Source organism: Bradyrhizobium jicamae (assembly GCF_018130215.1).
Lineage (GTDB): Bacteria > Pseudomonadota > Alphaproteobacteria > Rhizobiales > Xanthobacteraceae > Bradyrhizobium > Bradyrhizobium jicamae_A.
Genome location: NZ_JAFCKQ010000002.1, coordinates 1 through 56,208 on the forward strand (window position 1 = coordinate 1; position 56,208 = coordinate 56,208).

At 65.4% G+C, this 56,208-nt stretch carries 54 protein-coding genes and 1 riboswitch (1 of these 55 only partly in view); of the genes, 34 read left to right on the top strand and 20 right to left on the bottom strand.

What is annotated here, in order from left to right; genetic code table 11:
* Positions 1-175: 175 nt before the first annotated feature.
* The 4 genes from JQ586_RS03055 to JQ586_RS03070 all read right to left on the bottom strand — a co-directional run bounded on the left by JQ586_RS03055 (position 176) and on the right by JQ586_RS03070 (position 5,219).
* Complete coding sequence (locus JQ586_RS03055) at positions 176-1,780, bottom strand: hypothetical protein (RefSeq protein WP_212393023.1); 1,605 nt, start codon at positions 1,778-1,780, stop codon at positions 176-178.
* A 182-nt stretch (positions 1,781-1,962) separates the two neighbouring features.
* On the bottom strand, positions 1,963-3,378 hold the full coding sequence (locus JQ586_RS03060) for an MFS transporter (protein ID WP_212393024.1): 1,416 nt from the start codon (positions 3,376-3,378) through the stop codon (positions 1,963-1,965).
* Positions 3,379-3,418: 40 nt separating this feature from the next.
* Positions 3,419-4,462, bottom strand: coding sequence for an L-idonate 5-dehydrogenase (locus tag JQ586_RS03065; RefSeq protein ID WP_212393559.1), 1,044 nt, complete (start codon positions 4,460-4,462; stop codon positions 3,419-3,421).
* A 55-nt stretch (positions 4,463-4,517) separates the two neighbouring features.
* On the bottom strand, positions 4,518-5,219 hold the full coding sequence (locus JQ586_RS03070) for a GntR family transcriptional regulator (RefSeq protein ID WP_212393560.1): 702 nt from the start codon (positions 5,217-5,219) through the stop codon (positions 4,518-4,520).
* A 186-nt stretch (positions 5,220-5,405) separates the two neighbouring features.
* On the opposite strand from JQ586_RS03070, the gene uxuA reads away from it, so the two are divergent.
* Both uxuA and JQ586_RS03080 read left to right on the top strand, forming a co-directional pair.
* Positions 5,406-6,623, top strand: a complete 1,218-nt coding sequence (gene uxuA / locus JQ586_RS03075; RefSeq protein ID WP_212393025.1) for a mannonate dehydratase — start codon at positions 5,406-5,408, stop codon at positions 6,621-6,623.
* Positions 6,620-8,101, top strand: a complete 1,482-nt coding sequence (locus tag JQ586_RS03080; protein WP_212393026.1) for a mannitol dehydrogenase family protein — start codon at positions 6,620-6,622, stop codon at positions 8,099-8,101. The genes uxuA and JQ586_RS03080 overlap by 4 nt, the downstream gene beginning before the upstream one ends.
* Here the strand turns inward: JQ586_RS03080 and JQ586_RS03085 are convergent.
* The 3 genes from JQ586_RS03085 to JQ586_RS03095 are packed head-to-tail and all read right to left on the bottom strand — an operon-like array spanning position 8,098 to position 10,856.
* Positions 8,098-8,763, bottom strand: a complete 666-nt coding sequence (locus JQ586_RS03085; RefSeq protein WP_212393027.1) for a class II aldolase/adducin family protein — start codon at positions 8,761-8,763, stop codon at positions 8,098-8,100. The genes JQ586_RS03080 and JQ586_RS03085 overlap by 4 nt on opposite strands.
* Before the next feature lie 32 nt (positions 8,764-8,795).
* Complete coding sequence (locus JQ586_RS03090; RefSeq protein ID WP_212393028.1) at positions 8,796-9,521, bottom strand: SDR family oxidoreductase; 726 nt, start codon at positions 9,519-9,521, stop codon at positions 8,796-8,798.
* A gap of 15 nt (positions 9,522-9,536) precedes the next feature.
* Complete coding sequence (locus tag JQ586_RS03095) at positions 9,537-10,856, bottom strand: iron-containing alcohol dehydrogenase (RefSeq protein WP_249147248.1); 1,320 nt, start codon at positions 10,854-10,856, stop codon at positions 9,537-9,539.
* Between the two features lie 138 nt (positions 10,857-10,994).
* On the opposite strand from JQ586_RS03095, the gene JQ586_RS03100 reads away from it, so the two are divergent.
* The 8 genes from JQ586_RS03100 (at position 10,995) to JQ586_RS03135 (ending at position 20,756) form a co-directional block, all read left to right on the top strand.
* Positions 10,995-12,032 (top strand): sugar-binding transcriptional regulator, encoded by a 1,038-nt coding sequence (locus tag JQ586_RS03100; protein WP_212393030.1) that lies wholly within the window; start codon positions 10,995-10,997, stop codon positions 12,030-12,032.
* Between the two features lie 68 nt (positions 12,033-12,100).
* Positions 12,101-13,042, top strand: coding sequence for a carbohydrate ABC transporter permease (locus tag JQ586_RS03105; protein WP_212393031.1), 942 nt, complete (start codon positions 12,101-12,103; stop codon positions 13,040-13,042).
* Positions 13,042-13,932 carry a carbohydrate ABC transporter permease gene (locus JQ586_RS03110; protein ID WP_212393032.1) on the top strand — a complete coding sequence of 297 codons (891 nt, stop codon included), beginning with the start codon at positions 13,042-13,044 and terminating at the stop codon, positions 13,930-13,932. Before JQ586_RS03105 ends, JQ586_RS03110 begins: the two co-directional genes overlap by 1 nt.
* Positions 13,933-13,980: 48 nt before the next feature.
* Complete coding sequence (locus tag JQ586_RS03115; protein WP_212393033.1) at positions 13,981-15,507, top strand: ABC transporter substrate-binding protein; 1,527 nt, start codon at positions 13,981-13,983, stop codon at positions 15,505-15,507.
* A gap of 68 nt (positions 15,508-15,575) precedes the next feature.
* A complete protein-coding gene (locus JQ586_RS03120; protein ID WP_212393034.1) occupies positions 15,576-17,105 on the top strand; it encodes an FGGY-family carbohydrate kinase in 1,530 nt (509 codons plus the stop codon).
* A complete protein-coding gene (locus JQ586_RS03125; RefSeq protein WP_212393035.1) occupies positions 17,102-17,905 on the top strand; it encodes an HAD-IIB family hydrolase in 804 nt (267 codons plus the stop codon). The genes JQ586_RS03120 and JQ586_RS03125 overlap by 4 nt, the downstream gene beginning before the upstream one ends.
* A 16-nt stretch (positions 17,906-17,921) precedes the next feature.
* Positions 17,922-19,034, top strand: a complete 1,113-nt coding sequence (locus JQ586_RS03130) for an ABC transporter ATP-binding protein (protein WP_212393036.1) — start codon at positions 17,922-17,924, stop codon at positions 19,032-19,034.
* Positions 19,035-19,106: 72 nt separating this feature from the next.
* A complete protein-coding gene (locus tag JQ586_RS03135; protein ID WP_212393037.1) occupies positions 19,107-20,756 on the top strand; it encodes a choline dehydrogenase in 1,650 nt (549 codons plus the stop codon).
* On the opposite strand, the gene bluB is transcribed toward JQ586_RS03135, so the two are convergent.
* Positions 20,743-21,375 (bottom strand): 5,6-dimethylbenzimidazole synthase, encoded by a 633-nt coding sequence (gene bluB, locus JQ586_RS03140; RefSeq protein WP_212393038.1) that lies wholly within the window; start codon positions 21,373-21,375, stop codon positions 20,743-20,745. The genes JQ586_RS03135 and bluB overlap by 14 nt on opposite strands.
* 17 nt (positions 21,376-21,392) lie before the next feature.
* Positions 21,393-21,896 carry a bifunctional adenosylcobinamide kinase/adenosylcobinamide-phosphate guanylyltransferase gene (gene cobU, locus JQ586_RS03145; protein WP_212393039.1) on the bottom strand — a complete coding sequence of 168 codons (504 nt, stop codon included), beginning with the start codon at positions 21,894-21,896 and terminating at the stop codon, positions 21,393-21,395.
* A gap of 246 nt (positions 21,897-22,142) precedes the next feature.
* On the opposite strand from cobU, the gene cbiB reads away from it, so the two are divergent.
* Positions 22,143-23,066, top strand: coding sequence for an adenosylcobinamide-phosphate synthase CbiB (gene cbiB, locus JQ586_RS03150; RefSeq protein WP_212393561.1), 924 nt, complete (start codon positions 22,143-22,145; stop codon positions 23,064-23,066).
* 11 nt (positions 23,067-23,077) lie between these two features.
* Complete coding sequence (cobD, locus tag JQ586_RS03155) at positions 23,078-24,043, top strand: threonine-phosphate decarboxylase CobD (RefSeq protein WP_212393040.1); 966 nt, start codon at positions 23,078-23,080, stop codon at positions 24,041-24,043.
* An 8-nt stretch (positions 24,044-24,051) separates the two neighbouring features.
* Here the strand turns inward: cobD and JQ586_RS03160 are convergent, their stop codons facing one another.
* Positions 24,052-25,500: a cobyric acid synthase gene (locus JQ586_RS03160; protein WP_212393041.1), complete on the bottom strand. Its 1,449-nt coding sequence runs from the start codon at positions 25,498-25,500 to the stop codon at positions 24,052-24,054.
* Between the two features lie 15 nt (positions 25,501-25,515).
* The gene (gene cobO, locus JQ586_RS03165; RefSeq protein ID WP_212393042.1) at positions 25,516-26,172 is read right to left on the bottom strand and encodes a cob(I)yrinic acid a,c-diamide adenosyltransferase; all 657 of its coding nucleotides are present in this window, start codon (positions 26,170-26,172) and stop codon (positions 25,516-25,518) included.
* A 39-nt stretch (positions 26,173-26,211) separates the two neighbouring features.
* Positions 26,212-26,430: riboswitch (cobalamin riboswitch) on the top strand.
* 90 nt (positions 26,431-26,520) lie between these two features.
* On the opposite strand from cobO, the gene JQ586_RS03170 reads away from it, so the two are divergent.
* Genes JQ586_RS03170 through cobJ form a run of 7 tightly spaced genes read left to right on the top strand, consistent with a single transcriptional unit; the run spans position 26,521 to position 34,421 of the window.
* Positions 26,521-26,895, top strand: a complete 375-nt coding sequence (locus JQ586_RS03170) for a DUF1636 domain-containing protein (RefSeq protein WP_212393043.1) — start codon at positions 26,521-26,523, stop codon at positions 26,893-26,895.
* Positions 26,892-27,926, top strand: coding sequence for a cobalamin biosynthesis protein CobW (gene cobW / locus JQ586_RS03175; RefSeq protein ID WP_212393044.1), 1,035 nt, complete (start codon positions 26,892-26,894; stop codon positions 27,924-27,926). The genes JQ586_RS03170 and cobW overlap by 4 nt, the downstream gene beginning before the upstream one ends.
* Complete coding sequence (gene cobN, locus JQ586_RS03180) at positions 27,926-31,174, top strand: cobaltochelatase subunit CobN (RefSeq protein WP_212393045.1); 3,249 nt, start codon at positions 27,926-27,928, stop codon at positions 31,172-31,174. Before cobW ends, cobN begins: the two co-directional genes overlap by 1 nt.
* Positions 31,171-32,328: a precorrin-3B synthase gene (gene cobG, locus JQ586_RS03185; RefSeq protein WP_212393046.1), complete on the top strand. Its 1,158-nt coding sequence runs from the start codon at positions 31,171-31,173 to the stop codon at positions 32,326-32,328. Before cobN ends, cobG begins: the two co-directional genes overlap by 4 nt.
* Positions 32,328-32,957, top strand: a complete 630-nt coding sequence (locus tag JQ586_RS03190; RefSeq protein ID WP_212393047.1) for a precorrin-8X methylmutase — start codon at positions 32,328-32,330, stop codon at positions 32,955-32,957. The genes cobG and JQ586_RS03190 overlap by 1 nt, the downstream gene beginning before the upstream one ends.
* 1 nt (position 32,958) lies before the next feature.
* Complete coding sequence (locus tag JQ586_RS03195) at positions 32,959-33,690, top strand: precorrin-2 C(20)-methyltransferase (RefSeq protein ID WP_212393048.1); 732 nt, start codon at positions 32,959-32,961, stop codon at positions 33,688-33,690.
* Positions 33,687-34,421 (top strand): precorrin-3B C(17)-methyltransferase, encoded by a 735-nt coding sequence (gene cobJ, locus JQ586_RS03200; RefSeq protein ID WP_212393049.1) that lies wholly within the window; start codon positions 33,687-33,689, stop codon positions 34,419-34,421. The genes JQ586_RS03195 and cobJ overlap by 4 nt, the downstream gene beginning before the upstream one ends.
* On the opposite strand, the gene JQ586_RS03205 is transcribed toward cobJ, so the two are convergent.
* Entirely contained in the window at positions 34,397-35,143 is a 747-nt protein-coding gene (locus JQ586_RS03205; RefSeq protein WP_212393050.1) for a cobalt-precorrin-6A reductase, read from the bottom strand. The two genes, cobJ and JQ586_RS03205, sit on opposite strands and share 25 nt — an antisense overlap.
* Between JQ586_RS03205 and cbiT the strand changes: the two genes are divergently transcribed.
* The 7 genes from cbiT to JQ586_RS03240 all read left to right on the top strand — a co-directional run bounded on the left by cbiT (position 35,142) and on the right by JQ586_RS03240 (position 41,683).
* A complete protein-coding gene (cbiT, locus tag JQ586_RS03210) occupies positions 35,142-36,323 on the top strand; it encodes a precorrin-6Y C5,15-methyltransferase (decarboxylating) subunit CbiT (RefSeq protein ID WP_212393051.1) in 1,182 nt (393 codons plus the stop codon). The two genes, JQ586_RS03205 and cbiT, sit on opposite strands and share 2 nt — an antisense overlap.
* Positions 36,320-36,688, top strand: a complete 369-nt coding sequence (locus JQ586_RS03215) for a cobalamin biosynthesis protein (protein WP_212393052.1) — start codon at positions 36,320-36,322, stop codon at positions 36,686-36,688. Before cbiT ends, JQ586_RS03215 begins: the two co-directional genes overlap by 4 nt.
* Positions 36,685-37,467, top strand: coding sequence for a precorrin-4 C(11)-methyltransferase (gene cobM / locus JQ586_RS03220; RefSeq protein WP_212393053.1), 783 nt, complete (start codon positions 36,685-36,687; stop codon positions 37,465-37,467). Before JQ586_RS03215 ends, cobM begins: the two co-directional genes overlap by 4 nt.
* Positions 37,467-38,777 (top strand): cobyrinate a,c-diamide synthase, encoded by a 1,311-nt coding sequence (locus JQ586_RS03225; protein WP_212393054.1) that lies wholly within the window; start codon positions 37,467-37,469, stop codon positions 38,775-38,777. The genes cobM and JQ586_RS03225 overlap by 1 nt, the downstream gene beginning before the upstream one ends.
* Entirely contained in the window at positions 38,774-39,502 is a 729-nt protein-coding gene (gene cobA, locus JQ586_RS03230; protein ID WP_212393055.1) for a uroporphyrinogen-III C-methyltransferase, read from the top strand. The genes JQ586_RS03225 and cobA overlap by 4 nt, the downstream gene beginning before the upstream one ends.
* Positions 39,503-39,518: 16 nt before the next feature.
* Positions 39,519-40,268 carry a precorrin-6A synthase (deacetylating) gene (cobF, locus tag JQ586_RS03235; protein WP_212393562.1) on the top strand — a complete coding sequence of 250 codons (750 nt, stop codon included), beginning with the start codon at positions 39,519-39,521 and terminating at the stop codon, positions 40,266-40,268.
* Between the two features lie 122 nt (positions 40,269-40,390).
* Entirely contained in the window at positions 40,391-41,683 is a 1,293-nt protein-coding gene (locus JQ586_RS03240) for an MFS transporter (RefSeq protein ID WP_283815411.1), read from the top strand.
* Positions 41,684-41,698: 15 nt separating this feature from the next.
* On the opposite strand, the gene JQ586_RS03245 is transcribed toward JQ586_RS03240, so the two are convergent.
* The 5 genes from JQ586_RS03245 to clpB form a co-directional block, all read right to left on the bottom strand.
* Complete coding sequence (locus JQ586_RS03245) at positions 41,699-41,893, bottom strand: hypothetical protein (protein WP_212393056.1); 195 nt, start codon at positions 41,891-41,893, stop codon at positions 41,699-41,701.
* Between the two features lie 72 nt (positions 41,894-41,965).
* Positions 41,966-42,781, bottom strand: coding sequence for a family 1 encapsulin nanocompartment shell protein (locus JQ586_RS03250; protein WP_212393057.1), 816 nt, complete (start codon positions 42,779-42,781; stop codon positions 41,966-41,968).
* The gene (locus JQ586_RS03255; RefSeq protein ID WP_212393058.1) at positions 42,774-43,835 is read right to left on the bottom strand and encodes a Dyp-type peroxidase; all 1,062 of its coding nucleotides are present in this window, start codon (positions 43,833-43,835) and stop codon (positions 42,774-42,776) included. Before JQ586_RS03255 ends, JQ586_RS03250 begins: the two co-directional genes overlap by 8 nt.
* Positions 43,836-43,944: 109 nt before the next feature.
* Positions 43,945-44,217: a DUF2171 domain-containing protein gene (locus JQ586_RS03260; protein WP_212393059.1), complete on the bottom strand. Its 273-nt coding sequence runs from the start codon at positions 44,215-44,217 to the stop codon at positions 43,945-43,947.
* 84 nt (positions 44,218-44,301) lie between these two features.
* Positions 44,302-46,914, bottom strand: a complete 2,613-nt coding sequence (gene clpB, locus JQ586_RS03265) for an ATP-dependent chaperone ClpB (RefSeq protein ID WP_212393060.1) — start codon at positions 46,912-46,914, stop codon at positions 44,302-44,304.
* Between the two features lie 364 nt (positions 46,915-47,278).
* Here clpB and JQ586_RS03270 point away from each other — a divergent pair, with 364 nt between their 5' ends.
* The 6 genes from JQ586_RS03270 (at position 47,279) to JQ586_RS03295 (ending at position 51,177) form a co-directional block, all read left to right on the top strand.
* Complete coding sequence (locus JQ586_RS03270) at positions 47,279-47,950, top strand: CDGSH iron-sulfur domain-containing protein (protein WP_212393061.1); 672 nt, start codon at positions 47,279-47,281, stop codon at positions 47,948-47,950.
* Between the two features lie 145 nt (positions 47,951-48,095).
* Complete coding sequence (locus JQ586_RS03275; protein ID WP_212393062.1) at positions 48,096-49,331, top strand: YXWGXW repeat-containing protein; 1,236 nt, start codon at positions 48,096-48,098, stop codon at positions 49,329-49,331.
* A 91-nt stretch (positions 49,332-49,422) separates the two neighbouring features.
* Positions 49,423-49,605 carry a hypothetical protein gene (locus JQ586_RS03280; RefSeq protein WP_212393063.1) on the top strand — a complete coding sequence of 61 codons (183 nt, stop codon included), beginning with the start codon at positions 49,423-49,425 and terminating at the stop codon, positions 49,603-49,605.
* A 134-nt stretch (positions 49,606-49,739) separates the two neighbouring features.
* Positions 49,740-50,642, top strand: a complete 903-nt coding sequence (locus tag JQ586_RS03285; RefSeq protein ID WP_212393064.1) for a DnaJ C-terminal domain-containing protein — start codon at positions 49,740-49,742, stop codon at positions 50,640-50,642.
* Positions 50,643-50,644: 2 nt separating this feature from the next.
* Positions 50,645-50,920, top strand: coding sequence for a chaperone modulator CbpM (locus JQ586_RS03290; protein WP_212393564.1), 276 nt, complete (start codon positions 50,645-50,647; stop codon positions 50,918-50,920).
* 32 nt (positions 50,921-50,952) lie between these two features.
* Positions 50,953-51,177: a hypothetical protein gene (locus JQ586_RS03295; protein WP_212393065.1), complete on the top strand. Its 225-nt coding sequence runs from the start codon at positions 50,953-50,955 to the stop codon at positions 51,175-51,177.
* A 5-nt stretch (positions 51,178-51,182) separates the two neighbouring features.
* Here the strand turns inward: JQ586_RS03295 and JQ586_RS03300 are convergent, their stop codons facing one another.
* The 3 genes from JQ586_RS03300 to JQ586_RS03310 are packed head-to-tail and all read right to left on the bottom strand — an operon-like array spanning position 51,183 to position 54,365.
* Positions 51,183-52,211 (bottom strand): class II aldolase/adducin family protein, encoded by a 1,029-nt coding sequence (locus JQ586_RS03300; RefSeq protein WP_212393066.1) that lies wholly within the window; start codon positions 52,209-52,211, stop codon positions 51,183-51,185.
* 10 nt (positions 52,212-52,221) lie between these two features.
* The gene (locus tag JQ586_RS03305; protein WP_212393067.1) at positions 52,222-53,088 is read right to left on the bottom strand and encodes a TIGR01459 family HAD-type hydrolase; all 867 of its coding nucleotides are present in this window, start codon (positions 53,086-53,088) and stop codon (positions 52,222-52,224) included.
* Positions 53,085-54,365: an FGGY-family carbohydrate kinase gene (locus tag JQ586_RS03310; protein WP_212393068.1), complete on the bottom strand. Its 1,281-nt coding sequence runs from the start codon at positions 54,363-54,365 to the stop codon at positions 53,085-53,087. Before JQ586_RS03310 ends, JQ586_RS03305 begins: the two co-directional genes overlap by 4 nt.
* A 145-nt stretch (positions 54,366-54,510) precedes the next feature.
* Between JQ586_RS03310 and JQ586_RS03315 the strand changes: the two genes are divergently transcribed.
* Complete coding sequence (locus tag JQ586_RS03315; RefSeq protein ID WP_212393069.1) at positions 54,511-55,527, top strand: sugar-binding transcriptional regulator; 1,017 nt, start codon at positions 54,511-54,513, stop codon at positions 55,525-55,527.
* 26 nt (positions 55,528-55,553) lie between these two features.
* Positions 55,554-56,208, top strand: partial view of an extracellular solute-binding protein gene (locus JQ586_RS03320; protein WP_212393070.1) — the 5' end (the start) only. The gene runs 785 nt beyond the window's last position; only the first 655 of its 1,440 coding nucleotides appear in the window; it begins with the start codon at positions 55,554-55,556; the stop codon falls past the right edge of the window.

Here is a 56,208-nt window from a genome sequence, read left to right on the forward strand (position 1 = left end):
CACCTCCCGCAGAACAAAAGCGGAAAGTGTAACCCATGTGTCCGGTACGAAATGTCACCTATGTATCGGGCCGCTCACCCCCGACGTACTCGGAAATAGCCCCGATTGCCGGACGATGCGCTCGACCTCGCCGCTTATGGTCGGCGTCGCAGGCACTGGCGCGAGCGCCAGCGGATCATTGATGTGGCCTGGTCAGAATTAAGTCGTGTGCCCAGGCGGCGCGGTTGAACTCGCCTGCCCCGATGTGACCGCAATCGCCTCCACCGGTGACGCCGGCCAGATGCTGGTTCAGGAGCGCAAACCCATGGCTCGCCAGAATCGCTGCGGTCGAGCCGTCTGCAAATGAAGTATCCGCCGCGGTGATCGGTGCTGATGGAGCGATCAGACCGCCCCCGTCGGCGACCTGGCCCCCGATCTGACTCAACAGAGCAGAGCTCTGGTCTGCCGGCCCCACGTTTGTGTGAATCGCAGTCGTCGTCGTCCCGCCGGTCGAATGATCGGTCACACTCGTCTGCGGCGGCGTTTGAGTCGGCGCGGCCGCAGGCTGCGCTACGGAAACGACCGGCGTGTTCGATGAATCAGCAGTCACCGGTGCTGATATGGACGTGGACGGGGACGGGGATGCAGACGACGGGGATGCAGACGCAGACACGGATGTGGATATGGGCGGGTCGCCGAAATACTTCGCCCACGCGGCGGCCTCCAGCGGCTTGGGGCTGGGAGAGCCAGTGAAACGGTACAGTCCGTTGGAATTCGAATCCCAGATGTTCACGAAGCTGACGTGGACCCCCGATTGATGCAGCGTGCTCGCCAGCCACTTCACGAATGTCGGATTGTCGGTGAGATGCGCGCCATCATGCGTATTGCCCGCACCGGTTTCGGCAATTGCGAACGGCTTGCCGGCCGATTTGGCGAGATTGATCAGCTCCTGAAGCGTGGTCGCATGGCCCACGCTGCCATCGAGCGACCATTGGTTGGAGGCCGGGTAGGTGTAGTAGTGCTGCAGGTTGACCGGATCCGCCGCCCATTGCTGGATGCTCGAATCGTAGACCGGATGAGACGAGTTGAGGACTTGCCCGCTCTTGTCCCAGTCGTAGAGGTGTGTCGGCGAGCCGTAGGGAAAGACATCGCCGTAGATATCGGCGGCGATGATATCGACATACTGGTTCCCGGGGTAAGCAGTCTGGATGACGTTGCCAGTGTGGCTGTAGTTCATCACGCTCGGATTCCACGCCACTTGGACGTTCACGCCATCGGCCTTGCCCGCAGCGTGCAAGACCGTGGAGATGTGCTGGAAGGCCTTGACCCAATCCGCGCGTGTTGCGGCGTCGTTGCCGGCATAGGACGGCATGGTGCTGATATTCATCTCCCAGCCCGGCCGCCAGATCTGGGTCTTGAAGCCATTGTCAGCCCAGGCTTTGACCATGCCTTTCAGAACGGAGTCGTATTTTCCGGCCGCGAAATCCTTGTAAAACTGATCGGGAGTTCCCGAGCCCGCCGCCGTCGAAGTCATCGGCAACCCGATCACCGGCGTAACGCCTTTGAGCACAGGCGACCGCGCCATCGACGCCGCATTCCAGCTCGCCTGACCGACCCAACCCGAGATGGGCAGGTGCTGATTGCCATATTGGTCGAGGAATTGCGGCTTCGATTTCATCAGGCTCGAGAAGGCGTTGAAGCTTGCTTCGAAACTCGCCTCCTCACTGGCCACGTAGTAGTTCGGGTTCCCGACAAAGACGCCGAGAGGAAACGGCGTTGCACCGCTTGCGTTCAGAACCATGCCTTGTGTGCTCCCCCTGCTCGAGAATCGAGTTTAAGCAGCAAATGCGGAATTCTGATGTCGCCACTCGACACGTGGGCGCCGCGAATCTGCCACGCCTCCGGCAACGATGGTCCTGCGATGATTCAACGCGGTCGACGCCCGCAGCCGAAACAATCTGGTGCGATTGCTTCGGCCCGGCCTCAGATCGCGTCGGCCCCTTTCTCGGCTTCCACATAGCCATAGACTTCCGGCAGGATGAATTTCGCGGCCAGGAAGCCGATCAGGGACAGGATCGACACCGCAAAGGTAGCGCCGGCCTTGCCGAGCGCGTCATTGAGCAGCGGGAAGACGAAGGCGCCGAAGAACGCCGCCGCCTTGACGAAGACGTAGCCGAATCCGGCAGCCGTCGCCCTGAAGCGTGTCGGAGCCACCATCGAGGCGATCGTCATGCCGTTGGACGCATCCCAATAGTGACCCCACATCAGGATGCAGGCGCCGACCACGATGAGGATCTTCCAGTCGTTCTGGATCGCGAACCCGCCGAGGATGAGGCCGGCGAAAGCAAGACCGAAACCCCACATCGCAACGCCGCGATGACCGATCTTAGGCAGCATCAGGGGCGCGACATAGCCTGACACCGTAGCAAGGCAGAAGATGCCGGCGGTGACGAGGTTGGTGCCGGTGATGTCGCCGCTGCCGGAGACGCCGACGCCGCTGAGGACGAGGATGACGGGAAGATAGAAGCCCCAGGCGGTGAACTCGGCGCCCTGGCACGCGTTGGAGATCCACGCAAAGATCGTGGCACGCCGCTTGATCGGATCGGCCCAGATCACCTGCAGGAAATCGCCGAGCTTCGGCTTCGGCAGCTTCTGGTCCTGGTTGGGCAGCATGTCGAGCGGATCGTCGAACAGCCGCTTCGACACTTCCTTTGCCTTCACGAACTGGCCGCGCTGCAGCAGCGACAGCGGTGTTTCCGGCAGGTCGAGCCGCCCGACCAGCAGGATCGCCGCCGGCACGGCGCCGAGTGCCAGCGCGACCCGCCACAGCAGCGAATGGTCCATGCCTGTCACGTACATCACCGTGATCACGAGGATCGAGAACACCTCGCCCAGACCGAACATGAACTGCCAGCGGCTGCCCATCTCCTCGCGCTTGCCCTTGGACATCGATTCCATGATGTACGCGTAGCCGTTGGAAATATCGCTGCCGAGCGGAATGCCGATCAGCAGACGCAGCAGGATCAGCTCCCAGACGTCGCGCACAAAGGCCTGAGCGATTGCCAGGATGATGAACAGCACCATCGTGCCGATGAACACCTTCTTGCGGCCGAAACGGTCCGCGAAGATGCCGCCGAGCAGGGCGCCGATCAGCGCGCCGCCCTGGACGGCGGCGGTCAGCAGGCCGACCTGCGCCGGCGTCGGATTGAAATCAGTCTTGATGAAGATCAGCACAAAGGCGATCGCGTAGAGATCCCAGGCCTCGATCAGGATCGTGGCGATCATCATCCAGCCGCCCTGCGTGCTCGAGACGGTACCGGGCTTGTTGAGCAGGCGCTGCGTCGCCTCGTCGGACAGGCGTCTGACGTATTCGCTGTCCATCGCTGTTGTCGTATCCATTGTTCCTCCCGTTTTATTCATTGGCTGCGGCGTTGCCGCTCTACGTCGCGAAACTGAGCTGCACCTTCATCTGCGATGAGCGGTCGCGGACGACGTCGAAGGCGTCGCGAATCCGCTCCATCGGCAGCGTCGCGGTGATGATCGGGCGAACGTCGATGCGACGCGCCGCGATCATCCGGGCCGCGACCGGATATTCGGCATGGAAACGATGGGTGCCGGCGAGGCGGATCTCCTTGCCGACCAGCGCATTGAACGGAATGTGTGCGCCGCTGCTGACGCCCACCGCAACGATCGTCCCGCGTGGCTTGATCACAGGGAACATGTTACCGAGCGCCGCACCGACGCCGGTGCATTCGAAGCCCGCGTCAAAATAGCCCTTGTCGGAGGAATAGAGCCGGGCCAGCCGGTCCGGCTCGGCGTGGACGTTGACTGTCGACGTTGCCCCCATCCTGACGGCGGCCGCGAGCGGCGCTTCGGCGAGATCGACGGCGACGATCTCCTGGGCGCCCGCGAGCCTCGCGGCACCCACCAGCAGCGCGCCGATCGGTCCTGCACCCATGACCAGGACACGCTTGCCGAAGATGCTGCCCGCGTTGTCGATGGCATGCAGGCCGACCGAGAGCGGCTCGGCACAGGCGGCTTCATCGAGCCCGACGTCGCCGACCGGTTCGCACTGGAAATCCTCGACGATGATTTCGTCGCGGAAGCCGCCATTGCAATGCGGCTTGCGCATCGCGCTGCCGAAGAACTGCATCTGCATGCAATGCTGCTGCTGGCCGATCTGGCAGAAGCGGCAATCGCCGCAGGGCAGGCTTGGACAAAGCGCAACCCGATCGCCCGGCTTGACACGGATAACCTCGCCGCCGACCGCTTCGACGGTGCCCGCGACCTCGTGGCCCAGGATGATGGGTTCGCTGACCTGGATCGTGCCGATGCCGCCGTCCCAGAAATAATGGATATCCGAGCCGCAGAGTCCGCCGGCGCCGACGCGCACGCGGACCTGTCTCGGGCCGACATCGCCGATCTCGCGCGTTTCGATGCGGACATCGCCCTTCCCGTGGAGCACGCAGGCCCGGGTCTTCATGGTCATTCCTCGCCTGGTTGTTGTTTGGCCGGCGTCGTCATCCGGCGCGCCGGCCCTAGGCCGGGGTGAAAAAGTCGGGCTGCTGGGCTTCGATCGATGGCAGGTCGTCCATGATCAGCCGCAAATGGTCGCGCATCTTCTGTTCGGCTTCGTCGGGCGACGCCTTCTCGATCGCATCGACGATGACGGTGTGCTGGCGCACGAGCTTGGCTTGCGGAAAGCTGCGCAGTGAGAGGTAGCGCACGCGGTCCATCTGAAGCTTGACGTCTTCGATGACTTTCCAGCCATAGAGCCGGCCGGCCGCGTCCGCGAGGGTCCAGTGGAATTCTTCGTCCAGCCGCATGAAGTCGTAGAGATCGCCCGCCGGCACCGCCTGCTGGGCGATGAGTTGCTTGCGCAGCCTGGCAACCAGGGCGGCATCGGCCCTGGTTGCGACCTCACGGACGATATTGGCCTCGATTGCCTCGCGCACGAAGCGGGCGTCCATGACTGCGGTCTTGCTGATCTTGCGGACGAAGGTGCCGCGCTGCGGCCTGATCTCGAGCAGGCCTTCCTCGGCCAGCTTGATGAACGCCTCGCGCACCGGCTGGCGGCTGATCGCGAAACGCCTTGCGATCTCGGCTTCCGAAAGGGCGGTCCCGGGGGCGATCTCACTGCGGATGATGCGCTGGCGGAGCCCGGCATGGATTTGCGGCCGGACCGGACTGGTCAGGTCCAGCGACCAAGCGGCATCGCCGGGGTCCGCCCCGCCTTCCATTGGAATCTTCTCAATGTCAAACGCCAATGCCATGACCTCCTGATAATGTCGACTACCATACTAGTCAACCAAAATCTAATGTGTTAGGTGGTCGAGATCGTCAGGCGACCGCGCCTGCGCCCGATTTGGAAGAAAATCCCCATCATGGGGCAGACATCGCGAGGCAGACATTATGAGGCAGGCACAATGAGACAGACTTGGCGATGGTTCGGGCCGCCCGACCATGTGTCGATCGACGACATGATGCAGGCCGGGGTCGAAGGTGTGGTGAGCGCCCTGCACCACGTTCCGACCGGCGACGTCTGGTCTTCAGGCGAGATCGCACAACGCCAGCAGATGATTGGTCGCATGAAGGACGGCCAACCTTCCGGCCTTCGCTGGGAGGTGGTGGAAAGCCTGCCGGTGTCGGAAGACATCAAGAAGCAGAAGGGCGACTGGCGCGCGCACGTCGAGAACTACAAGGTCAGCCTCGAAAATCTCGCCGCCGCGGGCATCGAGGTCATCTGCTACAACTTCATGCCGGTGCTCGACTGGACCCGGACCCACTTGCATTGGCGCTTGCCCAACGGCGCGACCTGCATGCGCTACGACTTCGTCGACTTCGCAGCCTTCGACTTGCTGATCCTTCGACGGCCGGGCGCGGAGTCCGATTTTCCCGATCGGGTGATCGAGCAGGCCCGCCAGCGTCACGCCGCGATGACCGAGGCGGACAGGGCGGTGCTGGCACGCAATGTCGTTTTCGGCCTGCCTGGCGCCGCCGACAATTTCACTCTTGCCGACGTGCAGGCGCATCTTGAAGACTATCGTGACGTGTCCGCCGAGAGGCTGCGCGCGCATCTGGTCGACTTCCTCAGCGAGGTCGCGCCCGTCGCCGAACGGCTGGGCCTGCGCCTGTGCTGCCATCCCGACGATCCGCCGTTCGGCCTGCTCGGCCTGCCGCGGATCATGTCGACGGAGGCCGACTATGCGGCGGTGATGGACGCGGTGGATTCGCCCGCGAGCGGCATCACGCTGTGCACGGGCTCGCTGGGAGCACGGCCGGACAACGACCTGCCGGGCATGATGCAGCGCCTGGGTACGCGCGTGCACTTCCTTCACTTGCGCAATGTCAGGCGCGAGTCGAGCGACATCCGCGGCTCGTTCTTTGAGGCCGATCACCTCGGCGGCGACACCGATATGGTCGCCGTCATCGCAGCTGCGCTGCACGAGGAGCGGCGGCGCAAGGCGCAAGGACGCGCCGACTGGTCGATCCCGTTCCGCCCGGATCATGGTCATGACATTCTCGACGACCTCAACCGCAGCGGACAGCCCGGCTATCCGGCGATCGGTCGCCTGAAGGGACTTGCGGAGCTGCGCGGCGTTTTCACCGCGCTGTCGCATCCGGCGACGGGACTGCCGGCATGAACACGCCGAGACGCCTGACGTCGCTGGCCGACGTCGCGGGCGCGGCGCTGCGACCGGCCTATGACCCGGCCGGACACGGCCACGGCATCGTCCATCTCGGGATCGGTGCGTTCCACCGCGCCCACCAGGCCGACTATACCGAAGCCGCGCTCGCGGCCGCCGGCGGCGACTGGCGCATCATCGGCGCAAGCCTGCGCAGCGTCGAGCCTGCCGACGCGCTCAATCCGCAGAACGGTCTCTACACCCTGATCGAGCGCGACGCCTCGGGCATGCGCGCGAGGGTGATCGGCAGCATCGCGCGCGTCATTGCGGCGAGCCGCGCGCCCGCCGATCTGATGGCAAGCCTCATCGATCCCCGTACGCGCATCGTGACGATGACGGTGACGGAAAAGGCTTATGGCGTCGACCGTGCAGCCATGACCGTCGATGTCAACCATCCGGCCGTTGCCGCCGACCTCCGAAACCCGACCCGTCCGACCGGCGTGCTGGGCCTGCTGACGGAGGCGCTGCGGCGTCGACGCCTGGACCGGGCCGAGCCATTCACGGTGCTCTGCTGCGACAACCTCCCCGACAATGGCTCCTTGGTGCGCCACGGAGTCCTCGACTTCGCCCGCCAGGTCGATCCGGCATTGCGCGACTGGATCGCCGAAACGGTCTCCTTTCCGTCCAGCATGGTCGATCGCATCACGCCGGCCTCGACCGAGACAACGCGCGACGATGCACTGCGGCTGACGAACTGCATCGACCACGCACCCGTCGAAACCGAGCCGTTCACGCAATGGGTGATTGACGATCGCTTCCCCGGCGGCCGACCCGCCTGGGAAGCGGGCGGCGCGCTGTTCGTCGATGACGTGCGGCCTTATGAGGCCATGAAGCTGCGCATGCTCAATGGCGCGCACTCGATGCTCGCCTATGCGGGCTTCCTCAGTGGCCGGCGCTACGTGCGCGACACCGTTGGATCCGCAGGTTTTCGTCCCCTGATCGAGCGTCACATCGACGCGGCGGCATCGACGTTGCCGCGACTGCCGGGGATCGACCTTTCGGCCTACGTGCAGCAACTGCTGGCGCGCTTCGCCAATCCCGCGATTGCGCACGAGACCTATCAGATTGCGATGGACGGCACAGAGAAACTGCCGCAGCGAATCCTTGCGCCGGCGCTCGAAGCGAGTGAGCGGGGCCTTGATACCCGGCCGTTTGCCTTCGCGGTTGCGGCGTGGATGCGTTACTGCCTCGGCCGGCTCGACGACGGCACAGGCTTCGCTCTGCGCGATCCGCGTCAGGAGGAGATCGGCCGCGTGCTGTCGGGCGCGGTGACGCCATCTGACGTCGCCGACGCGCTGCATGCGCTTCCGAATCTTGTTCCGGAGCGGCTGCGGGCAGATGCGAACTGGCGCCGGACAGTCATCGCCTGTCTCGGCACGATGATGACCGACGGGATGCACGCCGCGCTTGCGGCCGAGATGCGGGCCGGCGCCTAACGGGATGGCGGATCCTGCACGCCGTAGCTGCCGAACGCGGCGGTGGTTTCGGCGATCTGGCCTTCGTTGAGCAGCACCGGTCCGCCGATCGCGAGCGAAAGATAATACTGCCGGGCGATGGTCTCGAGCTCGACAGCGAGCCACATCGCCTTGTCCAGCGATGCGCCGGTGGCGATCATGCCGTGATTGGCAAGCAGGCAGGCGGTACGGCCCTCGAGCGCCTTCAGCGCATGCTCGGACAGCTCCTTGGTCCCGAACCTCGCGTAGTCTGCGACCCGCACATTCATGCCGCCGAACGCCGCCATCATGTAGTGGCAGGCCGGAATCTCCTTTCGGGCGATCGCCAGCACAGTCGAGTATGTCGAATGGGTATGCACGATGCCGCCGACATCGGGCCGCGCCCTCATGATGTCGAGATGGAAGCGCCATTCGGTCGAGGGCTTGAGCGGTCCGGTCCAGGAGCCGTAATCGCCTTCGATCGGCATCGCGGCGATCATGTCCGGCGTGAGCGAGTCGTACGGCGTTGCCGATGGCGAGATCAGCATGGTGTTGCCGTGACGGGCGGAGATGTTGCCTGATGTTCCCTGGTTCAGTCCCGTTGCATTCATCCAGCGGCATTTGGCAATGATCGCTTCGCGCAGCTGAAGCTCGGTATCGGTCATGATCGGTTCCTGATGGTTGGCCCGGCCGGTGTTCAGAATTTTTGCCGGGTCGGCGTGATGCAGATTTCCTGCACCAATGCTTTCTGGGGAAGGTTGTAGGCGTCGAGAATCAGGTCGGCGACGTGCTCGGCGCCGATGCCGCCGCCGATCGCGGCCTTGTTCGCCTTGTAGTTCGCGAGCGTCACCGGATCCTTCACGCCGTCAAGCACCTCGGTCTCGATGATGCCCGGCGAAATGACGATGACGCGGACGTCGTATGCGGACAGATATTCGCGAAGACTCTCGGACACGCCGTGGACGAAGAATTTGGTGCCGCAATAGACCGTGTGATCGGGATAGACCTTGCGCCCGGCGATCGAGCTCATCATCACCAGCGTGCCGCGACGACGCGCCATCATCCCGGACATGACGGCGTGGACGCTGTTCATGACGCCGTTGACGTTGATGGCGATCATCTCGTCCCAGTCGGCCGGGTCCTGCTTGCCGATGTCGCCGAGCCTGGCGACGCCGGCGTTGGCGAACATCATGTCGACCGGACCGAACCTTGCTTCGGCTTCGCGGACTGCTGCGGCCAGCGTTGCGCGGTCGCGCACGTCCACCTGGCGGCTGATCGAGCTGGGCAGACGCATCGCCTCCAGCCGGTCGATCCGGCGCGCCATCATCAGCACGGGGTGGCCGGCGGCAGAGAAGGCGCGGGCGGTTGCCTCGCCAATGCCCGAACTCGCACCGGTCACGGCGACAAGCGGCTTTGCGGTCATGTCACAATCCTCCGGTTACAGCTCACCTTGCGCAAACGTCGCCAGCGTGCCGGCGTCCGCCGCGATGTCGAGGAACGAAAAGCGGTTGCGCATCTCGCGGCAATGGACGATGGCCTCGTGGTACAGGTCGGTCGGCACGCCGAGCTCGGCGGCGGTGGTGGCACCGCCCGCTGCCGACAGCAGCCGCTTCATGTCGTCGACCGGAATCGTAAAGCCGGCCAACTCCCGCCGCAGCTCGGGCCACGTCTGTTCGAGCTTGCGATTGAACGCAGTGGCGCCGTCACTGTCGAAGGCTTTTTGCATCAGCTCCGCAAGGCACTGCGATGCGACCTCGTCGCCGAAGCGGCGGGCCATGTCGGCTGGATCGATGTGCGTGGCACGGACGGCGGGCGGCCGGTCGCTGGACAGCACCTGCTGCTGCAGCCGCGCCATGCTCAGCGACGCGATGCCCACCTGCTGACCATGCAGGCTGCCGGGATGTCGCGCGCCGGCGAAACAATCGATGTAGTGCGAGATCTGGTGCTCGCCCATCGAGCCGTGGTGCGAAACGCCCGTGAAGGATATGCCGAGCCCGCACAGTGTCAGCACGCGATAGAGATATCCCATCGCCTCGATGTCGCCCTCGGGCAGATTGCCGGCGCGCTTGTTGAGTTCGATCTCGTCGGCAGCCTGGATCGTGTAGGGCTCCTGGAAATAGGCCGTCCCGAGCAGCCGGTGTGACATCCACCAGTCGTTCTGTGCAACCGAGCGCGCAAGACAATCGGCGAAACCGGAAGCGGCGAGATAGGGGGGCGCTGCCGCTGACACCGCGAGGTCGACGAAAAATCCGGCAGGCGTGTGCGAGGGCAGTGACACTTTCAGGCCGCTGTCGAGCGTGAGCGACGCCGTCGACGAGGTATACCCGTTCATCGAGGCGGCTGTCGCGAACACGCAATAGCGCCGTCCATCCAGACCCGTCACGTATTTGCAGAGGTCGTTGACCGTGCCGGAGCCGACGGCGACGACGGCATCGAAGCCGCGCAGCTTCTCGCTCAGGCTGCGAACCTCGGCCATGTCTGCATGGGGGCGATCGAGAACGATGGTCTCGATCGGGCCGAGTGTGCGCAAGGCCTTCGCGACGCGCTCTCCCATCGCCGCGTAGGTCGCCTGATCCGCGACGAGCGCAAGACGGTGTCCGAGCTCCAAGGCTGCAACAAGCTCGGCCTCGCGGCCGTCGAGGCTGTCTTCGATCACGATGGAATCGTAGGGGACCTTGATCCGCGCGCCGCTTACCGGATTGATCCAGCGGCCGGCCACCAGATCGTCGATCAGTGCGGTCCAGTTCTGCTTCGACATTGACAACATCCCGCGCCGCGTCGTCCGCGTTGTGGTCCGATCGTGACATTTGACAAAAGCGATTGGCAATTAAGCGAGACAATTGACAATTGTCAACTCAGTGTGCATTTTGTGACGAAGGCCCAAACTGGATCGCCGATGACCCGGACGATGCAACGCCAAGTGACGCCGCCGCGGATCAAGCGCAGGGCGCTGTCGATTCCCGCCGAGTTCGACAGCGATCCTGTCGTATGGGCGGCGTGGCTCTATTACGAAGAGGGCATGACGCAGGAGGAGGTGGCCGATCAACTCGGCGTCTCGCGTGCATCGGTGGTGAACTTCCTGCAGGAAGCGCGCGACCGCAACATCGTCACCATCGCGGTATCGTCGCGGCATCTGCAGACCATCGGCCTCGCGCGCGAGGTCGCCGATGCTTACGGACTCACCAACTGCCTCGTCGTGCCCGATGACGGCGGCCGGCTGCCGGTGCATGAGCGGATCGGCATGGCCGGCGCGCGGCTCTTGATCGAGCGGCTGCAGCCGGACGACGTGCTCGGCGTGTCGTGGGGCCGCACCGTGCAGGCGCTCTCGACGGCGCTGCCTGAAATGAAGCTTCCGGGCGTGACTGTCGCCCAGATCTGCGGATGCTCGATCGGGACGACGGAGTTCTCGCCGGAGCTGTGCACCTCCAACATCGCAAACAGGCTCGGCGCGCGCTGCGTCAACCTGCATGCGCCGGGCATCGTCTCGACCGCCCAGATCAAGCGCCTGTTCGTGCAGGAGCCGGCGCTGGTCGAGACCTTCAAGATCATCCACAAGAGCAACAAGGTGCTGTTCGGCGTCGGCAGCGTCGATGATGCGGGCACCGCGATGCGCAGCGGCTACATGACGCCCGAAAAGATCGCACCCTATCTCGCTCGCGGCGCGGTCGGCGTGGTCAGCGGGCGCTTCATCGACCGCGACGGCAAGCCGCTTTTGGGCGCACTCGACAATCAGATGATCGGCCTGACGCTCGACGAGATCGCCAAGGTGCCGGAACGGATCTGCATTGCCGGCGGCAGCGACAAGGTCGACGCGGTCTATGCGGCGCTCAACAACAATTACGCAACGATACTGGTGACGGATGTGGCGACGGCGAGATCGCTGGTGCCGCGTGCGTCACGATCTTCCCGAACCGGAGCAGCCCGCCGGCCCTGACAGCGAAGAAAGCGAACCGGGCCGCAGAGCCCGGCGCCGAGAGAAAAGCGATGCGCGAGGAAACGTCTATGGTTTCGCACCAGGTACCAAGTCTGGCGGTCGACGTGCCGGTATCGGACACGACGCGCCGCCGTGTCTGGCCGCGATTTCTGACCTCGGAGCACCCGTTCCCGTGGCTGGCGCCGATTACCGCGCTGATCCTGGCGTTCGGCGTCTATCCCCTGCTGTATGCCCTCTGGCTGTCGTTCTTCAAGCGCAATCCGATTACGCGGATGAACGTCTTCAATCCGACCTGGAATTGGGGAAAGCTGATCGCCGATGAGCGGGTGTGGGGCGCGATCGGTCACACCTATCTCTACACCATCACCGCGCTCCTGATCGAACTCTGCCTCGGGCTTGCCATCGCGCTGCTGCTCGACAGCGATCGCAAGGGCTACGGGCTGCTGCGCGCGTTGATGACGCTGCCGCTCGTGGTGCCGCCCGCGGTCACGGGCATGATGTTCCTCCTGATGCTGGATGGATCGTTCGGCGTGATCAGTACGGGTCTGGTATCGCTCGGCCTGTGGCCCCCGCAGCATCCGATCCTCGCCTCCGGAAGCACGGCGCTGGCGGGCGTCCTGTTGGCCGACATCTGGCAGTGGACGCCGTTCATGGTGCTGATCATGCTGGCCGGGCTTCGCGCCTTGCCGAAGGAGCCGTTCGAGGCTGCCGCGATCGATGGCGCGACCACGAGCCAGGCCTTCTTCCGCCTGACCCTGCCGATGCTCTCGAAGATCATCGCGCTCGCGGTGCTTATCCGCGGCGTCGATCTGTTCCGGATCTACGACTACGTCAAGGTGATGACGGATAGCGGGCCCGGCACCGCGACCGAGACGCTGACCTCCTATGCCGGCACCATCTACTTCAAGAATGCCGACTTCCCCTATGCCTCGACGATCTCGCTGTTCACGCTGCTCCTGGTGATCGTGACCTCGAGCATCTTCATCAAGCTGTTCAAGGTGCGGTTCTGATGCAGGAAACGTTTTGGCAGAAGCGTTTGCGTGACGTCGCCGCGGTGCTCGTGGTCGGTGTCTTCATGTTCCCGCTGTTCTGGTGGGCACTGACATCGTTCAAGCCGACGTCGGCGATCTTCGACAAGGACGAGATCATCTGGTTCAATTTCAAGCCGACGCTGGTGAACTATGCCGTCACGATGCTTGGCAAGTCGCGCGCGGAGCTTGCGATCGAGTCCGGCAACACGTTCGGGATCGGCGGCGCGAGTTCCTATGACAGCCGCCAGACCATCATCGATTCGCTGATCATCGCGATCGGCGCTACCGCGTTGACGGTCCTGCTGGCGGTGATCGCCTCCTACGCGCTGTCGCGGATGCGCTTCCGCGGGCGACAGGCCTATCTGAACTGGATCCTGTCGCAACGCTTCATGCCGCCGATCGCGATCATCGTGCCCGTCGTCTTCATGTTCCACTACATGTCGCTGCTCGACACGCGGCTCGGCCTGATCATCGTCGACACGCTGATCAACCTGCCGATCGCCGTGCTGCTGATGAAATCCTTCTATGACGACGTTCCCGTCGACGTCGACGAGGCCGCCATGATCGACGGTGCCTCGCGGCTTCAGATCTTCTGGCGCGTCGTGCTGCCGATGGTGAAGGGCGGCGTGGCAGCCACCGCCGTGCTCTGCTTCATCTTCTCGTGGACGGAATTCCTGCTGTCGCTGTTCCTGACCAACTCGATACGAACGCTGCCGGTCAAGATCACGACCTTCGTCACTTCGACCGGATCGGAATGGGGATTCATCGCGGCTCTCGGCACCACGGCCGTGATCCCGAGCTTCATCTTCATCCTGCTGGTCCAGAAGCAACTTGTCCGCGGCCTAACCCTCGGATCCCTCAAGGAGTAGGCGCGCGGACCGGGACTACAAAGTCAACAAACGTTGGGAGGAGTATCAATGAGCTTCAAGAAGTTTGACCAGCAGACATTCATCATCGATACCGCGAACGCCTATACCAACAGGCAGATCTCCAAGCGCGAATTCCTGCGCAGGATGGGCATGGCGGGGGTCGGCTTCTCGGCCTTCGGCCTCGGCATGCTCGGCAATCCGCGCGGCCTTCGCAATGGCAACATGCTCGGCACCGCGGCCTATGCCGACGGCCTGCCGGACAACCAGGCCAAATGGCTGAAGGATGTCGGCAGCAAGTTCAAGGGTGCCAAGATCCGTTATTCGACCGAATCGACGCCGCCGTCGGTGGTGCTCAACCAGATCAAGAAGGAGTTCACCGATCCGACCGGCATCGAGGTCGAGGTCGAGATCGTGCCGCTCGAGCAGGTGCTTGCGAAAGCGACGCAGGACGTGCAGGGCCAGCTCGGCTCCTACGACCTCTATTATCTCGATCAATCCTGGATCTCGATGTTCCAGCCCGACTGCATCGACCCGGTCGCCTACTACAAGGACAAGCCGGAACTCGCGATGCCCGATTTCGACTGGGACGATTTCTCCAAGCCGCTGGTCAAGAATATCGCCCAGGTCGAGGGGCAATGGATGGGCATTCCCTTCGACATCCCGATCTTCACGCTGATGTACCGCAAGGACATCCTGGAGAAGCACAAGATCGCGGTACCGACCACCTACGAAGACTTCCTCGCCGCTGCCAGGCAGATCACCGAGGCCGAGAAGGGCAACGGCATCTTCGGAACCGGCCTGCAGGCGAAGTCCGGACACTACTCCCTGGAATGCGACTGGAGCCAGGCGGTGTGGGGCCATGGCGGCTCGATCTTCGACAAGAACAAGCGATTCTCGGGCAATGACGAGCAGGGCATCGCCGGTCTGAAATGGTACCAGGACCTGTTGAAGGTCTCGCCGCCGAATTCGACGGCATCGACCTGGGACGGCCAGTTCGAGATGATGCATTCGGGCCAGGTGGCGCTGGTGCAGAGCTGGGACGAATTCTTCCCCGGACTCGATGCCGACGACTCGAAGGTCAAGGGCCTGTGGGAGCCGGCCAAGCCGCTGACCGCAAAGAAGCTGCGTTCGCCTTCGGATGCGGGCTTCAACGAGCAACCCAATCTCGGTCACCAGGGCGGCTCGTGCATCTCGCTGTCGAAATATTCCAAGAACAAGGAAGCGGCGTGGATCTTCATGCAGTGGGGCTGCTGCAAGGAGATCATGACACGCTGCACGCTGCTCGGCGGCTTCGCACCGATGCGCAATTCCTCGTTCGCCGATCCGCGCGTCAAGGCCAAGGCAAAGGTCGGCCCCGGCACCACGCGGCATCTCGAAACGGTGAAGTGGGTGATCGACAACGCGATGGCCACCGAACCGCACATGGCGCTGTGGGCGGGCCTGTCGACCAACGAGATCCCGACCGAGCTCGGCAAGCTGCTCACCGGCCAGGAATATGGCGGCGACCCGAAGAAGTGCATGGACGCCTTGGCAAAGGATATCGACGCCAAGGTGAAGGACGCCGGCCTGCTGTAAGGGCCTGCACGGCAAGAACTTGTCGAAGGCGGCCTCGGTCGCCTTCGCTTCTTGTGGAATGAGACGTCATGATCAAGGATCTGGTGATCGGCATCGACAGCTCGACCTCGGCGACCAAGGCGATCGCCTGGGACCGCAGCGGTCACGCGGTTGCCGAGGGACGCAAGGCAATCGGCCTTGCCAATCCGCAGCCAGGATATTTCGAGCAGAACCCGGACGAATGGTGGGATTCGACGGCGGCCGCCCTGCGCAGCATCACCGACCAGGTCGGTGCCGCGCGTATCGCGGCCGTGGCAATCTCGAATCAGCGCGAAACGTTCAGCGCGTTCACGGAAGACGGGACTGCGATCAGGCCGGGCATGACCTGGCTCGACGAGCGGGCGCGGCCACAGGTCGTGCGCTTCGGCAAATCATTCGGGGCCGAGCGCGTTCATGCGATTTCCGGCAAGCCGCTTGATGTGCTGCCGTGCCTTTACCGCATCATCTGGATGGCGGAGCAGGAGCCGGAGATCTTTGCGCGTACAGCGCGGTTCGCAGAGGTTCACGGCTATCTGACGCATCGCCTGACCGGTCAATGGCGGACGTCGACGGCGTCGGCGGATCCGACCGGGCTGCTCGACATGGCGCGCAACGTCTGGTCAGCCGAGATCCTCGATGCCGCAGGGATTGCTGCCGAAAAGCTGCCGTCGCTCGTGCGGCCGGGCGTGCAGATGGGCGAAGTCACCTCGAAGGCGGCGGCGTTCACCGGTCTTTCCGCCGGCACGCCAGTCATCGCCGGCGGCGGCGACGGACAATGCGCCAGCACCGGCGCCGGCGTGACATCTCCGGGCAGCGCCTACATCAATCTGGGCACGGCGGTCGTCTCCGGAAGCTATGGCCTCAGCTACGCCTACGACCGCGCCTTCCGCACCGAGAAGGCGGTGTGCGACGACGGCTACATCTACGAGCAGTGCGTCCGCACCGGAACCTTCCTGGTCGACTGGATGGCGCGCGAGATGTTCGGGATCGACGCGGCGGCACAACGGAACGTGTTCAAGGCGCTCGAAGCGGAAGCCGCGAACTGCCCCATCGGGGCGGGTGGCGTCGTGGTGCTGCCTTACTGGCTCGGCTGCATGACACCCTATTGGGATCCCTATGCGCGCGGCGTCATCGCCGGATTGTCGGGCTCGACCCGGCGCGGCGCGATCTATCGCGCCTTGCTGGAGGGGATAGCGCTCGAGGTTGCAGCGCAGGCCGAGAAGATCGCGGCGGCGACCGGTGGCGATATCGGACAGTTTTCGGCGATCGGAGGTGGTTCGGACAGCGATCTCTGGCTGCAGATCCTGGCCGACACGTCGGGCCGCCCGGTGGCGCGTTCGACGGCGAGGGAAGCCTCATCACTCGGCGCCGCGATCGCTGCGGCCAAAGGTGCCGGCTGGTACGGCACCATCGCCGAGGCAACCGCGGCGATGACGAAACCACCGGCCCGGACATTCCAGCCTGCATCCGCCAATGTCGCGCGCTACGCCGAACTGCGCGCCATCCATGCCGATCTCTGGCCCAGGCTGTTCGACTGGAATGCGCGCCTCGCGGCGTTTGCCGAGAGCGCTTCGTCATGAAGCCGATTGCAAGCTTTCCAGCGGAGACCGCACGCCGCATCGTCTGCGTACTGACCGACATCGACGACACGCTGACCACGGACGGTCAACTTCCCGCAGCATCCTATGCCGCGCTGGAGAAGCTTCGCGGTGCCGGTCTCGCGGTCGTTCCGGTCACCGGCCGCCCGGCCGGGTGGTGCGACATGATCGCCCGGTTCTGGCCGGTGGACGGCGTGATCGGCGAGAACGGCGCGTTCTACTTCCGGCATGATCCCGTCGCCCGCAAGATGGTGCGCAGGTTCATCGCCACCGACGCCGAACGCGCCGCCAACCGCCGCAAGCTCGACGCGCTCGGCGAGCGCATTTTGTCCGAGGTGCCGGGGGCCGCGATCTCCGCCGATCAGCTCTACCGCGAGGCGGACCTCGCGATCGACTTCTGCGAGGACGTGCCGCCGCTATCGCGCGCAGCCATCGACAAGATCGTCTGGCTGTTCGAAAGCGCAGGCGGCATCGCCAAGGTCTCCTCGATCCATGTCAACGGATGGTTCGGCCGCTACGACAAGCTGGCGATGACCCGGATCTTCCTGCGCGACAGGCTGGGCCTCGATCTCGATGCCGCAAGAGACCGCATCGTGTTCTGCGGCGACAGTCCGAACGACGCGCCGATGTTCGGATTTTTCCCCTATGCCTGCGGCGTCGCCAACGTTCGGGATTTCGAGGGCGCGATGGCCGCAACGCCGGCCTTCATTGCCAGCAAGCGCGGCGGCGAAGGCTTCGTCGAGATTGCGGAACACATTCTGTCGGCGCGAGAGGCCGCGTAGCGAGAAGGTTCAAGTCATGGCATCGGTCACCATCAACCATGTGCGCAAGTCCTACGGCGGGTTCGAGGTGCTGCACGGCATCGACCTCTCCATCGCCAATGGCGAATTCGTCGTGCTGCTGGGGCCGTCGGGCTGCGGAAAGTCGACGCTGCTGCGGATGGTCGCCGGCCTCGAGCCGATCACCTCGGGCCAGATCAGCATCGGCAATGTCGTGGTCAACAATTTGCATCCAAAAGACCGCAACATCGCGATGGTGTTCCAGAACTATGCGCTCTACGCGCATCTGAGCGTGTTCGACAACATGGCGTTCTCGATGCAGCTCAAGAAGCTTCCGAAGGAGGAGATCAGGCGCAAGGTGGAGTGGGCCGCGTCGATCCTCAACCTGACGCCCTATCTCGATCGCCAGCCGCGGCAATTGTCCGGCGGCCAGCGTCAGCGGGTGGCGATGGGCCGCGCCATCGTGCGCGATCCGTCCGTGTTCCTGTTCGACGAGCCGTTGTCGAACCTCGATGCGAAGCTGCGCGTGCAGATGCGGACCGAGATCAAGGAGCTGCATCACAAGCTTTCGACGACGACGATCTATGTCACCCACGACCAGATCGAGGCCATGACGATGGCCGACACGATCGTGGTGCTGCGCGACGGCAATATCGAGCAGATCGGCAAGCCCCTCGACATCTACGATCGTCCTGCAAACCTGTTCGTCGCCGAGTTCATCGGCTCGCCATCGATGAACTTCCTGTCCGGCGAGGTGGCCAGTGAGGCCGGACGTCCGGTGGTGCGCGCCAATGGCGTCGCGCTGCCATTGCCTCCCGATGCCAACGTCACCGCAGGGCAGGTCGTGAAGTACGGCATCCGGCCCGAGCATCTGCGGCCGGGCACCGGCACCGCGGGCATCCCCGCCAAGGTGTCCGTCGTCGAGCCGACCGGTCCCGAAATTCACATCTACACCGATGTCGGAGGACAGGAGGTCTGCGCCATCACGCAGGAGCGCCTCGAACTGTCGCCCGACGATGCGATCATGCTTGTCCCCGCCCTCGACAGGATCCGCCTGTTCGACCCGGCGACGGGCAGGGTCATCAGCAACGGCCCCGACGAGGCGCGGTCACGCACCCTGATGCGGGCCTAGTTCGTCGATCGGGCCTTGTTTTCGCGGGCGCACGCAACGCCGCCGCCACGCATAAGAAGCCGGAGGAACAACATGGTGGACTACGTCATCGTCGGCGCTGGCTCGGCCGGGTGCGTGCTGGCGAACCGTCTGTCGGCATCTCCGCAGAACCAGGTTGTGCTGCTCGAGGCAGGTGGCAGGGACACGAATCCGTTCATCCAGATGCCGGCAGGCTACCTTGCACTGATGAAGTCCGGCAGCGTCGATTGGCACTACCACACCGAGCCGCAGCCTCATCTGAACAATCGCGTGCTGTTCTGGCCGCGCGGAAAAGTGCTGGGCGGATCGAGCGCCATCAACGGTATGGTCTATATCCGCGGCCACGCATCCGACTATGACATGTGGGCGCAACTCGGCAATCGCGGCTGGTCATTCGCCGACTGCCTGCCCTATTTCATCCGCTCCGAAGGACGCGAAGCGGGCGCCGGCGCCTATCACGGCGGCGATGGTCCGTTGCTGACGAGCCGGCTCAAGGAGATCACCCATCCGCTGACCAAGGCCTGGTTTGAAGCCGGCAGGCAGGCGAAATTTCCAGCAACGGATGATTTCAACGGCCCCGAGCAGGAGGGCTTCGGCCCGGTCGACAGCACGATCGGAGACAACAGGCGCGCCAGCACGGCCCGTTGCTTCCTGCATCCGGTGATGCACCGCCCGAACCTCAAGGTGATCACCAAGGCGCTGGCGTCCCGCGTCCTGGTCGAGCGCGGACGCGCCGTCGGCGTCGAGTATGTCCGCAATGGCCAGGTCCACACGCTGAGGGCCGAGCGCGAGGTGATCCTGTCGGGCGGCGCGATCAACTCGCCGCAATTGCTTCAATTGTCGGGCATCGGTGATGGCGACCACCTGCGACCGCTCGGAATCAAGGTCGTTCACGACCTGAAGGGGGTCGGCCAGAATTTGCAGGATCATCTCGCCTGCGGCGTCAAGCAGCGCTGCACCCAGCCGATCTCGTTCCTGAAGCACACCAAACCATTGGGGGCCACCAAGGCCTTCATCCAGTATGTGCTGACCAGGACGGGCCCCGCCACATCGCACGGCCTGGAGGCGATGGCGTTCCTGAAATCGCAACCCGATCTCGTCGCGCCGGACCTGCAATATTTCTTCGTTCTCCTGATGTACAGCGATCATGGCCGCCAGATCACGAACGAGCACGGCTTCATGGCCTATTTCAATATCGCGCGGCCTGAAAGCCGCGGCACCATCATGATCAGATCGGGGGATCCGCAGCAACATCCCGCGATCCGGCCGAACTACCTGGAGGCGCCGGAGGACGTGCGCAACATGCGGGACGGCATCAAGATCGGCCGGGAGATCGTCGCCCAGAAGGCGTTCGATCCCTATCGCGGGGACGAGTATGCACCGGGATCTCGTGCGAGGTCGGACGCGGAGATCGACGGCTATGTTCGGCAGACCGCCGAGACAATTTATCACCCCGTCGGCACCTGCAAGATGGGATCGGACCCGCTCGCGGTCGTCGATGACCGTCTTCGCGTGCACGGCATCGAAGGGTTGCGGGTCATCGACGCGTCGATCATGCCGCGATTGGTCTCCGGCAACACCAATGCGCCGACGATCATGATTGCGGAGAAGGGCGCGGACCTCATTCTCGGCCGCCAGCCGCTCGCGGCGATGGTGAAGCCTGCGGAAGCCGGCAACCGTCAGGCGAGCCCTAGCGTCGCGTGATGAAATCCGCCGTTGCCCTTCGGCATTCCCAGCCGGCCCGCTCGAGTTCGGGGCTGTCGAATTCCGCCATCGGATAGCCGAGGCAGAGATAGCCCATGAACTTCCACGTCTCCGGCACGCTCAGGATATCGTGCATGCGGGCCGGGTTCAGGATCGAGACCCAGCCGAGCCCTATTCCCTCGGCGCGCGCGGCAAGCCACATCGAGCAGATGGCTGCGACCACAGAGTATTCCGTCGTCTCCGGGATCGTTGCACGCCCGAGGCCGTGACCGATATCCGTCGCCTTCTCCGCGAACACGGCCAGATGTCCCGGCGCCTCTTCGAGGCCGGCAAGCTTGAGGCTGGCGTAGCGCGCGGCGCGCTCGCCCGAGTAGGACCGCAGCGCATCGGCATTGCACGCCTTGAAGTCCTCGATCACGGCCTGACGCCTCGCTTTGTCGTCGACGATGACGAAACGCCATGGCTGGCTCAAGCCGACCGATGGAGAGAGGCACGCGATCTCGATCAGCCCTTCCAGCGTGCCGGCAGGCAGCGGGTCAGGACGAAAACGTCGCACGTCGCGGCGCCACACGAACAGGTCGTGCAGTTGCCGGCGAAACGTGTCGTCGAACGTGATCATATGTGCAGCCGATCGTCCTATTTGAGCTTCATCGGCAGACCCGATACAATGAACTCCACCTCGTCCGCAACGCCGGCGATCTGCTGGTTGATCAGGCCGGCTGCGTCGCGGAAGATTCGCGCCAATGCGTTATCGGGCACGATGCCGAGCCCGACCTCGTTGGTCACGAGGATGACGGGGCTGCGCTGGCGCGCAAGCGTCTCGACCAGCCCATCCGTCTGTTTCGACCAGTCGAGCCCCGCGTGCAGCAAATTGGATAGCCACAAGGTGAGGCAGTCGACGAGCCTGGCGCCGCCACCATCGGTGTCGATCAGGGCCTGCGCGAGGTCGAGCGGCGTCTCGCGCTCGATCCAGTCATTACCGCGGCGCGCACGGTGCCGCGCGATCCTTTCAGCCATTTCGGTATCGAGCGCTTCCGCTGTGGCGACGTAGACAGGCCGGCCTGGAAAGCTGCGCGCACGGTTCTCCGCACGCAAGCTCTTGCCGGATCGGGCTCCCCCCGTGATCAATATGATGGCCATGGTGTCTCCGCCTGCGCCAGCACTAGAGCTATTTCCGTTCCGATGGAATCGGATCGGAGCTCTAGACTCTTGTTTTGACGTATTTTCTTCACGCGAACCGGTACCCACTTCGCTCGAAAACGCTCTAACCACCAATCGCGGGCAAAACAAAGCCGAAATCGATGGAAATGGGGCTTGCCTTCGGCGCTCATTCTTGCGCAACAGGGCAAAGCCGGCGGGAGACTGCGCGTGGGATTTGCGGGAGCGATGGTGGTGGCGATGCTGGTGGACGCCCTGTTGGGGTGGCCCGCGCGCCTGTTCGCGCTTTTCGGTCACCCCGTGACCTGGCTCGGCCGGTTGATCAAGGGGCTGGACTCCAGCTGGAACCGGTCTTCAGATGCGTCGGCATTGCGGCGTGCCGCCGGTGCCGCTGCTGCGCTGTTGATGATCGCGCTGGCCGCGTCCATCGCTTGGGCGCTTCAGGCGCTGCTTGCTCCTGGATGGACGCGTATCGTCGTGGTCGGGCTGCTCGCCTGGCCGCTGGTGGCGTTGCGTTCGCTGTACGACCACGTGGCCGCGGTCGCGAATCCACTGCAAGCAGGGGATGTCGCGGGCGCGCGTTTGGCCGTCGCGCAGATCGTCGGCCGCGATCCCGCAACCCTCGACGAGGCCGGTATCGCGCGTGCGGCGATCGAGAGCCTCGCCGAGAATGCCTCAGATGGCATCGTGGCGCCGGTGTTTTGGGGGGCTGTGTTCGGTCTGCCCGGAATTGCAGCCTACAAGGCCATCAACACGCTCGATTCCATGATAGGTCACCGCACCGAACGGCACGAAGCCTTCGGCTGGGCGGCCGCGCGCGTCGATGACGTCGCGAATTTCATACCCGCGCGCTTCACCGGGATTCTTTTCGCGCTGCTGGGAGCGCGACCGTCGGACGCGGTCGCGTGCATGGCGCGCGATGCGGGCCGTCATCGCTCGATCAATGCCGGCTGGCCGGAAGCGGCCATGGCCGGCGCGCTCGGTGTACGGCTCAGCGGACCGCGCACCTACCATGGCAGCGTCTCGAACGAGCCCTGGCTGAATGAGGGCGCACGCGATCCGCGGGCCGCGGACATTCAGCAAGGACTGAAACTCTATCGCCGCGCCATGCTGCTGCTGGCCGGCGTGCTTGCTATGCTGGCTTTCGCATGAAGGAGAATGGCATGCGCGAGCATGGCGGGAACATCGATCTGGCCGTGCAGCATTTCGGCGGTCGCGCCGAGGACTGGATCGACCTGTCGACCGGAATCAACCGACAGCCTTATCCTATGGGTGAGGTGGCGCTCGGGCATTGGGCCAATCTGCCGTCGCGATCCGGGATCGATTCGCTTCACCGGGCCGCGCAGCAGGCCTACGCCACCCGCGCGCCGATCCTGGCGATAGGGGGCGCGCAGGCGGCGATTCAGCTGCTGCCGCAGCTTGCGGCGCGCGGCCGGGCCCGGATCCTTGCGCCGACCTATAACGAGTATGGGGCGGCTCTCGAGGCTGCGGGCTGGGAGGTGGCCGAGGTCTCCGATCTCGAAGAACTCGCCGGAGCCGATCTCGCCGTGGTCTGCAATCCCAACAATCCCGACGGAAGACGCCAGAGTGCAAGCGGGTTGCTCGCGCTCCTGCCGCGCGTCGGCCGGCTCGTGGTCGACGAAAGCTTTGCCGACGCCGTTGCCGGTCTGTCGGTCACGCCCGAGGCCGGTCGGCCGGGTCTCCTGGTCCTGCGATCGTTCGGAAAATTCTATGGTCTGGCCGGGTTGCGGCTCGGCTTTGTGCTCGGCCACGAGGCGGATATCGCAAGGCTGGCCGCAATGGCGGGTCCTTGGCCGATCTCGGGGCCTGCAATCGCGGTCGGACGGCGTGCATTGCTCGACCGCGATTGGGCCGATGCGACAATGCGGCGCCTCGACCGTGATAGCCTGCGCATGGATGCCGAGGTGCAATGGCAAGGCTGGCAACTCGTCGGAGGTACGCCGCTCTTCCGCCTCTATGACACCAGCGACGCATCGGCCGCTCAGGAAAAGCTCGGGCATCGTCAAATATGGTCGCGTGTCTTTGCACGAAACCGAGGGTGGCTGCGGCTCGGCCTTCCCGGCGACGAGACAGAGTGGTCGCGCCTTGCCGCAGCGCTCGGGCGTTGAACCTCTCCTCAGCGCGCCATCGCCAGCAAGCCTTCGACGTCGAGATGCGCGTCGATATGGTCTGCAAGCGCATCGAGCGCACCCTCGACCCTCGGGCGATAGCCCTGGTCTGTTGCCGGAATGTGCATCTGCGCAAGGAACGCCTTGCGAAAATTGTCCGACGTGAACAGGCCGTGCAGATAGCTGCCGTGCACCCGGCCGTCAGCGGAAATCGCTCCCTCCGGCGCACCGTCTATGCTGGCGAACGGCCGCGCGCGGTCCGGTCCGTCGGTATGGCCAATGTGAATCTCATACGCGTCGATCGGCTGGTCGGTGCGGGCGTGAACGGCCTTGGCGCGCGTCAGCGTCTTCTGGGCGCTCATGACCGTCTTGACGTCGAGAAGTCCGAGACCCGGCGTTTCTCCTGCCGGTCCCTCGATGCCGTCGGGATCCGCCACGCTGCTCCCAAGCATCTGGTATCCACCGCAGACACCGAGCACATGACCGCCGCGGCGGTGATGCGCGAGGAGGTCGATGTCCCAGCCCTGTGCGCGAAGGAACGCCAGATCGCCGCGGGTCGACTTCGAACCGGGAATGACGACGAGTCTGACGTCACCCGGAATCGCTTCCCCGGGGCGGACCATCACGAGATCAACCCCGGGCTCGAGCTTGAGCGGATCAAGATCATCGAAATTGGCAATCCGCGACAGCGCTAGGAACGCGATCCGGCATTGGCCCGGTTTGCGCGCATCGCCAAGTCCGAGCGCGTCCTCGGCAGGAAGCTCGTTCGCGCGGGAGAAATAGGGCAGCACGCCAAAGCCGCGCCACGAGGTCCTGGTCTCGATCAAGCGATAGCCGTCGTCGAACAGCGTCGGATCGCCACGGAACTTGTTGATGATGAAGCCGCGGATCATCGCGGCATCCTCCGGATCGATCACCGTCTTGATGCCGACGAGCTGCGCGATGACGCCGCCTCGGTCGATGTCGCCGACCACCACGACCGGTACGTCGGCCTTGCGGGCAAAGCCCATATTGGCGATGTCGGACTTGCGTAGATTGACTTCCGCAGGGCTGCCGGCGCCCTCGACGAGAACGAGATCGGCGCGCGTCTTCAGGCGACCGAAACTCTCGAGCACCGCCCCCATCAGCGACGGCTTCATCGCGGCATAGTCACGCGCCCGCGCGGTCGCTATCCTGCGTCCCTGCACGATGACCTGCGCGCCGATGTCGGTCTCCGGCTTCAGCAACACGGGATTCATGTCGGTGTGCGGTTCGACGCCGGCGGCGAGCGCCTGCAATGCCTGGGCGCGGCCGATCTCGCCACCATCGACGGTCACGGCCGCGTTGTTCGACATGTTCTGCGGCTTGAACGGAAGCACCCGTAAGCCGCGACGCGTGGCGGCGCGCGCCAGGCCCGCGACAATGAGCGATTTGCCCACGTCCGAGCCCGCTCCCTGGATCATCAACGCGCTTGCCATCGTATCGTCGCCGGATCAGAACTCGACGCCAGGCTGCGCCTTGATACCGGAGCGGAACGGATGCTTCACCAGCGTCATCTCGGTGACGAGATCGGCGATCTCGATCAACTCCTCCTTGGCGTTGCGCCCGGTCAGGACGACATGCGTCATCGGAGGCTTCGCTGATGTCAGGAAGTCGACCACTTCGGTGATGTCGAGATAGTCGTAGCGAAGGGCGATGTTGATCTCGTCGAGCACCACCATGCGCAAGGCGGGATCGGCGATCAGCTCCTTGGCCTTTTCCCAGCCGGCGCGGGCGGCGGCCACGTCGCGGGCGCGGTCCTGGGTTTCCCAGGTGAAGCCTTCGCCCATCGCGTGGAACTGGCAGAGGTCGCCGAAATGCGCGGTGAGCAGGCGCCGCTCGCCGGTATCCCATGCGCCCTTGATGAACTGTACCACCGCGCAGGGAAAGCCGTGCGCGACACAGCGGACGATCATGCCGAAGGCGGAGGATGATTTTCCCTTGCCGGCGCCGGTGTGGACGATGATGAGCCCCTTCTCGCCGCTCTTGGTCGCCATGATCCGATCGCGCGCGGCTTTCTTTTTTGCCATTTTCTCGGCGTGGCGCGCATCGGACGAAAGCTCGGAAATGACGACGTTCTCGCTGTCTGCGGCATCCCGTTCGGCGGTCATCTGGCGCGTCCTTTGGCTTGACAAGTTGCAGGCCAGAGCAAATGGTGGCCCGGCGTTGGTTCCTGTCCTACGACAGGCGAAGAGGGAATGCGATAGGGCACAAATCGCGAGATTTGGGCCCGAAAAGCAGCCGCCCCCGCGACCGTGACCGGAGAGATGCCCGAAGCCACTGGTCCCGAAAGGGATCGGGAAGGCGGGGATCGAAGGGAAAACCCTGCTCCGCAAGCCGGGAGACCTGCCAGCGCGATGTCAAGACCGGCGGACGGGGTGTTCCGCGACGGGGAAACGGGCTCGCTTCTCACGGGTTCGTGCGCCTCATCGCCTCCCGCTGTCTATCCTGGAAGGGCGATGACCGTCACACTTCACGTCTGTATTACCTGCCGTGCGGGCCAAACGCTGGAAGAGGGCGAGACCACGCCCGGTGCGCGGTTGCACGCCGCCATCCGCGACGCCGGCGTGCCCGATAGCGTCAACCTGGTTCCGGTCGAATGCCTGTCGGCCTGCAATCAAGGCTGCTCGGTCGCGCTCAGCGCGGCGGGCCGGTGGTCCTACGTCTATGGCCGCCTGTCGGAAGCCAACGCGCGCGACGTGATTGCCGGTGCGACAGCCTACGCGGCGGCACCTGACGGCATCGTGCCCTGGCGCAGCCGGCCCGAGATCTTCCGCAAGCAATCGCTTGCCCGCATTCCCCCTATTCCTGTCGTGCCGGAGGCCGCTGAATGAATACGCTCGCAAAAGTCCCGGTCACGGTCGTCACGGGGTTTCTCGGATCGGGCAAGACGACGCTGATCCGGCATTTGATCTCCAACGCCAACGGCAAGAAGCTCGCGGTGCTCGTCAATGAGTTCGGCAGCGAAGGTGTCGATGGCGAGATCCTGAAGTCCTGCGCCGATGCCAATTGTCCGGAGGAGAACATCGTCGAGCTCGCCAATGGCTGCATCTGCTGCACGGTGGCCGACGATTTCATTCCGGCGATGGAGCAGTTGCTCGCGCGTCGCGTGAGGCCCGACCATATCCTGATCGAGACGTCGGGGCTGGCACTGCCGAAGCCGCTGCTCAAGGCCTTTGACTGGCCCGAGATCCGTTCACGGATCACGGTCGATGGCGTGATCGCGCTGGCCGATGCGGAAGCTGTCGCGGCCGGGCGCTTCGCGCCCGATCCGGTTGCTGTCGATGCGCAGCGGGCGGCGGACGACAGTCTCGATCACGAGACGCCGCTGTCGGAGGTGTTCGAGGACCAGATCGCCTGCGCCGACATCGTGCTGCTCACCAAGGCGGACCTTGCCGGCTCGGCAGGGCTCGAGGCCGCCAAGGTCGCGATCGCGGCCGAGATGCCGCGCCGGGTACCGATGCTTCCCGTCACCGACGGTGCGGTGGACGCGCGCGTGATCCTCGGTCTCGAGGCGGCCGCGGAGGATGATCTCGCCGCGCGGCCGTCGCATCATGACGGCGAGGACGAGCATGAACACAATGATTTCGCCTCCGTGGTGATCGACCTGCCGGAGGTCGCGGATGTCGACGCACTGGTTGCGTCGGTGCAGCGGCTGGCGCGCGAGCAGAAGGTGCTGCGCGCCAAGGGCTACATCGCCGTCAATGGCAAGCCGATGCGGCTGCTCTTGCAATCGGTCGGTGAACGGGTGCGGCATCAGTTCGATCAGCCCTGGGGTGCGCGGACACGGCAATCGAAGCTGGTCGTGATCGGCGAGCATGGCGATATCGATGAGGCCGCGATCAGGGCAGGACTCGGTGTCTGATGCACGTTGTCTTTCGCGAGAGCCGCGGTCTTGAAGAGACTGCGACACCAAGGGACATCGGCCAGGACCCGGCCGATCTCGTGGTGCTCTCGTTCTCGGACAGCGATCTCGCCGCGTTCGCCTCCGGCTGGAGGCGCGGGCGCGCGGCCCTGCCGTCGCTGCGGCTCGCCAATCTCGCCGAGCTGCGCCATCCCCTGTCGGTCGACACCTATGTCGAGCGCACCCTGTCGCAGGCGCGCGGCATTCTGGTTCGCCTGATCGGCGGCGAGTCCTACTGGGCTTACGGATTGTCGGCGCTGCATCGGCTGGCGAAGGATCGCGCCATCGCGCTGGCGGTGCTGCCGGCGGACGGCCGTGACGACGAGCGACTGGATGCGTTCTCGACTTTGCCTGTCTCGACGCTCAGGCGTCTGAAGGTGCTCTGCGACAAGGGCGGCCCGATTGCGGCACAGGCTGCGATTGCCCAGCTGGCGCTGGCGTCGGGCCTTTATGCGGGGCCGGTCGTTGGCGAGACGGACATTCCCGAATTCGGGTTCTACGATCCCGATCGCGGAGTTGTCACGGCACCGCCCACCCCGGGCGACCGGCCGCACGCGCTGGTCACCTTTTACCGATCCTACCTCGCTGCTGCAGACACTGGCCCGGTCGATGCCCTGATCAGGGCGCTGCGGCTCAAGGGATTTGACGCGCATGGCATGTTCGTCACCTCGCTGAAGGCAGCAGGTGCAGCGGAATGGTTGAGGGCGCGTTTTGCGGAGTGCGCTCCGGCCGTCATCGTCAATGCGACGGCATTCTCCGCAGTCGGCGACGACGGAGTGACGCCGCTCGATGCCGCGTCCTGTCCGGTATTCCAGGTCGCGCTGTCGACGGCGCGGCGCGACGATTGGGCGGTGTCGATGCGCGGCCTGTCGCCGGGTGATCTCGCGATGCACGTGGTGCTGCCCGAGGTCGACGGTCGCCTGTTTGCCGGCGTGGTCAGCTTCAAGTCGGCGGCCGAGCGCGATGCTGATCTGCAATTCGCGCATCTTGCGCACAGAGCTGACGAGGAGCGCGTGAACGCAGTCGTCAGTCGCGTCGCGTCCTGGCACAGGCTTGCGATCACGCCCGCAGATCAGAAGCAGCTGGCGATCGTGCTCTCGAACTATCCTGGCCGCCCGCACCAGATCGCGCATGCCGTCGGTCTCGACGCACTCGCGTCGGTCGAAGCGCTGCTATCCGATCTCGACGCCGCGGGCTTCGATGTCGAGGCGAGTGGCGGTCTCGGCGACTTGCTGCTGTCCCAGCGACTGACCTGGAGCGTCGCCGATTATCGTGAAGCGCTGGCGACGCTTCCCGTGGAACTGCAGGACGACCTTGCGCTTGCCTGGGGTGCGCCGGAGGATGATCCGAGCTGCCGCGACGGCGCGTTTTGCTTTGCAGCGATCCGGAGCGGCAAATCCATCGTCGCCGTCCAGCCCGAACGCGGCGATGTCGGCATTCGGGACGCCGAATATCACGATCTCTCGCGCACGCCCCGCCACGCCTATGTCGCGTTCCATCTCTGGCTGAGGCGCCAGGGCATGGATGCCGTCGTCCACATGGGCGCGCATGGGACGCTGGAATGGCTCCCGGGCAAGTCCGTGGCGCTGTCATCCGCCTGCTGGCCGGAGGCGCTGATCGGGGATTTGCCGGTGATCTATCCGTTCATCGTCAACGATCCGGGCGAGGCCGCGCAGGCCAAGCGGCGCATCGGCGCGGTGACGCTGGGCCACCTGCCGCCGCCGCTGGCCAAGGTCGCATTGCCCGAGACGCTGCACCGGCTCGAACGCCTGCTCGACGAATATTCAACGGCCGATGGGCTTGATCCCGCGCGGCGGCAGCGGCTGATCGGCGCGATCCGCGACGAAGCACGCAGCGCGGGCCTCGAGGATGATCTCGGTCTTGCCGCCTCCGCCGCGCCGGGCGAAGCCATCACGCGCATCGATCGCTTCGTCTGCGATCTCAAGGAAAGCCAGTTCGGCGACGGCCTGCATGTATTCGGCCGCGGCGCGTGCGGCGAGGCGGAGACGGGCGCGCTTCTCGATGCGCTCGCCGGCAGGCGCGTTGCGCCTGGTCCTGCGGGCTCGCCCTATCGCGGACGCCGCGACGTGCTGCCGACCGGACGCAATCTGTTCGCGGTCGATCCGCGCGCGGTGCCCACGCCGTCGGCGCATGCCCAGGGCGTCAGGCTCGCGGAGGAATTGCTGCGTCGTCATCTCCAGGAGCATGGCGACTGGCCGAAGGGGCTCGTGGTCGATCTATGGGGCTCCGCGACCATGCGCACGGCCGGCGAGGAGTTTGCGATGGCCCTGCATCTTGCGGGGCTGGCGCCGCGCTGGGATCACGGATCCGGTCGTGTCGTGGGTTACGACATCGTAGCAACAGCGGAGCTCGGCCGTCCCCGCATCGACGTCACGCTTCGCGTGTCGGGCCTGTTCCGCGACGTCTTCGCAGGGCTGGCGCAATTGTTCGAAGCGGCGAGCGAGGCGCTGTCGGAGCGCGACGGTGAGGGCGAAGACAACCCCTACCGCCTTCGCGCAGCACGCGTGTTCGGTCCGCGCCCGGGGCAATATGGCGTCGGCATCGCATCGGCCCCGGACGTGTTCACACCGGAGTCACGCGAAGCGGCCGGCGAGGCCTGGCTGTCCGCATCGTCCTGGGCGTTCGCATCGGATGGCGAAATTCGATCCGACCGCGCGGGCATCGAGGCGCGGCTCGCCGCAGCTGATGCCTTCGTGCATGTCCAGGATATTCCCGAAACGGACCTGTTGCTCGCCGCAGACTATGCCGCGCACGAGGCGGGTGTGGCAGCGGCCGCGGCAGGGCTGGGCGCGCCGGCTCCGTCGCTCTACCATCTCGACGCCACGCGGCCCGACCAGCCACGCGCGCGCTCCCTGACCGAGGAGATCTCGCGCGTCGTGCATGCGCGAGCCGCCAATCCGGCCTGGATCGCCGGCATGATGCGCCACGGCTTTCGTGGCGCGGCGGAGATCACCGCGACGCTCGAGCATATGGCGGCCTTCGCGCACCTCGCCGACGCAGTACCGTCGCATCTGTTCGATCGCTATTTTGACGCGACTCTCGGCAGCGATGATGTTCGGACGTTCATGGCGCGAGAGAACCCGGCGGCGCTTGCGGCGATGGAGACCTGCTTCAACCGCCTGCATGAGGCCTCGCTCTGGAAAACCCGTCGCAATTCGATCGCGGCCGCCCTCCGGGAGGCGTCATGATGGCGGTCGCGATCAAGGGCTGGTGCCCAGGCGCCTTCCGACCGATGCAGTCGGGCGACGGGCTGGTGGTCCGCGTCCGCCCCTTTGGCGGACGGCTCGATGCGGAGCAGGCGGCGGGGCTTGCGGAATTGGCCGGGCGCTACGGCAACGGCCTGATCGATCTGACCAGCCGGGCCAATCTCCAGGTCAGGGGCGTCACGGACGAGAGATATCAGCCCCTGCTCGACGGGCTGGCGCAACTCGGATTGCTCGACCAGGATTCGGCAACCGAATCGCGGCGCAACATTCTGGTGACCCCGTTTTGGGAGCCTGACGACGAGACCCGTTCGCTAGCCGCCGAGCTCGAGCGCGCGCTCGCCGCCGTTGATCTCGATCTTCCGACCAAGTTCGGCTTTGCCGTCGATGACGGCAAAAAGCGCGTACTGGCCGATGCATCGGCCGACATCCGCATCGAGCGCGATGTCGCGGATGAACTGATCGTGCGCGCGGATAGGGCGGAGTTCGGCCGCCGGGTCGCGCGAACCGAGACCGTCGGCATCGCGCTCGCACTGGCCCAATGGTTCGTTGCCTCCGGAGGTGCCGGGCGAGGGCGCATGGCAGCTCATATCGGGGCCGGCGCAGGATTACCCCGGACACTGCGCGGCGATGCCGAGCCGGCGCCGATGGCGCGGGCAGCGCGTCCCGGCCTTTCTCCTCACGGTGCGATGGTCGGCGTTGCATTCGGACAGCTGCCCTATTCCGCGCTCAGCCGTCTCGCCGCGCACGCGCCGGCGCTGCGCATGACACCCTGGCGGATGATGCTGGTCGAGGATCAGCGCGAGATGCCGCGCGAGGCGGACCTCATCACCGACGCCGATGACCCGGCGCTTCGCGTGATCGCCTGCAGCGGTGCTCCGCGGTGCCGCGAGGCACTCGCCGACACGCGTAAGCTGGCGGCCACGCTCGCTCCGCACATTGACACCGATATGCGCCTCCACATCTCCGGCTGTGCCAAGGGCTGCGCCCATTCCGGTGCGGCGCCGGTCACGCTCGTTGCGACCCGTGATGGATTTGACCTGATCCGGAACGGCTCGACGCGGGACGTACCTGTCCGGCGCGGATTGAGTGGCGCCGACCTCGTCGCAATGCCTTCCCTTCTGCCGGGAGGGCGCTGATGCCCTACAGCTATGAGACCGACGGCGCGGCGATCTATCGTCAATCCTTTGCCACCATTCGTGACGAAGCAGATCTCGCGCGCTTCTCGCCAGAGGAGGAGCCGGTGGTCGTGCGCATGATCCACGCGGCGGGCATGGTGGGGCTCGAAGCGCATGTCCGCTTCACGCGGGGCATGGCGCGTGCGGCACGGGCCGCGCTGCGGGACGGTGCACCGATCCTGTGCGATGCACGCATGGTGTCGGAGGGAATAACGCGCAACCGGCTTCCTGCCGGCAATGCCGTCATCTGCACGCTCGGCGATCCCTCCGTGCCCGGGCTTGCACAATCGATGGCCAACACCCGCTCCGCCGCGGCGCTCGAGCTCTGGCGTCCGCACCTCAAGGGCGCCGTTGTCGCCATCGGCAATGCGCCGACGGCACTGTTTCATCTTCTCAACATGCTGGAGGACAACGATTGTCCGAAGCCGGCGGCGATCATCGGCTGCCCGGTCGGCTTTGTCGGCGCGGCTGAATCCAAGGCCGCGTTGATGGCCGATCCGCCGGCGCCGGCGCTGACGGTCGAGGGACGCCTCGGCGGCTCGGCGATAACAGTGGCCGCCGTCAACGCGCTGGCCAGCCGGAGCGAGTGAGATGGGGCGCATCATCTGCTGCGGCCTCGGGCCAGGCGATCCGGATCTGATGAGTGTGCGCGCCGATCGCGAGGTGCGCGCGGCGAGGCATGTGGCCTATTTCCGCAAGAAGGGCCGGCCGGGCCAGGCGCGGCGCATCGTCGACGGCATGCTCGCGGCCGACGTCAGCGAATATCCGATGGAATATCCCGTGACCACGGAGATCGCCTTCGACGATCCCAAATATGTCCGCCTGCTTTCCGGATTCTATGATGAGTGGGCGGAGCGGCTGGCGCGGCTCTCGCGCGCCGTCGACGTCGTCGTACTCTGCGAGGGCGATCCCTACTTCTATGGATCGTTCATGCATCTGTATGCCCGCCTGCAGGGGCGGGTCGAGATCGACGTGATCGCCGGCATTCCCGGCATGGTGGGCTGCTGGAATTCGGTCGGCCAGCCGATCGCGCTCGGCGACGACGTCACGACGGTGCTGATGGGCACGCTCGCGGAAGACGAACTGGAGCGGCGCATGCGCAATTCCGATGCGCTGGTCGTCATGAAGACGGGGCGAAATCTGGCGAAGGTCCGTCGCGCGCTTGCGTCCGCCGGCCGGCTCGCCGATGCGTGGCTGGTCGAGCGCGGCACCATGCCGGGTGAACGCGTCACCCGGCTGATCGACGTCGACAAATCCGACTATCCCTACTTTGCGATCGTGCTGGTGCACGGTCGGGGACGGCGCCTGGAGTCGGCCGAATGACGGGCTCGCTGACCGTCGCGGGACTTGGGCCGGGGGACGGCGCGCTGGTGACGCCCGAGGTGTCCGCCGCGCTCGCCGCCGCGACCGATATCGTAGGCTACGCACCTTATGTCACCCGCGTGCAGCCGCGCGACGGGCTCACGCTGCACCCGTCGGACAATCGCGTGGAGCTGCAGCGAGCAGGCGACGCGCTGCGGCTCGCCGCGGAAGGACGTCACGTCGTCGTGGTGTCCTCCGGCGATCCCGGCGTGTTCGCGATGGCCTCGGCGGTGTTCGAGGCGCTTGAAGCGGCTCCGCAATGGCAGGATCTTTCGATCCGGGTGCTGCCCGGAGTAACGGCGATGCTGGCTGCGGCGGCCCGAGCCGGAGCACCGCTCGGCCACGATTTTTGCGCGATCAATCTCTCCGACAATCTCAAGCCGTGGCCGATGATCGAGAAGCGTTTGCGGCTTGCCGCCGAAGCCGACTTCGCGATCGCGATGTACAATCCGCGCTCGGCCAGCCGGCCGGAGGGTTTCGAGCGCACGCTTGCGGTGTTGAGGGAGGCCGGCTGTGGCGAGCGCCTCGTGGTATTCGCGCGGGCGGTCAGTGCGCCCGACGAACGGATCGAGACGGTGCGGCTGAACGATGCGACACCTGAAATGGCCGACATGCGGACCCTGGTGATCGTCGGCAATTCGGCGACGCGCCGCGTTGGACGTTGGGTCTATGCCCCGAGGCACGCGCGATGACCGAGCCATCGCATGACATCAGCCACCCTTTCAACCCGCGGCCGATCCGGCAGCGCGGGCCGCGTGAGCATGATCACGGGAATACCGAGTTCCCGCGCCGCGTCAATCTTGGCGCGCGCGCCGCTGCCGCCGGAATTGCGGGCGACGATCCATTCGATGCCGCGCGACCGCATCATCTCCAACTCGCCGTCGAGCGTGAACGGGCCGCGCGAGACGAGAACGTCTGCGGCGAAGGGCAGCGCACCGTCGGGCGGATCGACAAACCTCAACGTATAGGCATGCTGCGGTCTGGTGCCGAATGGAGCGATATGCTGGCGCCCGATCGCAAGAAACACGCGGGCAGGGGTCTCGGGCAATGCGGCGACCGCCGAGGCGATATCCGCGACCTCGGTCCAGTGATCACCCTCAGTCCCATCCCACGGCGCTCGCTCGAGCGCGATCAGCGGCGTTCCCGTGACGGCACAGGCCGTCACCGCATTGCGGCTCATCTCGGCTGCAAAGGGATGGGTCGCGTCGACCACATGGGTGATTCGCTCGGAGCGGATGAAGTCGGCGAGGCCAACAGGTCCACCGAAGCCGCCGATGCGCGTCGGCAGCGGTTGGTCCGCAGGGATGCGGGTGCGGCCTCCGTAGGAATAGACCGCATCTATTCCCGCGCGCGCGATCGCGCCGGCGAGCAAATTGGCGTCCGCCGTTCCGCCCAGAATGAGGGCGCGCGTCATGGCTGATCCCTGGCTGACGATCATCGGTATCGGCGAAGATGGCCTTGCCGGCCTCTCCGAGGCAAGCCGAAAGGCACTTGCCGAGGCCGAAACCGTGTTCGGCGGCGAGCGGCATCTCGCGCTTGCAGGCGTGACCGGTCGCGGCCGTCCGTGGCCCGTGCCATTCGACGCGCAGAGCGTGCTGACCTGCCGCGGCCGGCCCACTGCGGTGCTGGCCTCGGGCGATCCGTTCTGGCACGGCGTCGGCGGAAGCCTTGCCGAGCAACTGCAGGCCGACGAGTGGGTCGCGCATTCCGCACCATCGACATTTTCATTCGTCGCAGCACGATTGGGCTGGCGCCTCGAAAACGTCATTTGTCTCGGACTTCATGCCGCGCCTTTCGAGCGCCTTGTGCCGCACCTCGCGCGAGGTGCGCAAGTCATCTGCCTGGTCCGCGACGGCAACGCGGCCGGCGACCTTGCGAAATGGCTGACTGACCGCGGCTGGGGTGCCTCGCCACTATGGGCCCTCGCGGCACTCGGCGGCCCGCACGAAATCGTCAGGCAACATCGCGCGGACAGCTTCGTTGCTCTGCCGAACGAGCGCCTGATCGCCGTGGCTTTCGAGGCGAGGGGATCGCAAGGTATCGCACGCAGCTCAGGCCTTGCCGACGATCTCTTCGCGCATGACGGCCAGATCACCAAGCGGCCGATGCGCGCGCTCGCGCTCTCGGCCCTCGCGCCGCGACCGGGCGAGCGATTGTGGGACATCGGTGCGGGCTCCGGCTCGATCTCCATCGAATGGGCCTTGTGCGGAGGGACGGCAATCGCCATTGAGGCGAGCGAGGATCGCGTTGCGAATATCCGCAGCAACATCGCAGCGTTCGGGATGTCGCATTGCATCACCGTCGTCGCGGGGGGCGCGCCGGATGCCCTCGCAGGTCTGGAGACACCGGATGCCGTGTTCATCGGCGGCGGCATGGACGCTGCGCTGTTCGATGCGGTCTGGTCGCGGAGCGCGCAAGGCGTGCGGCTGGTTGCGCATGCCGTAACGCTGGAGACCGAAGCGCTGCTCGCAGGGTTGCAGCAGCGTCATGGCGGAGACCTGATGCGGGTCGAGATCGCGCATTCGGGCGCGCTGGGCCGCTACCGATCCTGGGAGGCGGCACGGCCGGTCGTGCAATGGAGCGTGAGCAAATGAGGGTCGCCGGCCTCGGATTCAGGCGCGACGTTACGCTCGACTCGCTACGCGAGGCGCTGGTCTCGGCCGGGGGATCCGAAGGGCTCGCGGCTGTCGCAACCATCAGCGACCGGGCCGATACGGCGGCGCTGAAGCTCCTGGCACGCGAGTGCAACGTGCCGATCAAGGTTGTTCCCCGCGAAGCATTGGCAGGCATCGTGACGCCGACCCGGTCCACTCTCGTCCAGGCGAAGTTCGGTACGGGGTCGGTCGCCGAAGCGGCCGCACTCGCAGCCGCCGGCCGTCATGCACGACTGGTCTCGAGGCGCGCCGTGTCGCAGGATCGGATGGCGACCGCCGCGATCGCGGAAGGAGACGGCGAATGACCGTGCATTTCATTGGCGCCGGCCCGGGCGCCGCGGATTTGCTCACCCTGCGCGGCCGCGATCTGATCGCGGCCAGTCCGGTGTGCCTCTATGCCGGCTCGCTGGTGCCTGGGGGCGTGTTGGCGCATTGCCCGCCGGGCGCGCGCATCGTCAACACTGCGCCATTGTCGCTCGATGCAATCGTCGCCGAGATCGCTGCCGCGCATGCCGAGGGCAAGGATGTCGCGCGGCTGCATTCCGGTGATCTCTCGATCTGGTCGGCGATGGGTGAGCAGTTGCGGCGGCTGCGTGCGCTCGGGATTCCCTATAGCGTCACGCCCGGCGTGCCGGCCTTCGCGGCCGCGGCCGCGGCGCTCGAAGCCGAGCTTACATTGCCCGGTCTTGCGCAGACTGTCGTGCTGACGCGGACGCCGGGTCGGGCCAGCGCAGTGCCGGATGGCGAGCAGCTTGCGGCCTTCGCCGCCACCGGCGCGGTGCTCGCTATCCATCTGTCGATCCATCTGCTGGACAAGGTCGTCGCTGAACTTGCGCCGCATTATGGCGCAGACTGTCCAGTCGCGATCGTCTGGCGCGCGAGCTGGCCGGACCAGCGCATCCTGCGCGCAACGCTTGCCACCCTCGATGCTGCCGCCGGTACCGAACCCGAGCGTACTGCGCTGATCCTGGTCGGCCGGACGCTCGGCTCGGAGGAGTTTGCCGACAGTCGTCTCTACGCCGCCGACTATGACCGCCGCTATCGGCCGGTCGGGCCGGCGCCGCGCTTTCCGGATGCCTCGTGATGAGCGCGGGCCTTGTCATATCAGCGCCGGCCTCGGGCGCCGGCAAGACGACACTGACGCTGGCGCTGGCGCGCGCCTATCGCGACAGCGGATTGACCGTCCAGTGCTTCAAGAGCGGGCCCGATTATATCGATCCCGCCTTTCACGCCGCCGCCACGGGACGCGCTTCCGTCAATGTCGACAGCTGGGCCATGGACCGCGCGACGATCGAGCGCCTGGTCGCTCGCGGTGCGGATGCCGATCTCGTGCTTGCGGAAGGTTCGATGGGTCTGTTTGACGGCGTTGCCATGCGCGGCGTGTCGGGCACGGGCGCGACAGCCGATATCGCCGCGATGACGGGCTGGCCCGTGCTGCTGGTGCTCGATCCCTCCGGGCAGGCGCAGACGGCAGCCGCCGTCGCCGCGGGCCTTCGCGATTTTCGCGCGGGCGTCCGCCTTGCGGGCGTCGTGCTCAACCGTGTTGCCAGCCCGCGGCATGAGGATCTGGTGCGTCGCGCCATGGCGGACGCCGGCATCGCCGTGCTCGGTGCGCTGCCGCGCCACGCCGAGATCAGTCTGCCGAAGCGGCATCTCGGACTAGTGCAGGCGGAAGAGCAGACGGAGATCGCAGGCCTGATCGGCGAGGCCGCGCGCTTCGTCAGAGATCATGTCGATCTCGACGCGGTGCTGCGATCGGCGAGCCCGTGGTCGCCGCCATCGTCCGCGCGCGGACTTCGCGCCAATCCGCCCGGCCAGCGCATCGCGCTCGCGCGTGACGCGGCATTCTCGTTCGTCTATCCCCATATGCTCGAAGCCTGGCACGCCGCGGGCGCCGAGATCTCAATCTTCTCGCCGCTCGCCGATGAAGTGCCCAATGCCGGCGCCGACGTGTGCTGGCTGCCGGGCGGCTACCCCGAACTGCATGCCGGCCGGCTTGCCGCGAATACGCGGTTTCGCAGCGCGCTGTGCAGCTTCGCCGAGACCCGACCGGTGCATGGCGAATGCGGAGGATACATGGTGCTGGGCACGGCGTTGACCGATGCCGATGGCGCGCGGCATGAGATGGTGGGACTGCTCGGCCTCGAGACGAGCTTTGCCAAGCGCCGGATGCATCTGGGCTACCGGCTCGCCGAGCTTGCAGCGCCGGTGCCGGGATATCCGGCCGGCACACGCCTTCGCGGCCATGAATTCCACTATTCCACGATCATCGTGCAGCCGGATACTCCGCTGGCCGTCGTTCGCGACGCGACCGGTGCGGCGGTTGCAGAGACCGGCTCGCGGCGCGATAACACCACCGGCACATTTTTTCACCTGATTGCGGAGGATCGGTGAGCGGCTTCGTCTCCTTCATCTCCGCCGGCCCCGGCGATCCCGAGCTCCTGACGCTGAAAGGGGCTACACGGCTGCGCGAGGCCGACGTCGTGCTCTACGACGATCTGGCCTCCGGTGCGATGCTCGACCTGGCCAATCCCGGCGCCAATCTCGTCGCGGTCGGCAAGCGCGCGGGCCGTCCCTCGACCAAGCAGCAGCACGTCAATCGGTTGCTGGTTGACTATGCGGCGACGGGTGCGCGCGTGGTGCGACTGAAATCGGGCGATGCCGGGATCTTCGGCCGCCTCGAGGAGGAGATCGAGACGCTTCGCGCGGCCGACATCGCCTATGAGATCATTCCCGGTGTGACGTCCGCGTGTGCCGCGGCGGCGAAGGCCGGCATTCCATTGACCCGGCGCCACACCTCGCGCCGGGTCCAGTTCGTAACCGGCGCCGACGTCACCGGCGAGTTGCCATCAAACCTGAACTGGGCGGCGCTAGCCGATCCCGACGCGACGACCGTGGTCTATATGGGCAGGCGCACGTTTCCGGCCCTGGCTGCACGGTTGATCGAGCACGGCCTTGCTCCGGACACGCCTGCGCTGCTCGCGGAATCTTTGGGACGATCCGATGAGCGGCTGTTCCGCGCGACGATCACCGAGCTTGCCGAGCAGCTTGCGCATGCTGAAGGCGCAACAACGGCGGCCGTGATCCTGTTCGGCGCGTTGGCGGGAGATCATGACTGATGACGTCGATCATCCGATGCTGACGCTGTCCCTGATAGGCATCGGCTGCGGCGATCCTGAGCAGATCACCCTGGCCGCGATCCGCGCCATCAACGCCGCGGATCTTGTCCTGATCCCGCGCAAGGGGCGCCAGAAGTCCGACCTTGCCGAGTTGCGCCGGATGATCTGCGCGGATGTTCTCACCAACGAGAAAACCCGTATCGCGGAGTTTGATCTGCCGGCGCGCGATGCGGGTGAGGCTGACTACCACAAGGGCGTTGACGATTGGCATGATGCGGTCGCCGCAACCTGGTCACGGGCGATCGAGCGTCATCTCGGCGGCGAGGGACGCGTTGCGCTGCTGATCTGGGGCGATCCTTCTCTCTATGACTCTTCCCTGCGGATCGCGCGACGGCTGAATCCGATGCCTGCGATCGACGTGATCCCGGGCATTACGTCGATCCAGGCGCTGTGCGCTGCGCACGCGCTGCCGCTGAACGAGATCGGAGAGCCGTTTCTGGTCACGACGGGACGACGGCTGCGCGAGGGAGGCTGGCCATCCGGCGCTGACACCGTGGTCGTGATGCTCGACGGCGGCACCGCATTCGAGTCGCTTGATCCGGCAGGGATACGGATCTGGTGGGGGGCCTATCTCGGCATGCCCGATCAGATCATCGTGTCGGGAGCGCTCGCGGATGTTGGCCCGCGAATTGCCGCCGTCCGGCAGGAGGCGCGCGCGCGGCATGGCTGGATCATGGATAGCTACGTGCTCAAGCGCAATCTCTGACGCGTGGGACCCGGATTCAAGATGCGCGTTGTCGGGCAAGACACGTGTCTGTGCCGCGCCTTGCCTAACGTCGCCGGAGCATCGATACTGCCAGGTGAAACAGGCGCGCGGGGAACCGAGATTTGTCGCCGGCTCTCGAAGGTAGAGACGAGTTCAACGTCACGCGCGCCGCATTTGCCGCAACCATCGGCAACATGCTCGAATTCTACGATTTCATCACCTACAGCTTCTTTGCGATCGAGATCGGACACACTTTCTTTCCTGCGCAAAGCGAATATGGCAGCCTGATGCTGTCGCTGGCGACGTTCGGTGCCGGCTTCGTGACGCGGCCGATCGGCGGCGTCGTGCTCGGCATCTTCTCCGACCGCGTCGGCCGGCGACCCGCGATGCTGCTTAGTTTCGCGTTGATGGGCGCCGCGATCCTGACCATCGCACTCACGCCCTCCTATGCCGCGATCGGCGTCGCGGCGCCGATCGTCGTGATCGCCGCGCGAATGGTGCAGGGCTTTGCGCTTGGCGGCGAGGTCGGTCCGACCACAGCCTATCTGATCGAGATCGCCTCGCCGAGGCGTCGCGGCGTGGTCGTGGCGTGGCAGCCCGCAAGCCAGGAGATCGCAGCTACCACAGGCGCCCTGGTCGGCGTGATCCTGAGCAGCGTGATGTCGCCGGAGATGCTCCAGACCTATGGCTGGCGCCTCGCATTTCTGATCGGCGCCGTCTGCCTGCCGTTCGGCCTGTGGATGCGCCGAACCCTGCCGGAGACGATTTCGCATGGCGAGCGCGCGGCCGGAAGCGCAGAGAGTTCGAGCCATGTCGCGCTGGCACGCCGGCATGTCCGCGTGATCGTGCTGGCGCTGATGATCCTCGCCAGCGGCACGATCTCGACCTATGTGACGCAATATATGACGACCTACGCCAAGACCACGTTGCACGTCTCGTCGTCCCTGGCATTCACCGTATCGCTGGTGAGCAATGGCTTGCAGATCATTGGTGCGGTGTTCGGCGGCTGGCTGGCCGATCGGTTCGGACGCAAGCCGATCATGTTCTGGCCGCAACTGGTCGTGCTCGTGCTGACCTATCCGGCCTTCCTCTGGATCGTGCAGGCGCCCGGGGCGTGGTCGCTGCTGTTCGGCTTCGGCATCCTGTCGTTCATCGGCTCGCTGCCGTTCACGGCGTTCTATGCGGCTTTCACCGAAGCATTGCCGCAGAACATTCGGGGCGGCGTATTCGCCACGATCTACGCCGTCGCGATCGCGACCTTCGGCGGAACGGCGCAGCTCGTGGTCACGTGGTTGCTGCACGTGACGGGCGATCCGCTGGCGCCGTCCTGGTATTTGCTGCTCGCGGCGACCGTCGGCCTCATCGCCATGGGCCTGATGCCGGAGACCGCTCCGGTCAAGGTCGGCGAGAGGTGAGCGCGGCGAAGGCGCTCAATCCATGTCGCGAAAGGCGTGTCCGTTGGCTTCGATCTCTTTCACGATCTTCGGCGGCAGGTTGGCCTGCGTCGCGGTGCCGTCGAACACCCAGTCCTTGCTGTCGGCGAGATCGGGAACACCTGCGCCCTTGCGGACATAGAGACCGATCGATGACTTCTTCGCGTTGATGTAGAGATCGTATTCCTGCATTGAACGACTCCTCTTCATACACTTGACGGCTCGCCCCTCGATGGCTGAAGCAGGTCTTGATACTGTCGGCCGTCAGGCAGGCTTCTTCGCATCCTTCGCGAGCGCCACCGACGCCTCGCTTGTCAGCATCAGGAAGGTGATGGTCTCCTGGAAGTAGAGCTGGACCGACGCCGCCGTGTGGCTGAGATAGCCGATCGAGAGGTCCTGACCTATCGTGAGCTGGAAGTCGCCGCCGCGGGTGGTCAGCACGACGCCACCTTCGATCGCCGGCGCCCAGATGATCTTTCCGTCGAGGAGGCGCTGGATGTGTTGCAGCACCGGATATCCGTCGTCCGTGGCGCCGCCGATGGCGGTGTACGGCTCGGTGCCGAGCAGCAGCGTGTAGGGTCCGTTGACGCCGGCCAGCCGCAACTGGCTCACCGCCTGTGCGACCACGCCGGGATATCCCTTCACGCTCGGTGGCAAGGTCAACACCGGGTTGCTGGTGCCCTGGCGAATGCCCTGGATGCCTGCGGCCGCGTATCCATCGAATACCGCACGGTCCTCGGCGAAGGCGATCTTGCGCGCGGCGTCCTTCAGCGGATCCCAGTCGGAATCGTTGGAGCCGCGCTCGACATCATCGATGGCCTTGCGGCTGAGCTCGAACGGAACGCGCAACTCGACGAGGGCCCGGACGTCGCGCTGCGTGGCCTCGACCCCGTCGCCCGGTGTCGCGATCTTCTTCAAATGGCCGGTGCCAACCGCGGAAAAATCCGTGCCCCTGGGGCCGTCGACGTCAACGACGCGACGCGCCGCCAGATGCCGCTTGAGCGTACGCGAGGCTTCCTCTTCGATCTGGGCCCATGCTGCTTCCGAGATGGGGGCGAGTCCCCGATGAAGGTTATTCATGTCCAGCCTCTCCTTTCAGTGAGCCGATCCCGAGCGAGCCATCGGACGGCGGTATTCTTTGTGTCGGCGTGTTGTCGGCCTGATCGTCGTCGGGTGACGGGTCGGCGGGCGGCGGGGCTGGTCCTGCGCTCGCGGCATCCTCGAGGAATGTCGCCGACGGCACGAAATACAGCGTGCCGGTCACGGCGCGGCTGAAATCGAGCAGGCGGTCGTAATTGCCGGGCGGGCGGCCGACGAACATGTTCTCCAGCATCTGCTCGATCCGGTGCGGCGACCTGGCATAGCCGATGAAATAGGTGCCGAACTCGCCCTTGCTGACGCTGCCGAACGGCATGTTGTCCCGCACGATGTCGAGTTCCTCGCCATTCTCCACGATCGTGGTGAGGGCATTGTGCGCGTAGCTCGGCTTCACGGCATCATCCAGCTCGATGTCGGACAGCTTGGTGCGGCCGATGATCTTCTCCTGCATCTCGACCGGCAGTTCGTTCCACTTTGTCATGTCGTGGAGGTACTTCTGTACGATCACATAGCTGCCGCCGGCAAAGGCGGCATCCTCGTCGCCGATCATGGTGGCATCGATTGCGGCCTGGTCCTCCGGATTCTCCGTGCCGTCGACGAAGCCGAGCAGGTCGCGCTCATCGAAATATTTGAAGCCGTGCACCTCGTCCGACGTGCCGACCGCGTCACCAAGCCGCGTCATGATCTGGGTCGCGAGCTCGAAGCACAGGTCCATCGGTACGGCGCGGATGTGGAACAGCAGATCGCCCGGTGTTGCGACAGCGTGATGAACGCCATGGATCTCGCGGAACGGGTGCAGACCCTTCGGCTTGGGGACGCCGAACAATCGATCCCATGCGTCCGATCCGATCCCCATGACGCATGACAGCCGGCCTTCAAGGTCGCGGAAGCCCACCGCGCGTATGAGTGCGGCCAGATCGCCGCACAGCGCGCGCACGACCGGGTCATGGGCCGGATCGGGCTTGATCGTGACGGCAAGGAAGATGGCGGCGCGCGTCAGCTTCGCAGCGACCGGTTGCGGGACGGCTGATGGCACGCATCTCTCCTTACTGAACTGCTATTGCACGACGACCGAGAGCAAGGGCAGATCGCCCGGCGGACACCGGAGACAGGAGAGGAGCATGCAACCGGCACCTTTACAAGGGCTAGGCTTCAGCGGAAGGACCGGTCGGCTTTCCGGATTTCTCTTCCTCGAGCGTCACGGCAATTGCGGCAACGGCTGACAGCCGAACCTTTGAGCCTTCGACGCCGGCGACGAAGCCGAGCTCGATGTAGTGATGATGCCCCTTGTGGAGCCCTTCGCCGCTGTCGCTCTTCTTGAGCTTGATGCGATTGCTCTCGACGCGATCGACCGTGCCGATATGCACGCCGTCGGCGCCGATCACCTCCATGCCGCTCCTGATGTTCGGGTTTGACATCGCATCCTCCCTGGTTGAAGGCCTGCCAGCATATGACGATCGGCAGACGACGCGACAATGACACGGCGCAGTGTCGGCGATATTCTATGCCTGCTCGAATTCGTCCGCCGATGCTGTGTCCGGCTTCTTGCCGTTGAAGGTCAGGCCGGCCCTGGTTGCCGAGATCTTCACCTGCGAGCCGTCACGTACGTCGCCGGCGAGGATCATTTCGGCCAGCGGGTCCTGCACGCTGCGCTGGATCACGCGCTTGAGCGGGCGGGCGCCAAAAGCCGGATCCCAACCCTTGTCCGCCAGCCAGTCCCGCGCTTTCGGGTCGAGCTCCAACTCGATCTTGCGGTCATCAAGCAGTTTCCGCAGGCGCGCGAACTGGATCTCGACGATCCGTCCCATCTCGCTCTTCTGCAGTCGATGGAACAGGATGATCTCGTCGATACGGTTGAGGAATTCGGGGCGGAAGTGCGCGCGCACCATGTTCATCACCTGGTCGCGCACCACGCTGGTATCCTGGCCCTCCGGCTGGTTGACGAGATATTCCGCGCCGATGTTCGACGTCATGATGATCAGCGTGTTGCGGAAGTCGACGGTGCGGCCCTGTCCGTCGGTCAGGCGGCCGTCATCCAGCACCTGCAGCAGGACGTTGAAGACATCGGGATGCGCCTTCTCGATCTCGTCGAACAGCACGACCTGGTACGGCCGCCGCCGCACCGCCTCGGTGAGCGCGCCGCCCTCGTCGTAGCCGACATAGCCGGGAGGCGCGCCGATCAGCCGCGCGACCGAGTGCTTCTCCATGTATTCGGACATGTCGAGGCGGATCATCGCGGTCTCGTCGTCGAACAGATATTCGGCAAGCGCCTTTGCCAATTCGGTCTTGCCGACGCCGGTCGGGCCCAAAAACATGAAGGAGCCGATCGGACGGTTGGGGTCCTGCAGGCCGGCGCGGGCCCGGCGGACCGCGGTCGACACGGCGCGAACCGCCGGGGCCTGGCCGACGACGCGCTTGCCAAGCATCTCTTCCATGCGCAGCAGCTTGTCCTTTTCGCCTTCCAGCATCTTGTCGACCGGCACGCCGGTCCAGCGCGACACCACCTGCGCGATATTGTCGGCGGTCACGGTCTCGCTGGCCGACGAGGTCTCGCTGGCCTCGACCGCGGCGAGCTTCTTCTCGAGTTCGGGAATGCGGCCATAGGCCAGTTCGCCTGCCTTCTGGAACTCGCCCTTGCGCTGCGCATTGGCGAGCTCGGTTCGAAGCTGTTCGAGCTCGCTCTTCATCTTCTGCGCATCGGAGAGCTTGCTCTTCTCGGCCCGCCATTTCGACGTCATGTCGGCCGACTTCTTTTCCAGGGCGGCGAGATCCGTCTCCAGCGTCTCCAGGCGGCTCCTGGAGCCGCGATCGGTCTCCTTCTTCAGCGCTTCCTGTTCGATCTTCAGCCGGATGATTTCGCGATCGAGCGTATCCAGCTCTTCCGGCTTGGAATCGACCTGCATCTTCAGCCGCGCCGCCGCCTCGTCCATCAGGTCAATGGCCTTGTCGGGCAGGAAGCGGTCGGTGATGTAGCGGTTCGAGAGTGTCGCGGCGGCGACCAGCGCAGAGTCGGCGATCCGGACGCCGTGATGCTGCTCGTATTTGTCCTTCAGGCCACGCAGGATCGAGATCGTGTCCTCGACCGTCGGCTCCGAGACGAACACCGGCTGGAAGCGCCGGGCCAGCGCGGCATCCTTCTCGACATGCTTGCGATATTCATCCAGCGTGGTCGCGCCGATGCAGTGCAGCTCGCCGCGGGCGAGTGCCGGTTTCAGCAGGTTGGACGCATCCATCGCGCCGTCGGCCTTGCCGGCGCCGATCAGCGTGTGCATCTCGTCGATGAACAGGATGATGCCGCCCTCGGCTGACGTTACCTCCTGCAGCACGGCCTTGAGCCGTTCCTCGAACTCGCCGCGATATTTTGCGCCGGCGATCAGCGCACCGAGATCGAGCGCGAGCAGCGCCTTGTCCTGCAGGCTTTCCGGAACGTCGCCATTGACGATGCGCAGCGCGAGGCCCTCGACGATCGCGGTCTTGCCGACGCCGGGCTCGCCGATCAGCACGGGATTGTTCTTGGTCCGCCGCGACAGCACCTGGATGGTGCGGCGGATCTCCTCGTCGCGGCCGATCACCGGATCGAGCTTGCCGTCGCGCGCCGCCTGCGTGAGATCGCGGGCATATTTCTTCAGTGCGTCATAGGCATTCTCCGCCGATGCGCTGTCGGCGGTGCGGCCCTTGCGCAGCGCATTGATGGCGGCGTTGAGATTCTGCGGATTGACGCCGCCCCGGGCCAGCAACCTGCCCGCCTCGCTGTCCTTGTCGGCGGCGAGCGCCTGCAGCAGCCGCTCGACGGTGACGAAGCTGTCGCTGGCCTTCTCGGCCGCCTGTTCGGCCGCAGTGAAGAGGCGCGCGGTCTCGGGCGCGAGATAAATCTGTCCCGAGCCGGCGCCGCTGACTTTCGGCAGCTTTGCGAGCGCCTCCTCGGTCGCCTTCAGGATCGCGCGCGAGTTGCCGCCCGAACGGTCGATCAGGCCACCGGCCAGGCCTTCGCTGTCGTCGAGCAATACCTTCAGGATATGGAGCGGCGTGAACTGCTGATTTCCCTCGCGCATCGCGAGCGATTGTGCCGATTGGATGAAGCCGCGCAGGCGATCTGTGTATTTTTCTACGTTCATCGTCGCACCTCAAGGCAACAACGCGGTCAGACGATCTGCATCAAACGAGCTGCCACGCGCATCTCCCCTGCCGACAGATGGCGGAACGATGACCGTCATTTGGCATTCGTTGCGGCCTGACCTCGTTGCTGCTCATCGTGTGGTCCTTTCCGGGGATAGTCAACGTCCGGAGCCGTCTGCCGGTTCGCAGTCGGCGCGGGCACATCGATCGCGCTGGCGACAGCGCGCAATTGGAGAGCGGTGCTGTCCTTTCATGACGGCGACGGCGGCATGAGACCTCGCGCGGGAACTAAAACGGACGATGCGCGTCAATTGTCGGCGGGAGACCATGGAAGGGGAAGCTGTGAAACAATCAGACGGCAAAATGAGTGTGACCGTCACGCAGAACGGTCCGTATATGGTCGCGGGCGGCGTGAGGCTGTCGGAGCAGGTGATCGCGACCGGCGCCGATGGATCTTCCGAGGCCTGGATCGAACGCGACTTGCCGCCGGCCGGGCCGCGATATGCGCTCTGCCGCTGCGGCCATTCCAACAAGAAACCGTTCTGCGACGGCACCCACACCAGGATCGGCTTTGACGGGACCGAGGTTGCGGACCGTGCGCCGTTCCTCGGCCAGGCCAAGACGTTTGACGGGCCGTCGCTGGCGCTGCTCGATGTCGAGGGCCTGTGTGCGTTTGCGCGGTTTTGCGATCCGAACGGTCAGGTCTGGAGTCAAGTCGCCGACAGCGACGATCCAGGCACACGCGCGACGTTCATTCGGCAGGTACAGAATTGCCCGTCGGGACGTCTCGTGGTGTGGGACAAGCAGCGAGGCGCCGCGCTCGAACCCGAGCTCGCACCATCAATCGGCCTGATCGAGGACCCGGCCGAGTCGTGTAGCGGGCCGATCTGGCTGCGCGGCAGCATCGCGTTGATTGCTGCAGATGGCGCCGAGTACGAGGTGCGCAATCGGGTGACGCTGTGCCGATGCGGCGAATCCAAGAACAAGCCGTTCTGCGACGGCGCCCATGCCGCGATCAAGTTTCATGCGAAATGAGCGGTGACGCGAAAAGGTCTCCACGTCAGCTCCGTGTAAGGTCCAGGCAGTAGCGATGATGCGCGCCGGTTCAGCGCCGGTGTGCGGAACTTTTGTTCCTGTTCTCTCGTTCAAGGTGTTCACCAAGAAAGAGGCTCCCTTCAAAATGAAACTTCATTCGCCCTCGTCCGTGTCGCGCGCAGTGATAGCTGCGGCGCTCCTTTGCACCACCTGTTTGACGGCCGTGCCGGCGATCGCGCAGGAAGCAGCTTGCGCGCCGGTCACCGCCGTCGAAACCGCACCGCCACCACTGCCGGTCTATGACCAGCCGCCCGTACCCGGACCCGGCTATATCTGGTCACCAGGCGTATGGTCCTGGGACGAGGATCGCGGCGATTACTATTGGGTCCCAGGCACCTGGGTTGAGCCGCCGCGCGTCGGGCTGTTGTGGACCCCGGGCTATTGGGGCTGGTTTGCCGGCGGCTACATTTTCCATCCCGGTTATTGGGGCGATCGCGTCGGTTTCTACGGCGGCATCAATTACGGCTTCGGCTACACCGGCCTCGGCTACGAGGGCGGACGCTGGGATCATGGCAACTTCTTCTACAATCGCAGCGTGAACAATCTGCAGGGGGCAAGGATCACGAACGTCTACGAGAAGAACGTCACCGTCAATCAGACCATCAACAACGTCAGCTTCAATGGCGGCAAGGGCGGCACCGAGGCACGGCCGACCGCTGAAGATCGCACCATCGCCAAGGAGCAGCGCTTCGCGCCGACGTCGTTGCAGCGCAAGCAAGTCGAAACTGCGAGCCAGGACCCGAGCCTGTTCAAGCGCACCAACAATGGCGTGCCGGCAGTCGGTGCCACGGCGCGCCCCGGCGAGCTGAAGGGGCCGGGTGTGGTCGCCGCGCGGCCGGCCGGCGAACCTTTGCCGGCGAATGGCGCACGGCCGGCCGCGGAGGAGCCGCGGCGACCGGGCGCTGAGCCCGCGCCCGCAGGGGCGTCGCATGCGCTTCCGGTCCCCGGAAAGGACCTCCCGGCGCGCGCGCCTGCCCAGGAAAACAGGCCTGCCGTTGAGGAAAAGCGCGCGGTGCCCGGTGCCGAAACGCGGATCGAGCCAACAAGGCCGGCGACGGAGCCCGCGCGGCCTGCCGTCCGGGAGAACCGGCCCGCCGTCGAGGAGAAGCGGCCCGAACAGATGGCGCGACCGGAGCCTGCCGCGAGGCCCGAGCCTGCCGCTAGGCCCGAAGCGCGACCGGAGCCTATGGCCCGCCCTGAGGCGCGACCAGAGCAGATGGCGCGGCCCCAGGCGCCTGCGCCGCGAGTTCAGCCGGCTCCGCAGCGTCCGCCTGCTGCCGCGGGGCACCCGGCCGAGGAACGTCGGCCCGAGCAGCATTAGCATCGTGTTCGCGCTCCGCCGACCAAGTCTGGCGGAGCGCGATGTCTTCTCTGAACAGTACGTTCGTGAGATCATCGACGGGAGGTCACTCATGGCACAGGGGCACGGCGGCGACGGGCAACTCGACGACCGCAAGCCGCGCTTGAGCGAAGACGACATGACGCGAGCTCTGCTCGGTCCGAGGGGCGTTCCAGGCAAGCCGGACACTGCCAAAATGACGCCGCAGCAGGAAAAGAACATGCCGAAATATCTCGACCCCGGGCATACGTCCTAGCGCGTCCCGCACGCAGGTCAGTCGCGCGGATCACCGGGTCGCTTGACCGCGAGGCCGGCGGCAACGGTATTGCAAATCGTCCTGTTTTCAGCCCTCATGATTTCGATTGAACCAACGGTCTTGCGGAGTAGCCGGTGAGAAATCCGTACGAGGTTCTCGGCGTTGCTTCGACGGCTTCGTCGGCCGACATCCAGAAGGCATACCGAAAGCTGGCGAAGAAGCTGCATCCGGATCTCAATCCCGGCGACAAGGCAGCCGAAGAAAAATTCAAGGAAGTCGCCGGTGCATACGATCTGCTCGGCGATGCCGAGAAGCGCAAGCGCTTCGATGCCGGCGAGATCGATGCGAGCGGTGCCGAGCGGCCGCAACATCACTACTATCGGGACTTTGCCCACTCGGACGGGGGGCATCCCTATGCGAGCAGCTCCGGATACGCGGATTTCGTGGACTCGGATGAGGCGCTTGCGGAGCTGCTGAGGCGGAGCGAGCAGGCGCGTGCGAACCGGCGCGGGCGCGATCTGCACTACAGCCTGGTGATCGACTTCGCCGAGTCGATCACCGGTGCGAACAAGCGCCTGACACTGCCCGATGGAGGCACGCTCGACGTGACGATTCCGCCGGGTCTTGTCGAAGGGCAAGTCATCCGGTTGCGCGGCAAGGGCGCGCCGGGCAGCGGGAAGGGCGGTCCCGGCGACGCATTGATCGAGGTGGAGGTCCGCCCCGACCCGCGTTTTGCGCGCGATGGCGACGACATCTCGCTGGAATTGCCGATCTCGTTGCCCGAAGCCGTGCTCGGCGGCAAGGTTCGCGTTCCGACGCCGACCGGCGACGTCACCATGACGGTCCCGAAAGGATCGAATACCGGCACGACCATGCGGCTGCGAGGCAAGGGCGCGCCCCGACCCGGCGGCGGTCACGGCGATGAATTCGTCAAGCTGAAGGTGGTCCTGCCCAAGGCGCCGGATCCCGAGCTTGAGGAGTTCGTCTCCAGGTGGGACCGGAAAGCCTTCAATCCGCGCGAGGATGGCGCATCATGATCATGAACAAGAAGCAGTTCCTGAGCAGTGCCGATATCGAAGTGCATACCCTGGAATTCTGGATCGAGCAGCAGTGGCTGATCCCGGACCAGACCACCGCAGAAATGAGCTTCTCCGACACCGACGTCGCGCGGGCCCATCTGATCCGGGATCTGAAAGGCGATCTCGGCGTCAACGACGAGGGTGTCGACGTCATCCTCCATCTCGTCGATCAGCTTCACGGCCTGCGCCGGGCGTTCGAGCAATTGCACGAGGATCTCCGGCGACCCGCGGGCTAAAGCGTTTTCAAGCGAAGATCCGGGAGGCGATCATGATCGGCAAGGCGACACAGCTTGCTCATGGCGAGATCGATGCTTTGATTCTGCAGGCCCTGGTGCGGAAGCTCGTCGCGAAGGGTGTGCTCACGGCGGACGAAGTCAGGGCGCTGCTCTTCGAAGCCGCAAAGAATCTGGATCTCGTCGGCAGCGAGCTGACGCCGGAAACCGCAGACATCATCGTGCAGGAAGACCTGGCACCGGCGTTCCTGGGGAGCTGAGGTCGTCAGCGGTTGGCCGTGAGCTGCTGCCGGTAGTGCTCGGCATCCCAGTTCAGCAACGCCTGCTCGTTGGCCGCCGACAGATACGTAATGTTGGCGGTGAGCGGCAGGCGGCCGGTGACCAAAGCGAGGCAGCTAAGCATCGCCTCCGCGCCGGCGCTGACATCCTTTCGGATCAAGGTGCCTGTCCCCGGAATGAGATAGGCGACCGGTGGCGGCAAGCCGACGGCCGCGACACGTGCGCTCTCGGCGGCGAGGCTTGCGTCCGCCGCCAGCACCGGCATCGCCGGCCCGAGGAAAACCACGTGATCCGGATAGAGCGAGCCGCGTGTCGCGATCGAGAGGCTGTGCGGATCGGTGGCGCTGCCATGGCTGAGCGGATCACCGGGAAGACGATAGTCGGTGTCTGCGCACATGCGTAAAAGCGCATCGTGGTCCGCGGCCGCGGCATTGCGCGGCGGGAGCGCCAGACGCGTCTCGACGTCCGCGACCAGCGCCTCGGCCTCCGCCGACGTGGCGGCGCCTACCACGAGGCCGTGATTGCCGAGAACCAGGACGTCGATGCGGCCTTGCGCGATTGTTTCCTGCACCGCCTGCGCGAGCGGCAGACCTGGATGATGATAGCCCAGGCGGCGCCAAGACAGGCCCTGCAATCGTTCGGCGAACTCCTCGCCGGCATCGGTCCGGGCCGCCCATGCGATGGTGTTGACCGAGTGAACATGCAGCACTACGGGGTGCGGCATCAGGGCATGCAGTGCGGTCTCGATCGAGGCGCGGAGCGTGGTCTGCGCGCCGGGGGCGAGCGGCGCGCGCTCGTCGCCCGCGGCCAGCGCCGCACGCGCCGCGGATAGCGCGACCGGCACGAAAATGTCCTTGTCCTCGGCGTCTGAAAGCCAGGTGCCTGACGCTTTCACCCACAGCACGTCGCCGTCCTTGAGCGATGAATTGCCGCCGGCACCTTGCACCAGCAGGATATTCCGGCCGACACGCGCCGACATGCGGCGAAGTTCGTTCAGGACTTGGGGCTCTCGCATCGTGGATTTCTCACCAGGCCAGATGTTGCATCGTCCAGTGCGGCATTCGCGCCGCGCCGGCGACATTCCGGATCACGTGCGACGGGTCGCTCGATCGCTCCAGGATCTCGCGATGGGCGCCCGAGCCGATCAGCAGGGTCAGCATGCCGGCGGCGCGACCGCCCGCGATGTCGTGATCGAGCGAATCGCCGATCACCAGGATGCGCTCGGGGCGTGGATGCTCCAGGCGTTCGAGCGCGGCCGCGAACATCGGCGCGTGCGGCTTGCCGACGAACGTCACCCTGCCGCCGAGCCGCTGATAGAACGCGGCCAGCGCGCCCGGCGCCGGGACCAGCCCGTTGACGCCGAACATCACGAGATCGGGATTGGCGCACAGCATCAGCAGCTTGCGTCGCGCGGCTGTCGTCAAGCGGTCGCGCCATTGCTCGGGATCGGCGGCGCTGTCGTCGAGTCCCGCCAGCAGGACGAAATCGGCATCGCCAACATCATCGACGACGGAAAGGTCGAGCCCGTCGACGATCGAGCGATCACCGTCACGCGAGATCAGGAAGCAGCGGTTGCCAAGGCCCGCAAATGGGCCGTGCTCGCGCGCCTTGAGGCCGCGCCAGGTGACTTCGCCCGACGACAGCACGCCGTCATAGGCATCCGACGGCAGGCCGAGCGCGGTGAGGCGCCGCTGATTGCTGTTCGCGCGCTTGCCGGAGTTGGAGAGGATCAGGATACGCTTGCCGGCCTCGTGGAGCTTCACCACGCATTCATGGGCGTCGGGAAACACCGCCAGGCCCTCGTGCAGCGTGCCCCACTGGTCGAGCAGCACGTGGTCGAAATGGTCGGCAATGACACGCAAGCCGGTGATTGCGGTCGCACCGGCATTCATGGCGGGCCGCCATTCATTGCCAGCAGCGCGGCGCCATAACTCGCTTCGGTCTGCTCGGCGATCGAGACGGGAACGCCGAGCACGCGGTGGCGGATTTTGGTCCACGCATCGTTCCTCGCCCCGCCGCCGATCCCGATGACGCGCCGCAGGCCCGGCGCACCGAGCCGCGCCAGCTGGCGATAGGCGAGCGCTTCCACCGAGGCGATGCCTTCGAGCAGACCCTGAAAGAACCGGCAGTCCTCCGCCGGGCGTGGTGTGATCCGCGCCGCGAGCGCAGGATCGGCAATCGGAAAGCGTTCGCCGGGTTTTGGCAGGGGATAGTAGTCGAGACCGGTCGGCTCGTCGGGTTTCACCTGCGGCGTCAGCCGCTCCATCTCGTCGGCGGTGAAATGCATCAGCAGCGCCGCACCGCCGGAATTGGACGCGCCGCCGGCGAGCCAGCGTTCGCCGAGCCGGTGCGAATAGACGCCCTGACTGGCCGCGAAGATCGGCTGCGTCGCCAGTTGCTTCACCACCAGCGTGGTGCCGAGCGAGGTGACGGCATCACCCGGCTGGTCGGCACGCGTCGCGACGAAGGCGGCGACGCCGTCGGTGGTGCCGGCCGCGACCTGCGCGGACGGCGGCAGGCCCAGCGTGCGCGCGATCCCAGGATCGATATCGGCGATCGGCGTTCCCGGCACCAGCACCTGCGGCAGCAGATCGTACCGCACGCCAAGCTGCTCGAGCCACGACGGCCAGTCGCGCGCGACCGGATCGTAGCCCAGCTTCAGCGCATTGTTCTCATCGCTGAAGCCATGGCAGCCCGTGAGCCGTCCGGCAATCCAGTCGGCCTGGTGGACGGCGTGGCGCGCATCGCCGACATAGCCGTGGTCAAGCAGGAACAGCAGCTTGGCGAGCGCGCTGCTCGCGCCGTGCGCGCCGCTTTCCGCCGGCGCGGTCGCGGCAACGCGCGCGGCCTCATGCCTGGCGCGGGCATCGTTGTACATCAGCCCTGGCGAGCAGGGGCGGCCACTCGCATCGATCAGCAGCAACGTTCCGGACGTGCCGTCGACGGCGACGCGCGCGATCTCGCGAAGGTCGACCGTCTCGCCAAGCTTGCGGACCGCCGCGACGGTGGCCATCCACCAAAGCTCCGGCGTCTGATCCACCGCGTCGCCGTCGACGCGCGGCGCGGGCAGCGCGGCTGACGCGAAGCCGCGGATGCCGGCCTCTGCATCGATCGCGCAGGCACGGACTCCGCCGGTACCGACATCAATGCCGAGGAACAAACCTCCCATGCGACCTCACCGTGATTGCGGTGCCCGCGCGCCGACGCATCTCGATGTCGGTTGCGCTGCAGCACGTTTGGGGGATTGACGCCCCGTTCGACCTCTGCAATTTTTTGCAAGCGGTGAAGAAATTTGCAAGAGGACTTTTCGGGAAATGGCTCCCCCGTCCGCCAGGCTGCCGGTGATCGATGGCGAAGCTTCGCTCGCAACACGAGCGGCGTGGCTATATTTCGCGGCAGGGTTGACCCAGTCAGAGGTCGCCGACCGCCTCAACATCCAGAGCACCAAGGCGCACCGGCTGATCGCGCGGGCCAGCCGCGAGGGCATGATCCGCGTCTTCGTCGAAGGCCCGGTTGCCGAATGCGTCGCGCTCGAGAACGATCTGGCTCAGCGCTTTGGTCTCGCGTTCTGCCGCGTCGCGCCCGATCTCGGCGAGGCCGAGTTGCCGCTGAAGGCGCTGGCGCTGGAAGGCGCGAGCTTCCTCCGCCAGATCCTCGAACGCGGCGACGACAAGGTGATCGGCGTCGGCCACGGCCGCACGCTCGCCGCTGTTGTCGAGCAGATGCCGCAGACCCCGGCGCGCGACGTGCAATTCGTCTCGCTGCTCGGCGGTCTCACGCGGAAATTCGCCGCCAACCCCTTCGACGTGATCCATCGCCTCGCCGAGCGCACCGGTGCGGATGCCTACCTGCTGCCGGTGCCGGTGTTCGCGAATTCGGTCGCCGACCGCGCGGTGCTGATGCAGCAATACGGCATCGCCGACGTGTTTGCGCTGGCGCGGAGGGCCTCGCTGTTGTTCGTCGGCATCGGCCAGGTCAGCCGCGACGGGTTCCTGGTGTCGAGCGGCATGATCAAGCCCGACGAAGTCGCCGAACTGAAGCGCGTCGGCGCCTGTGCCGACCTGCTCGGCCATTTCTTCAGTGCCGACGGAACGGTGCTGGACACCGATCTCTCGGCGCGCGCGACTTCGATGAGCGTCGCGGATCTCAGGCAGCACCGCATCGTCGCGATCGCCGGCGGTCCGGCCAAGGTGACGGCGTTGCGCGGTGTGCTGCGCAGCGGCGTGCTGCATGGCCTGATCATCGACGAAGTGACCGCGAAAGCGCTCGCCACCGACAAGCCGGGGACAACATCCGGCAAGACGAGAAGCAAGGCCCGGAAGGAAACGTAACAAGCGTCCACAAGGAGAGGAAATACATGTTCGACCGCGAGAAGAATCTGTTCGACTCCTACGCCGCCAAACGCATCAGCCGTCGCGATCTTCTCGACGGCGCCGCCAAGCTCGGCATCGCCGGCGTCGCCGCCAATGCGGCGTTCGCCTCGTCGATGTCGCGGGCGATGGCCGCGGATTTCAACTGGAAGGCCCAGAGCGGCAAGAGCGTCAAGCTGCTGCTCAACAAGCATCCCTATGTCGACGCGATGATCGGCGACATCGAGGCGTTCAAGACCTTGACCGGCATGAACGTCACCTATGACATTTTCCCGGAAGACGTCTATTTCGACAAGGTGACGGCGGCGCTGTCCTCGAAGTCGGACCAGTACGACGCCTTCATGACCGGCGCCTACATGACCTGGACCTATGGCCCGGCCGGCTGGATCGAGGACCTCAACACCTACATCAAGGATCCGGCGAAGACCAACCCGGCCTTCGCCTGGGACGACGTGCTGCCGGGCCTGCGCGCCTCGACCGCATGGGACGGGGTCGCCGGCTCCGAACTCGGTTCGGGCAAGGCCAAGCAATGGTGCATTCCCTGGGGCTACGAGCTCAACAACATCACCTATAACCGCAACATCTTCGACAAGGTCGGCGTCAAGCCGCCGAAGAACCTCGACGAGATGCTCGAGGTCGCGG

Bases quoted from the DNA above. Each gene is read 5' to 3' on its own strand.
- JQ586_RS03305 (WP_212393067.1), bottom strand. From the start codon at position 53,088: ATGAATGCCGGTGCGACCGCAATCACCGGCTTGCGTGTCATTGCCGAC.
- JQ586_RS03205 (WP_212393050.1), bottom strand. From the start codon at position 35,143: ATGACGCGCGCCCTCATTCTGGGCGGAACGGCGGACGCCAATTTGCTC.
- JQ586_RS03280 (WP_212393063.1), top strand. From the start codon at position 49,423: ATGGCACAGGGGCACGGCGGCGACGGGCAACTCGACGACCGCAAGCCG.
- JQ586_RS03250 (WP_212393057.1), bottom strand. From the start codon at position 42,781: ATGAATAACCTTCATCGGGGACTCGCCCCCATCTCGGAAGCAGCATGG.
- cobG (WP_212393046.1), top strand. From the start codon at position 31,171: ATGATGGCGGTCGCGATCAAGGGCTGGTGCCCAGGCGCCTTCCGACCG.
- cobW (WP_212393044.1), top strand. From the start codon at position 26,892: ATGAATACGCTCGCAAAAGTCCCGGTCACGGTCGTCACGGGGTTTCTC.
- JQ586_RS03130 (WP_212393036.1), top strand. From the start codon at position 17,922: ATGGCATCGGTCACCATCAACCATGTGCGCAAGTCCTACGGCGGGTTC.
- cobO (WP_212393042.1), bottom strand. From the start codon at position 26,172: ATGACCGCCGAACGGGATGCCGCAGACAGCGAGAACGTCGTCATTTCC.
- JQ586_RS03090 (WP_212393028.1), bottom strand. From the start codon at position 9,521: ATGACCGCAAAGCCGCTTGTCGCCGTGACCGGTGCGAGTTCGGGCATT.
- JQ586_RS03135 (WP_212393037.1), top strand. From the start codon at position 19,107: ATGGTGGACTACGTCATCGTCGGCGCTGGCTCGGCCGGGTGCGTGCTG.
- cbiT (WP_212393051.1), top strand. From the start codon at position 35,142: ATGGCTGATCCCTGGCTGACGATCATCGGTATCGGCGAAGATGGCCTT.
- JQ586_RS03100 (WP_212393030.1), top strand. From the start codon at position 10,995: ATGACCCGGACGATGCAACGCCAAGTGACGCCGCCGCGGATCAAGCGC.
- JQ586_RS03260 (WP_212393059.1), bottom strand. From the start codon at position 44,217: ATGTCAAACCCGAACATCAGGAGCGGCATGGAGGTGATCGGCGCCGAC.
- JQ586_RS03190 (WP_212393047.1), top strand. From the start codon at position 32,328: ATGCCCTACAGCTATGAGACCGACGGCGCGGCGATCTATCGTCAATCC.
- bluB (WP_212393038.1), bottom strand. From the start codon at position 21,375: ATGATCACGTTCGACGACACGTTTCGCCGGCAACTGCACGACCTGTTC.
- JQ586_RS03315 (WP_212393069.1), top strand. From the start codon at position 54,511: ATGGCTCCCCCGTCCGCCAGGCTGCCGGTGATCGATGGCGAAGCTTCG.
- JQ586_RS03295 (WP_212393065.1), top strand. From the start codon at position 50,953: ATGATCGGCAAGGCGACACAGCTTGCTCATGGCGAGATCGATGCTTTG.
- cobU (WP_212393039.1), bottom strand. From the start codon at position 21,896: ATGGCCATCATATTGATCACGGGGGGAGCCCGATCCGGCAAGAGCTTG.
- JQ586_RS03300 (WP_212393066.1), bottom strand. From the start codon at position 52,211: ATGCGAGAGCCCCAAGTCCTGAACGAACTTCGCCGCATGTCGGCGCGT.
- JQ586_RS03065 (WP_212393559.1), bottom strand. From the start codon at position 4,462: ATGAAGACCCGGGCCTGCGTGCTCCACGGGAAGGGCGATGTCCGCATC.
- JQ586_RS03310 (WP_212393068.1), bottom strand. From the start codon at position 54,365: ATGGGAGGTTTGTTCCTCGGCATTGATGTCGGTACCGGCGGAGTCCGT.
- JQ586_RS03055 (WP_212393023.1), bottom strand. From the start codon at position 1,780: ATGGTTCTGAACGCAAGCGGTGCAACGCCGTTTCCTCTCGGCGTCTTT.
- JQ586_RS03275 (WP_212393062.1), top strand. From the start codon at position 48,096: ATGAAACTTCATTCGCCCTCGTCCGTGTCGCGCGCAGTGATAGCTGCG.
- cobD (WP_212393040.1), top strand. From the start codon at position 23,078: ATGCGCGAGCATGGCGGGAACATCGATCTGGCCGTGCAGCATTTCGGC.
- cobN (WP_212393045.1), top strand. From the start codon at position 27,926: ATGCACGTTGTCTTTCGCGAGAGCCGCGGTCTTGAAGAGACTGCGACA.
- JQ586_RS03105 (WP_212393031.1), top strand. From the start codon at position 12,101: ATGGTTTCGCACCAGGTACCAAGTCTGGCGGTCGACGTGCCGGTATCG.
- JQ586_RS03160 (WP_212393041.1), bottom strand. From the start codon at position 25,500: ATGGCAAGCGCGTTGATGATCCAGGGAGCGGGCTCGGACGTGGGCAAA.
- JQ586_RS03060 (WP_212393024.1), bottom strand. From the start codon at position 3,378: ATGGATACGACAACAGCGATGGACAGCGAATACGTCAGACGCCTGTCC.
- JQ586_RS03195 (WP_212393048.1), top strand. From the start codon at position 32,959: ATGGGGCGCATCATCTGCTGCGGCCTCGGGCCAGGCGATCCGGATCTG.
- cbiB (WP_212393561.1), top strand. From the start codon at position 22,143: ATGGTGGTGGCGATGCTGGTGGACGCCCTGTTGGGGTGGCCCGCGCGC.
- JQ586_RS03170 (WP_212393043.1), top strand. From the start codon at position 26,521: ATGACCGTCACACTTCACGTCTGTATTACCTGCCGTGCGGGCCAAACG.
- JQ586_RS03110 (WP_212393032.1), top strand. From the start codon at position 13,042: ATGCAGGAAACGTTTTGGCAGAAGCGTTTGCGTGACGTCGCCGCGGTG.
- JQ586_RS03080 (WP_212393026.1), top strand. From the start codon at position 6,620: ATGAACACGCCGAGACGCCTGACGTCGCTGGCCGACGTCGCGGGCGCG.
- JQ586_RS03125 (WP_212393035.1), top strand. From the start codon at position 17,102: ATGAAGCCGATTGCAAGCTTTCCAGCGGAGACCGCACGCCGCATCGTC.
- cobM (WP_212393053.1), top strand. From the start codon at position 36,685: ATGACCGTGCATTTCATTGGCGCCGGCCCGGGCGCCGCGGATTTGCTC.
- JQ586_RS03115 (WP_212393033.1), top strand. From the start codon at position 13,981: ATGAGCTTCAAGAAGTTTGACCAGCAGACATTCATCATCGATACCGCG.
- clpB (WP_212393060.1), bottom strand. From the start codon at position 46,914: ATGAACGTAGAAAAATACACAGATCGCCTGCGCGGCTTCATCCAATCG.
- JQ586_RS03270 (WP_212393061.1), top strand. From the start codon at position 47,279: ATGAGTGTGACCGTCACGCAGAACGGTCCGTATATGGTCGCGGGCGGC.
- uxuA (WP_212393025.1), top strand. From the start codon at position 5,406: ATGAGACAGACTTGGCGATGGTTCGGGCCGCCCGACCATGTGTCGATC.
- cobF (WP_212393562.1), top strand. From the start codon at position 39,519: ATGCTGACGCTGTCCCTGATAGGCATCGGCTGCGGCGATCCTGAGCAG.
- JQ586_RS03290 (WP_212393564.1), top strand. From the start codon at position 50,645: ATGAACAAGAAGCAGTTCCTGAGCAGTGCCGATATCGAAGTGCATACC.
- JQ586_RS03225 (WP_212393054.1), top strand. From the start codon at position 37,467: ATGAGCGCGGGCCTTGTCATATCAGCGCCGGCCTCGGGCGCCGGCAAG.
- cobJ (WP_212393049.1), top strand. From the start codon at position 33,687: ATGACGGGCTCGCTGACCGTCGCGGGACTTGGGCCGGGGGACGGCGCG.
- JQ586_RS03070 (WP_212393560.1), bottom strand. From the start codon at position 5,219: ATGGAAGGCGGGGCGGACCCCGGCGATGCCGCTTGGTCGCTGGACCTG.
- JQ586_RS03120 (WP_212393034.1), top strand. From the start codon at position 15,576: ATGATCAAGGATCTGGTGATCGGCATCGACAGCTCGACCTCGGCGACC.
- JQ586_RS03085 (WP_212393027.1), bottom strand. From the start codon at position 8,763: ATGACCGATACCGAGCTTCAGCTGCGCGAAGCGATCATTGCCAAATGC.
- JQ586_RS03215 (WP_212393052.1), top strand. From the start codon at position 36,320: ATGAGGGTCGCCGGCCTCGGATTCAGGCGCGACGTTACGCTCGACTCG.
- JQ586_RS03095 (WP_249147248.1), bottom strand. From the start codon at position 10,856: ATGTCGAAGCAGAACTGGACCGCACTGATCGACGATCTGGTGGCCGGC.
- JQ586_RS03245 (WP_212393056.1), bottom strand. From the start codon at position 41,893: ATGCAGGAATACGATCTCTACATCAACGCGAAGAAGTCATCGATCGGT.